This is a genomic window from Streptomyces sp. NPDC020490 (assembly GCF_044335305.1).
Taxonomy (GTDB): domain Bacteria; phylum Actinomycetota; class Actinomycetes; order Streptomycetales; family Streptomycetaceae; genus Streptomyces.
This window is the reverse complement of the sequence record NZ_JBIRUY010000029.1, coordinates 1-55,835: the sequence shown is the minus strand read 5'-3', so window position 1 is coordinate 55,835 and position 55,835 is coordinate 1. Positions and strand designations below refer to the sequence as shown.

General features: G+C 70.6%; 53 protein-coding genes and 3 pseudogenes (1 of these 56 running past the window's edge). 32 read left to right on the top strand and 24 right to left on the bottom strand.

The genetic code is table 11. The annotated features are described in order from the left end of the window. Nucleotides 1-672, top strand: the 3' portion of a protein-coding gene (locus tag ACH4ZX_RS27360) for an isochorismatase family protein (RefSeq protein WP_398278001.1). Its footprint begins 3 nt before the window's first position; 672 of the gene's 675 nt are visible here — the last part of the coding sequence; the start codon falls outside the window, past its left edge; it ends in the stop codon at nt 670-672. A gap of 298 nt (nt 673-970) precedes the next feature. Here the strand turns inward: ACH4ZX_RS27360 and infA are convergent, their stop codons facing one another. After that, complete coding sequence (gene infA / locus ACH4ZX_RS27355; protein ID WP_383874982.1) at nt 971-1,195, bottom strand: translation initiation factor IF-1; 225 nt, start codon at nt 1,193-1,195, stop codon at nt 971-973. Continuing rightward, nucleotides 1,192-1,983: a GNAT family N-acetyltransferase gene (locus ACH4ZX_RS27350; RefSeq protein WP_398277997.1), complete on the bottom strand. Its 792-nt coding sequence runs from the start codon at nt 1,981-1,983 to the stop codon at nt 1,192-1,194. Before ACH4ZX_RS27350 ends, infA begins: the two co-directional genes overlap by 4 nt. A gap of 475 nt (nt 1,984-2,458) precedes the next feature. On the opposite strand from ACH4ZX_RS27350, the gene ACH4ZX_RS27345 reads away from it, so the two are divergent. Then, nucleotides 2,459-3,766 (top strand): MFS transporter, encoded by a 1,308-nt coding sequence (locus ACH4ZX_RS27345; RefSeq protein ID WP_398277994.1) that lies wholly within the window; start codon nt 2,459-2,461, stop codon nt 3,764-3,766. Nucleotides 3,767-3,882: 116 nt separating this feature from the next. Here ACH4ZX_RS27345 and ACH4ZX_RS27340 read toward each other — a convergent pair whose 3' ends face one another. Next, complete coding sequence (locus tag ACH4ZX_RS27340) at nt 3,883-4,146, bottom strand: HU family DNA-binding protein (RefSeq protein ID WP_398277991.1); 264 nt, start codon at nt 4,144-4,146, stop codon at nt 3,883-3,885. 179 nt (nt 4,147-4,325) lie between these two features. Here ACH4ZX_RS27340 and ACH4ZX_RS27335 point away from each other — a divergent pair, with 179 nt between their 5' ends. Then, on the top strand, nt 4,326-5,267 hold the full coding sequence (locus ACH4ZX_RS27335) for an SDR family oxidoreductase (protein ID WP_398278180.1): 942 nt from the start codon (nt 4,326-4,328) through the stop codon (nt 5,265-5,267). 39 nt (nt 5,268-5,306) lie between these two features. Here the strand turns inward: ACH4ZX_RS27335 and ACH4ZX_RS27330 are convergent, their stop codons facing one another. From ACH4ZX_RS27330 to ACH4ZX_RS27315, 4 genes and pseudogenes are all read right to left on the bottom strand, one after another. After that, entirely contained in the window at nt 5,307-6,146 is an 840-nt protein-coding gene (locus tag ACH4ZX_RS27330; RefSeq protein WP_398278177.1) for an SAM-dependent methyltransferase, read from the bottom strand. 188 nt (nt 6,147-6,334) lie between these two features. Next, nucleotides 6,335-6,728: pseudogene (locus tag ACH4ZX_RS27325) on the bottom strand (phosphatase); the annotation flags it as partial. Nucleotides 6,729-6,803: 75 nt separating this feature from the next. After that, nucleotides 6,804-7,436, bottom strand: a complete 633-nt coding sequence (locus tag ACH4ZX_RS27320) for a PASTA domain-containing protein (protein ID WP_398277988.1) — start codon at nt 7,434-7,436, stop codon at nt 6,804-6,806. Between the two features lie 82 nt (nt 7,437-7,518). Beyond that, entirely contained in the window at nt 7,519-7,950 is a 432-nt protein-coding gene (locus ACH4ZX_RS27315; protein ID WP_398277985.1) for an excalibur calcium-binding domain-containing protein, read from the bottom strand. Between the two features lie 238 nt (nt 7,951-8,188). On the opposite strand from ACH4ZX_RS27315, the gene ACH4ZX_RS27310 reads away from it, so the two are divergent. Next, entirely contained in the window at nt 8,189-8,689 is a 501-nt protein-coding gene (locus tag ACH4ZX_RS27310) for a GNAT family N-acetyltransferase (protein ID WP_398277982.1), read from the top strand. A gap of 209 nt (nt 8,690-8,898) precedes the next feature. Here ACH4ZX_RS27310 and ACH4ZX_RS27305 read toward each other — a convergent pair whose 3' ends face one another. Continuing rightward, entirely contained in the window at nt 8,899-10,119 is a 1,221-nt protein-coding gene (locus ACH4ZX_RS27305; protein WP_398277979.1) for a bifunctional class I SAM-dependent methyltransferase/NUDIX hydrolase, read from the bottom strand. A gap of 386 nt (nt 10,120-10,505) precedes the next feature. Beyond that, nucleotides 10,506-10,932, bottom strand: a pseudogene (locus tag ACH4ZX_RS27300) (epoxide hydrolase); the annotation flags it as partial. Between the two features lie 408 nt (nt 10,933-11,340). Here ACH4ZX_RS27300 and ACH4ZX_RS27295 point away from each other — a divergent pair. Both ACH4ZX_RS27295 and ACH4ZX_RS27290 read left to right on the top strand, forming a co-directional pair. Beyond that, the gene (locus ACH4ZX_RS27295; RefSeq protein ID WP_398277976.1) at nt 11,341-11,922 is read left to right on the top strand and encodes a TetR/AcrR family transcriptional regulator; all 582 of its coding nucleotides are present in this window, start codon (nt 11,341-11,343) and stop codon (nt 11,920-11,922) included. Next, on the top strand, nt 11,919-12,755 hold the full coding sequence (locus ACH4ZX_RS27290; RefSeq protein WP_398277973.1) for an oxidoreductase: 837 nt from the start codon (nt 11,919-11,921) through the stop codon (nt 12,753-12,755). Before ACH4ZX_RS27295 ends, ACH4ZX_RS27290 begins: the two co-directional genes overlap by 4 nt. A 102-nt stretch (nt 12,756-12,857) precedes the next feature. On the opposite strand, the gene ACH4ZX_RS27285 is transcribed toward ACH4ZX_RS27290, so the two are convergent. After that, nucleotides 12,858-13,235 carry a gas vesicle structural protein GvpA gene (locus tag ACH4ZX_RS27285; RefSeq protein ID WP_398277970.1) on the bottom strand — a complete coding sequence of 126 codons (378 nt, stop codon included), beginning with the start codon at nt 13,233-13,235 and terminating at the stop codon, nt 12,858-12,860. A 357-nt stretch (nt 13,236-13,592) separates the two neighbouring features. Here ACH4ZX_RS27285 and ACH4ZX_RS27280 point away from each other — a divergent pair, with 357 nt between their 5' ends. Beyond that, a complete protein-coding gene (locus tag ACH4ZX_RS27280; protein WP_398277967.1) occupies nt 13,593-14,009 on the top strand; it encodes a transporter substrate-binding domain-containing protein in 417 nt (138 codons plus the stop codon). Here the strand turns inward: ACH4ZX_RS27280 and ACH4ZX_RS27275 are convergent. Both ACH4ZX_RS27275 and ACH4ZX_RS27270 read right to left on the bottom strand, forming a co-directional pair. Further along, a complete protein-coding gene (locus tag ACH4ZX_RS27275) occupies nt 14,006-14,317 on the bottom strand; it encodes a hypothetical protein (protein ID WP_398277964.1) in 312 nt (103 codons plus the stop codon). The genes ACH4ZX_RS27280 and ACH4ZX_RS27275 overlap by 4 nt on opposite strands. A 1-nt stretch (nt 14,318) precedes the next feature. Further along, nucleotides 14,319-14,702, bottom strand: a complete 384-nt coding sequence (locus ACH4ZX_RS27270) for a hypothetical protein (RefSeq protein ID WP_398277962.1) — start codon at nt 14,700-14,702, stop codon at nt 14,319-14,321. A 24-nt stretch (nt 14,703-14,726) separates the two neighbouring features. On the opposite strand from ACH4ZX_RS27270, the gene ACH4ZX_RS27265 reads away from it, so the two are divergent. Both ACH4ZX_RS27265 and ACH4ZX_RS27260 read left to right on the top strand, forming a co-directional pair. Next, entirely contained in the window at nt 14,727-14,924 is a 198-nt protein-coding gene (locus ACH4ZX_RS27265; RefSeq protein ID WP_398277959.1) for a hypothetical protein, read from the top strand. After that, complete coding sequence (locus ACH4ZX_RS27260) at nt 14,921-15,277, top strand: hypothetical protein (protein ID WP_398277956.1); 357 nt, start codon at nt 14,921-14,923, stop codon at nt 15,275-15,277. Before ACH4ZX_RS27265 ends, ACH4ZX_RS27260 begins: the two co-directional genes overlap by 4 nt. A gap of 82 nt (nt 15,278-15,359) precedes the next feature. Here the strand turns inward: ACH4ZX_RS27260 and ACH4ZX_RS27255 are convergent, their stop codons facing one another. Continuing rightward, entirely contained in the window at nt 15,360-16,241 is an 882-nt protein-coding gene (locus ACH4ZX_RS27255; RefSeq protein WP_398277953.1) for a MurR/RpiR family transcriptional regulator, read from the bottom strand. A 294-nt stretch (nt 16,242-16,535) separates the two neighbouring features. After that, nucleotides 16,536-17,186: a TetR/AcrR family transcriptional regulator gene (locus ACH4ZX_RS27250; RefSeq protein WP_398277950.1), complete on the bottom strand. Its 651-nt coding sequence runs from the start codon at nt 17,184-17,186 to the stop codon at nt 16,536-16,538. A gap of 93 nt (nt 17,187-17,279) precedes the next feature. Between ACH4ZX_RS27250 and ACH4ZX_RS27245 the strand changes: the two genes are divergently transcribed. The 3 genes from ACH4ZX_RS27245 (at nt 17,280) to ACH4ZX_RS27235 (ending at nt 20,016) form a co-directional block, all read left to right on the top strand. After that, on the top strand, nt 17,280-18,713 hold the full coding sequence (locus ACH4ZX_RS27245) for an aldehyde dehydrogenase family protein (protein ID WP_398277947.1): 1,434 nt from the start codon (nt 17,280-17,282) through the stop codon (nt 18,711-18,713). Between the two features lie 62 nt (nt 18,714-18,775). Continuing rightward, nucleotides 18,776-19,252, top strand: coding sequence for an SRPBCC domain-containing protein (locus ACH4ZX_RS27240; RefSeq protein ID WP_398277944.1), 477 nt, complete (start codon nt 18,776-18,778; stop codon nt 19,250-19,252). 32 nt (nt 19,253-19,284) lie between these two features. Further along, nucleotides 19,285-20,016, top strand: a complete 732-nt coding sequence (locus ACH4ZX_RS27235; RefSeq protein WP_398278174.1) for a type 1 glutamine amidotransferase domain-containing protein — start codon at nt 19,285-19,287, stop codon at nt 20,014-20,016. 698 nt (nt 20,017-20,714) lie between these two features. On the opposite strand, the pseudogene ACH4ZX_RS27230 reads toward ACH4ZX_RS27235, so the two are convergent. After that, nucleotides 20,715-20,843: pseudogene (locus ACH4ZX_RS27230) on the bottom strand (class I SAM-dependent methyltransferase); the annotation flags it as partial. 1,019 nt (nt 20,844-21,862) lie between these two features. Here ACH4ZX_RS27230 and ACH4ZX_RS27225 point away from each other — a divergent pair. Together ACH4ZX_RS27225 and ACH4ZX_RS27220 are read left to right on the top strand one after the other, a co-directional pair. After that, a complete protein-coding gene (locus ACH4ZX_RS27225) occupies nt 21,863-23,470 on the top strand; it encodes a hypothetical protein (protein WP_398277941.1) in 1,608 nt (535 codons plus the stop codon). Between the two features lie 94 nt (nt 23,471-23,564). After that, nucleotides 23,565-24,065, top strand: a complete 501-nt coding sequence (locus tag ACH4ZX_RS27220; protein ID WP_398277938.1) for a hypothetical protein — start codon at nt 23,565-23,567, stop codon at nt 24,063-24,065. A 1,322-nt stretch (nt 24,066-25,387) separates the two neighbouring features. Here the strand turns inward: ACH4ZX_RS27220 and ligA are convergent. From ligA to ACH4ZX_RS27200, 4 genes are all read right to left on the bottom strand, one after another. Beyond that, nucleotides 25,388-27,475, bottom strand: a complete 2,088-nt coding sequence (gene ligA, locus ACH4ZX_RS27215; protein ID WP_398277935.1) for an NAD-dependent DNA ligase LigA — start codon at nt 27,473-27,475, stop codon at nt 25,388-25,390. A gap of 318 nt (nt 27,476-27,793) precedes the next feature. Next, nucleotides 27,794-29,983, bottom strand: coding sequence for a pyridoxal phosphate-dependent decarboxylase family protein (locus ACH4ZX_RS27210; RefSeq protein ID WP_398277932.1), 2,190 nt, complete (start codon nt 29,981-29,983; stop codon nt 27,794-27,796). A 43-nt stretch (nt 29,984-30,026) separates the two neighbouring features. Further along, entirely contained in the window at nt 30,027-31,520 is a 1,494-nt protein-coding gene (locus tag ACH4ZX_RS27205) for a M20/M25/M40 family metallo-hydrolase (RefSeq protein ID WP_398277929.1), read from the bottom strand. Nucleotides 31,521-31,877: 357 nt separating this feature from the next. Continuing rightward, nucleotides 31,878-32,318: a MarR family winged helix-turn-helix transcriptional regulator gene (locus ACH4ZX_RS27200; protein WP_398277926.1), complete on the bottom strand. Its 441-nt coding sequence runs from the start codon at nt 32,316-32,318 to the stop codon at nt 31,878-31,880. 151 nt (nt 32,319-32,469) lie between these two features. Here ACH4ZX_RS27200 and ACH4ZX_RS27195 point away from each other — a divergent pair, with 151 nt between their 5' ends. Both ACH4ZX_RS27195 and ACH4ZX_RS27190 read left to right on the top strand, forming a co-directional pair. After that, nucleotides 32,470-33,873, top strand: a complete 1,404-nt coding sequence (locus ACH4ZX_RS27195) for a DHA2 family efflux MFS transporter permease subunit (protein WP_398277924.1) — start codon at nt 32,470-32,472, stop codon at nt 33,871-33,873. Between the two features lie 398 nt (nt 33,874-34,271). Further along, on the top strand, nt 34,272-34,805 hold the full coding sequence (locus ACH4ZX_RS27190) for an AAA family ATPase (protein ID WP_398278172.1): 534 nt from the start codon (nt 34,272-34,274) through the stop codon (nt 34,803-34,805). Nucleotides 34,806-35,075: 270 nt separating this feature from the next. Here the strand turns inward: ACH4ZX_RS27190 and ACH4ZX_RS27185 are convergent, their stop codons facing one another. The 4 genes from ACH4ZX_RS27185 to ACH4ZX_RS27170 form a co-directional block, all read right to left on the bottom strand. Beyond that, nucleotides 35,076-36,413: an MFS transporter gene (locus tag ACH4ZX_RS27185; protein ID WP_398277921.1), complete on the bottom strand. Its 1,338-nt coding sequence runs from the start codon at nt 36,411-36,413 to the stop codon at nt 35,076-35,078. Further along, on the bottom strand, nt 36,410-37,075 hold the full coding sequence (locus tag ACH4ZX_RS27180) for an ArsR/SmtB family transcription factor (RefSeq protein WP_398277918.1): 666 nt from the start codon (nt 37,073-37,075) through the stop codon (nt 36,410-36,412). Before ACH4ZX_RS27180 ends, ACH4ZX_RS27185 begins: the two co-directional genes overlap by 4 nt. A gap of 130 nt (nt 37,076-37,205) precedes the next feature. Next, nucleotides 37,206-38,135: an ADP-ribosylglycohydrolase family protein gene (locus ACH4ZX_RS27175; protein ID WP_398278169.1), complete on the bottom strand. Its 930-nt coding sequence runs from the start codon at nt 38,133-38,135 to the stop codon at nt 37,206-37,208. 236 nt (nt 38,136-38,371) lie between these two features. After that, nucleotides 38,372-39,325 (bottom strand): ScbA/BarX family gamma-butyrolactone biosynthesis protein, encoded by a 954-nt coding sequence (locus ACH4ZX_RS27170; RefSeq protein WP_398277915.1) that lies wholly within the window; start codon nt 39,323-39,325, stop codon nt 38,372-38,374. Nucleotides 39,326-39,765: 440 nt separating this feature from the next. Here ACH4ZX_RS27170 and ACH4ZX_RS27165 point away from each other — a divergent pair, with 440 nt between their 5' ends. Next, complete coding sequence (locus ACH4ZX_RS27165) at nt 39,766-40,551, top strand: response regulator transcription factor (RefSeq protein WP_398277912.1); 786 nt, start codon at nt 39,766-39,768, stop codon at nt 40,549-40,551. 147 nt (nt 40,552-40,698) lie between these two features. Continuing rightward, nucleotides 40,699-41,307, top strand: coding sequence for a ScbR family autoregulator-binding transcription factor (locus tag ACH4ZX_RS27160; protein ID WP_398277909.1), 609 nt, complete (start codon nt 40,699-40,701; stop codon nt 41,305-41,307). An 83-nt stretch (nt 41,308-41,390) separates the two neighbouring features. Here the strand turns inward: ACH4ZX_RS27160 and ACH4ZX_RS27155 are convergent, their stop codons facing one another. Continuing rightward, nucleotides 41,391-41,984, bottom strand: coding sequence for a TetR family transcriptional regulator (locus tag ACH4ZX_RS27155; RefSeq protein WP_398277906.1), 594 nt, complete (start codon nt 41,982-41,984; stop codon nt 41,391-41,393). 892 nt (nt 41,985-42,876) lie between these two features. Between ACH4ZX_RS27155 and ACH4ZX_RS27150 the strand changes: the two genes are divergently transcribed. From ACH4ZX_RS27150 to ACH4ZX_RS27085, 14 genes are all read left to right on the top strand, one after another. Further along, a complete protein-coding gene (locus ACH4ZX_RS27150) occupies nt 42,877-43,413 on the top strand; it encodes a hypothetical protein (RefSeq protein WP_398278166.1) in 537 nt (178 codons plus the stop codon). 535 nt (nt 43,414-43,948) lie between these two features. After that, entirely contained in the window at nt 43,949-44,155 is a 207-nt protein-coding gene (locus tag ACH4ZX_RS27145; protein ID WP_398277903.1) for a transcriptional regulator, read from the top strand. A gap of 420 nt (nt 44,156-44,575) precedes the next feature. Further along, nucleotides 44,576-44,884, top strand: coding sequence for a dehydrogenase (locus tag ACH4ZX_RS27140; RefSeq protein ID WP_324788392.1), 309 nt, complete (start codon nt 44,576-44,578; stop codon nt 44,882-44,884). Next, entirely contained in the window at nt 44,881-45,423 is a 543-nt protein-coding gene (locus ACH4ZX_RS27135; RefSeq protein WP_398277900.1) for a nuclear transport factor 2 family protein, read from the top strand. Before ACH4ZX_RS27140 ends, ACH4ZX_RS27135 begins: the two co-directional genes overlap by 4 nt. A gap of 27 nt (nt 45,424-45,450) precedes the next feature. Continuing rightward, nucleotides 45,451-45,933: an ester cyclase gene (locus ACH4ZX_RS27130; protein ID WP_324788394.1), complete on the top strand. Its 483-nt coding sequence runs from the start codon at nt 45,451-45,453 to the stop codon at nt 45,931-45,933. Nucleotides 45,934-46,124: 191 nt separating this feature from the next. Then, nucleotides 46,125-46,529 (top strand): nitroreductase family deazaflavin-dependent oxidoreductase, encoded by a 405-nt coding sequence (locus ACH4ZX_RS27125; RefSeq protein WP_398277896.1) that lies wholly within the window; start codon nt 46,125-46,127, stop codon nt 46,527-46,529. Then, on the top strand, nt 46,526-47,116 hold the full coding sequence (locus ACH4ZX_RS27120; protein WP_398277893.1) for an NADPH-dependent FMN reductase: 591 nt from the start codon (nt 46,526-46,528) through the stop codon (nt 47,114-47,116). The genes ACH4ZX_RS27125 and ACH4ZX_RS27120 overlap by 4 nt, the downstream gene beginning before the upstream one ends. Nucleotides 47,117-47,197: 81 nt before the next feature. Next, entirely contained in the window at nt 47,198-48,502 is a 1,305-nt protein-coding gene (locus ACH4ZX_RS27115; RefSeq protein ID WP_398277890.1) for a cation:proton antiporter, read from the top strand. A gap of 164 nt (nt 48,503-48,666) precedes the next feature. Next, nucleotides 48,667-49,326: a hemerythrin domain-containing protein gene (locus ACH4ZX_RS27110; protein WP_398277887.1), complete on the top strand. Its 660-nt coding sequence runs from the start codon at nt 48,667-48,669 to the stop codon at nt 49,324-49,326. A 65-nt stretch (nt 49,327-49,391) separates the two neighbouring features. After that, entirely contained in the window at nt 49,392-50,861 is a 1,470-nt protein-coding gene (locus ACH4ZX_RS27105) for an MFS transporter (RefSeq protein WP_398277884.1), read from the top strand. A gap of 1,153 nt (nt 50,862-52,014) precedes the next feature. After that, on the top strand, nt 52,015-52,935 hold the full coding sequence (locus ACH4ZX_RS27100) for a MarR family winged helix-turn-helix transcriptional regulator (RefSeq protein WP_398277881.1): 921 nt from the start codon (nt 52,015-52,017) through the stop codon (nt 52,933-52,935). Between the two features lie 196 nt (nt 52,936-53,131). Continuing rightward, the gene (locus ACH4ZX_RS27095; RefSeq protein ID WP_398277878.1) at nt 53,132-54,844 is read left to right on the top strand and encodes an NAD(P)/FAD-dependent oxidoreductase; all 1,713 of its coding nucleotides are present in this window, start codon (nt 53,132-53,134) and stop codon (nt 54,842-54,844) included. A 40-nt stretch (nt 54,845-54,884) separates the two neighbouring features. Further along, complete coding sequence (locus tag ACH4ZX_RS27090) at nt 54,885-55,466, top strand: flavin reductase family protein (protein ID WP_398277875.1); 582 nt, start codon at nt 54,885-54,887, stop codon at nt 55,464-55,466. Nucleotide 55,467: 1 nt separating this feature from the next. Then, nucleotides 55,468-55,835: biotin carboxylase N-terminal domain-containing protein (locus tag ACH4ZX_RS27085; protein ID WP_398277872.1), on the top strand; the 368-nt coding region annotated here is incomplete at its 3' end.

Sequence of the window (55,835 nt, the reverse complement as noted above, 5' to 3'; positions counted from 1 at the left end):
ACCGAGAAGGAGGCCCGCACGCATGCCTGGCACATCGAGGACCGTGAATACCGGCGCCAGGAGCAGCGCCGCGGCCGCCGGTTCGCCTACAACAGCCTCCACCCAGCCCGGACCGTCCTGGTGGTGGTCGACATGGTGCCGTTCTTCGTCGACGCCAACCCCTACTGCCGCGGCATCGTGCCGAACATCCAAAGCCTCGCCGACCGGCTGCGCACGGCCGGCGGAACGGTGGCCTGGGTGCTGCCCGCACGCACCGAACGCACCCCGGTCGGCGACGAGTTCCATGGCCCTCAAGCCGCAGAGATGTTCCGCAACTCCGGCGGCAGCGGCCCGCTACCGAAGAGGCTGTGGCACGAGTTCACCGTCAGCGCCGGCGATGTCCTGGTGGAGAAGTCCGCACCCAGCGCCTTCTTTCCCGGCCGCTGCTTCCTGCCCGAACTCCTGCACAAGCGCGGGATCGACACAGTGCTGGTCACCGGCACGGTGACCAACGTGTGCTGTGAGTCCTCAGCCCGCGACGCCTTCACCCTCGGATACCGGCTCATCATGGTCGCCGACGCGAACGCCGCCGGCCGCGACCAGGACCACAACGCGACCCTCCACACCGTCTACCGCTCCTTCGGTGACGTACGTCCGACAGCCGAGGCGCTCGCCCTGATCGACAACCGCTGAGCACTGCGAACAGCCGCAGCGGACCGAAGGCGCCCGCTGCGACCGGCACGCCGGCAAAGAGGGGAACCCTTTTCCCCTCAACTCAACAACGAGCGTACCGAGGCCCGTCGCTACAGCGGCCGCGTGTCGCCTGGCAACTGCTGCCCCCGCAGCTGGGATTGGGCCCGGCCCAGACCTGCTGGCGGTGGATGGAGCGGTGGCCGCCGCGGCCGTGCGAGCCGTCATCGGGGCCCCGGTCACGGAAACGCCGTGACCGGGGCCCCGGGAGATCAGCCACCGTAGAAGGCGCCGACCGCCGCTAGTTCCGGTACCGGAACACGATCCGGCCGCGCGTCAGGTCGTACGGCGGCAGTTCCACCAGCACCCGGTCTTCCAGCATGATCTTGATGTAGTTCTTGCGGATCTTCCCGCTGATGTGCGCGAGCACGTGGTGGCCGTTCTCGAGCTCCACGGTGAACATGGCGCTGCGCAGGCACTCGACGACCTTGCCCTCGACTTCGATGACGTTCTTGTTCTTCGTCATCGCACCAGCTCCAGGTTGCTGCTCATCGGCCGGGCGCCGATGCCCTCGAACAGCGCCGAGGCTGCTTGATTGGACTCCTGGACCTCGGTCCAGGCCGCGGCGAACCCGGAGCGGTGCAGCGTACCCAGCGCGTGGGCCAGCAGCGCCCGCGCGATGCCGCGGCGCTGCTCGACGGCCCGGACCGCGACCAGCCCGATGCGCGGCCGGTTCACCGTCACCACCCGGATCAGACCCAGGTAGCGGTCCGGCGCCGCAGCCACTGCGTACTTCGCCGGGTCGACGATGGTGTCGCCTTCGGGGCGGGGAATCACCTCCGCGGGCATCGACTGCCACCCGACGGTCGCCTCGACCTCGTCACGGACCGCGCGGTCCACCGCCCGCAGCAGATTCTCGTCCGCCTGACCGGCGGGCACGATCGTCACGCCCGAAGGCGGCAGGACCGCTCCGAGCCCTGTGACCCGCGGGTCGGTCGGCACGGCGTACTCCCACTCGCGGCGCCGGATCGTGAAACCGGCCCGCCGCCAGCCGGCTGTCAGCTCGACGTCGGCTTCGTCGACCACCGTGTACAGCGGCGCCGGGAGTTGGGCCAGCATCGCCTCGGCGAGCCGGTCGAAGGCGACGTCGTGCCAGGCGTCGATGCTGACGAACAAGCGTCCATCGGGCCGGTGCTCCGCATGCCCGCGGCCGACCACCAGGTCGTCATCCAGCGCATGCCATTGCCTGTCCGCGACGCGCGTGATCACCACCGCGTTCCCGCTCAGGCCAGATGTGAAAGGCTTCGTGTTCATCGGAGTCTCCTTCCAGGAGTGCCTCGATCTCAGGCGCTCCTGGCGACACCGAACGTCAGCCGCCGGACCGTGACGGGTTGAGGGAGCACCCACGGGTAACTGTGTTCACGGGGCTCACCTCCATACGACGACTTCACGGTCCACCGCGAAAGTAGCAGCGGCGCGCCGCCTCGCTCAAACCATTTCCGGCGAGGGAGCGCGGCCGTCGGCGCGTTCTCCTGAGGGGTGACAGTCGAGCCACCGGCCCGGTCGAGCACCTGCGTACGGGCCTCCCGATCGCTCCGGTGGACGAGCCGACTTGTAACCAGCGAGGGGATGTCGGACACCTCACCACCCGGCCCGTCAGTGCGCGGCCTGACCGCTGCCCGGCAGAAATCCAGGTGACCGGTGACGACGGTCCTCCTTAGGATCGGGCGCTGCACATCTTGTCCTTCCGCCCCCCGATCGGCCGCCCGTGAGATCCCTGATTCCCCCTGTGCTGCGCGAAGAGCCGCAGTTCGCCCGCCTGTTCATCGGGCAGTCGCTGTCCGTCCTGGGCGACCGCGTGTCCTTCGTGGCCGTGCCCTTCGCCGTGCTCTCGGTGGGCGGGTCGGCCTCCGACGTCGGAGCGGTGGCGGCCGCGGGCCTGGTGCCCATGCTCCTGTTCGCCCTGGTCGGGGGCGTGTGGGCGGACCGCTTCCGGCGGCACCGCATCATGCTCGTCTCCGACGTGGTGCGGTGCGCCGTACAAGGGCTGACCGCCCTGCTGCTGCTGACCGGCGTCGCCGCCGTACCGCATCTCGTACTGCTGATGATCGTGTTCGGAACCGCGGACGCCTTCTTCATGCCGGCGTCCACCGGGCTGATGCCACTGGTCGTCGGGCCCGAGCGGCTGCGGGAGGCCAACGCTCTGCGCGGGTTCGTCCAGTCGGCCGGGCTGGTGCTGGGCCCGGCCCTCGCCAGCGGCCTGGTCGTGCTGGCCGGACCCGGCGGCGCCCTGGCCCTGGACGCCGTGACGTTCGCGGTCAGCGCCGCGTTCCTGGCCCGGCTGCGGCCCCGAAGCACGGCGGCCGAGACGGCGGGGCGCAGCGCCGGCACGGCATTCCTCGGGGAACTGCGCGCCGGCTGGGTACAGGTGCGCAGCCGCACGTGGGTGTGGTCCGGCATGGCGGCCATGGCGGTCTACCACGTCGTCGTCCTGCCGTCGGTGTTCGTGCTGGGACCCGTCCTGGCCGATCAGGAGTGGGGCGGTGCCGCGAGCTGGTCGGTCATCACCGCGGGCTTCGGCATCGGCTCCGTCGTCGGGGACGTCTGCGCCTACCGGCTCACGGCCAGGCGTCCCATGGTGCTCGCCGCGGCGGCGCTGGCCGTGGCCTCCTGCCAGGCGATCGTCATCGGATCCGGCGCCCCGGTCGCCCTCATCGCCGTCCTCGAAGCGGTCACCGGCATCGCCGTCTCCCTCTTCTTCGTCACCTGGGAGACCGCGCTGCAGACCCACGTGCCGGAAGCAGCCCTGTCCCGCGTGAGCTCCTACGACTTCCTCCTGTCGGCAGGCCTCATGCCGCTCGGCCTCGCACTGGCCGGCCCGGTGTCCGACGCACTCGGCGTCCGGCCCACCCTGTACGGGATGACGGTCATCGCTGTCCCCGCCGCTCTGGCGCTGCTGTGCGTCCCGGCCGTACGGCGTCTCCCGGCGCAGGCGTCACCCGCCACGGCCGCTGACGGCATTGGCAGTGGCAGTGGCAGTGGCAGTGGCAGTGGCAGTGGCAGTGTCCAGTTCGTCCCGGAGGCCGGTCTGCCGTAGAGGGGGGTAGACCTTGGCGGATGCGGGGGAGAGGTGCAGCCCCGGTGGCAGGCCGCCCGGTGTCGCCCCGCGCTGGACGTCGTACCGCGACGCGTTGAAGGGCAGGGTCCGTCAGGTCAGCGGACCTGGCCCTGGAGGAACTCGCTGAGGGCCGTGCCCGGCCGGAAGACCGGCGTGCCGTCGTCGCTGCGGAAGCTGCCGAAGCTGCCCACGGACACCGTCTGACCGCTTCGCAGGGCTTGGGCGATCGCACCCGGGCGTTCGACGGTGCCGAAGACGGCATCGAGTACGCGCTCGATCTCCTCCGGCGACAACCCGCCGTCCTCGCCGTGCCTGCCGAGGCTTTCAGCGGCCGCCTTGATCAGCCGTGCCTTGTCCATGAGCCGTATCCGTCCTTGTGTCGGAGGCCGTATCCGTCCTTGTGTCGGAGGAGGACAACACTCCTCTCAGCATCGAGTCGCCCGCCCTGCGGCGCACGTCGGGCAGCAAACGGGTGTATTCCGGGTATATCGGAAAACAGATCGTGCAGGACGAGCAAGTCACGAGAGTCGAGGCCCGCATGCGCCACACCGCCCGCACCGCCACAGACAGGCTCGCCGGGGACACCCCGCTCCAAGGCCGCGTGGCCGTCGTGACGGGAGCGGCCCGCGGCATCGGCGAAGCCCTGGCGCGACGCCTGTCCGATGCCGGGATGCGCGTCGCGCTCCTCGGCCGTGAAGAGGAGAGCCTGTGCCGGGCGGCTGCCTCCCTGCCCACCCGGAGCATCTGCGTCGAGGCCGACGTCACTGATCAGACCGCGCTCGACCGTGCCGCGCACCGGGTGGAGGCAGAGCTCGGCCCGGCAAGCGTCGTCGTGGCCAACGCCGGCATCGCCGTCGGCGGACCCTTCAACCGGACCGCGGCCGACCTGTGGAAGCGCGTCATCGACGTCAACCTGGTCGGAGCCGCCAACACCGCCAGGGCATTCCTGCCCCAACTGACGGAAACTCGCGGCTACTTCCTCCAGATCGCCTCCACGGCCGCCTTCGGCTCCGCGCCGATGATGAGCGCCTACTGTGCCTCGAAGGCGGGCGCGGAGTCCTTCGCGCGAGCGCTGCGTGGTGAAGTCGAACCCGACGGTGTGGGCGTCGGCATCGCCTACCTGCACTGGACCGGCACCGACATGGTGAGCAGTATCGACGAGCACCCCGTGCTGCGTGCCCTGCGACGGAACCAGCCTTGGTTCGCCCGCCGGGTGCACACCCCGGCGCAGGTGGCCGAGTGGCTCACCACCGGCATCGCCCACCGCGCCCCCCACGTCTACGCCCCGCCGTGGCTTCGCTGGTGCCAGCCTCTGAGGCCCCTGTTCCCGGCCGCGGTGGCCAGCATCACCCGCCGAGAACTGCGTACGCAGTCGCAGGCAGACCTGGCTGCCGACGTCGGTGTCATGGGCGCCGGCGGGCGCGCCGACTGGAAGGCGTATACGTCTACCGGACCCGCGCGGCCCCGTCGACACGAGTAGGGCACCGCGAAGTGGCCTGGCACGGCCCCTTGGAATGGATCAGCCAGGGAACGGGGAGGCGCTCTGCCGACGGACCGCCGAGATGAGTCCGCCGGGCCGCTCCTCGCGCCGTGGCGGGGTGCTGATCGGACGGCCGTAGGCGGCAGCGCGCTCGCGCAGGGTGTGGCTGTCGGCATCCCAGCCGTGTCCGGCCAGCCAGCCCACCGGGTCGTCGGGCATCTCCGAGACCCACATGGACGCCGCCGATCCCGGCACGGCGTCCGCGCCGAAGCGCTCGATCACGCCGCGTGAGCCCAGCGTCAGCCCCATCCGGCTGCCTGCCGCCGACTGCGCGCCGATCCGGGCCAGCAGCAGTTCCACCGCGCCCTCGGGCAGATAGATCAGCAGTCCTTCGGCGATCCACACGGTCGCCGCCGCCGGGTCGTGCCCTGCGGCGGCCAGCACGGCCGGCCAGTCCTCACGCAGATCCACCGCGACGGTGATCCGCTCGCAGCGTGCGGCGGCTCGCTCCTGGCACAGCACCGAAGCCTTGAAGTCCAGCGGCGCGGCGGTGTCGACCTCGAACAGCCCGGTGCCCTCTGGCCAGTCCATCCGGAAGGCCCGGCTGTCCATGCCGGCGCCGAGCAGAACGACCTGCCGGATCCCGGACGCGGAGGCCTGACGCAACAGGTCGTCGAGGAACTTCGTCCTGATGACGACGGAGAACGACACGGCCAGCCGGCGGCGGCGCGCGGCCTCGCCGTCGGGCTGCGGCGGTGAGGAGGGGCACAGGCCACCGGCGGTGGCGAAGGCCTGCGCCAGTGGGTCGCGGAACAGCGCGTCCTCCCGCTCGGTCTCCAGCGCCCGCACCCTGGCCACCCCCACCGCCGTGGCCCACACTCCCGACGGCCGCACCCACTGCTGCTCATCAGTCACCGCGCCGGCCTAGGTGATCGACGCCAAGCGGCCTGATGAATCGGCGGCGACCGCGAAGAGCCCGAGGCCGCCCGACCGACACTCACGGACGGCCGTCTCGAACACTCCGGGAGCATCCCCCGACGGTGACGGTGACAGCGTCACGCGCCGCAGGCCGCTGCGATGACCAGGCAGTCTCCCGGCTCGGCTCCGAGTTGCTCGGCGGCCGGCAGATACGCGACGGGAGACGGCTTGCCCTCCTCGACAGTGGCCGCCTCCACGCTCACGCCCGGCACCGGCAAGCCCGTCCGCAGGAAACGGCCGCGGACCCGGTGCTCGTAGTTCGAGGGCACCAGCGCCCAGGACTTCCATGGCAGGCCGTGCAGCAGCTCCGACGCGCCGTCGAAGGCCGCACAGACGCCGGATCGGACGTCTTCGTCCTTCAGCTCATGCAGCGTGGCCAGGCACTCACCCGGGTCTCGGTCGCAGCGACCTGGGCGAACGTCTCCATCGGCCGCGTCCGCAGAGCACCTGCTGGACCTCGTCCGCACCCAGCCCGTACTTCATGCGGACCGGCCGCGTAGGTTCACTGGACACCCATCGATCACGCCGGGCTGCGTACAGGCGATCGCGGGACAGCCCTCAGGGGCAGTTCTCGCCGAACTTGACCGCGGTGAATGTGACGGGCTGCCCGTTCAGCGCCGTGCCGGCGGCCGGGTCTTGCGTACACACCTGCCAGTTGGGCTCCACCAGTACCCACCGCTCCTCAGCGGTCGCGTCGTTCACGGTGATCGACGTGCCCGAGTCGAGCGCAGCCCGGGCCGCCTTCACGGACTTGCCGGTGAAGTCAGGCATCTTCCCGCCCTTGGCCGTGGGCGGTTTCTGGTCCTTCGCGGGGCACGACTCATCGAGTTTCACCGCCCCGAAGTCGAGCTCCGTGTCGGTCGACACGCTCTTCCCGGCAGCCACGTTCTGGCTGCATACCTTCCAGTTACGGTCGAAGGCCTGCATGCGGTCCCGGCCGAGAGCGTCATGCGACGTGAGTCCGTAGAAGCCGACTTCCTGCGACTTGTCCTGCGCTGACTGCAGACCCATGCCCACGAAGTTGGGGACGATCGCCCTCTCCGCAGCAGCCTTCCCATCCTTCGCCGGCCGGCTGCCGCTGCTTGCCGAACCGGCGCCGGTTTTGCTGCTGTCGTTGCTCGGCTGGCAGGCGGCCACGCCGCCGAGGATGACGCAGAGCAGGGCAGTGGTGATGATGCGGGTTCGCACCATTTCCCCCGAGTGAACTGCATGCGCGGAGGGTCCCCCGACAGCCTGACGGGCCCGCCCCGCTGCGGCGGGGCGGGCGGAGCCGCTATTCGCAGGCGACGCCGTCGCCGTCTCGGTCGAGGTGGCTGCCGTATCCGGGGTCTCCGCGGTAGACGGGCGCGGCTCCAGCGGCGCGGGCGGCATCGCAGTTGGCGTAGTAGACGCTGCCACCGCCGCTGCCACCGCCGGTGTCGGCTGCCGGTTCGGCGGTCACGGTCTTCGTGACCTTGACCTTGACCTTGGTGGTCTCGGTGGCAGTGACGGTGACGGCAGGTTCAGGCTCCGCTGTCGTCGTGGTGGTGGCGGTGACGGTCACGGTGGGGCGTGGCTTCGCGGCGGCCGGCTCGGCGTCGGTGGTGGTCTGGCCGCCGGCTCCGGCACCGATACCGAGGAGGAACGCGAGGCCGAGCGCGGGGAGCACGTACCGCTTGCGTGCCCATCTCGGTGCTGGCCTGGGTTGGTTGTACGGGTTGGTCATGTCGCCCCCCTGCAGGTTTGTGGAGGCGTTGACGATAGTGGCCGGTGTGGAACGGTTGTGGCGTCAAAGGGTGAGGAGTCGCCAATTCGTGACGCACCGCAGGCCCAGGGGCGGTGGCCGGGCAAGCCGGCTCTGGGTTCGGGAAGTTGACAACTGTCAGCCCAGCCCAGCCTTGGGGATGCCTACCACTGGCGGAAACTCTGGTGGCCTCAACGCACCGTCCGGGTACAGTCGGACGGTGCCCGAGTTGCAGCGGCTGCATGCTGACCATGCCCACGCGGTCCTGGCCTTCGAGCTGGCGAACCGCGCCTACTTCGCTGCCTCGATCTCCGACCGCGGTGACGAGTTCTTCGACCAGTTCGCCGACCGGTACAGCGCCTTGTTGGCTGAGCAAGAGGCCGGCCGCGGCGGGTTCTACGTGCTCGTTGCCGGGGACGGCTCGGTTCTGGGCCGGTTCAACCTGTACCGCTTGGGGGACGGCGCTGCTGAGCTCGGTTACCGGGTCGCGCAGCACGTCGCCGGCCGCGGCGTGGCGACCGCGGCTGTCCGGGAGCTGTGCCGGCTGGCGGTGGCGCGGCACGGGCTGTCCACACTGCGGGCGGCCACCTCCCATGACAACGCGGCCTCCCAGAGGGTGCTGACCAAGGCCGGGTTTGTCCCGGTCGGCCCGGCAGACCCGGGCGACATCGGTGGTAAGCCGGGCACCTGGTACCAGCTCGAGCTGGTGCTCCAGCCGTAGACCGTGATCTCGTGGGTGGACCGGCTGCGGGAGAGCGGCGGCCACCGCTGGTCATCGGTGTGTGAGGACTGAAGACCATGCGGTGGCCGCGGGTCACACATGGTCCCCAAGTGTCTCCGGTACGTGTGGCGCCTGTGGGTATGTGGAGCCATGCGCGGTGGCGACGTGCCGGCTGAAACGGCGGGATCAATGGCGTACCGGGCGGGCGGCTACGTCCCGACCGGACCGACGATGTCCTGACCGGCGTCGTGCGGTGTTGCGAAGGGGGTGAAGTGGGCCGGTGGATGGTCGATGGGCAGGTCGGGGCGCCATGCGGTGAGGATCTGGGCGCTGCACTCGAACAGGCCCGACGGCAGTGCGTCCAGCGGCCACCACCCCCAGTCGCCGACCCGCTCGCCCGGCTGGTCGGCGGGCTGACCGCGCCACCGCGTGACGAGGGCGCCGAACGTGATCCGTACGACGCCGCCGACCTGGTCCAGGAGCATGCCCAGCAGGCGCACGTCGGCCGGATCCGCGTGCAGGCCGGTCTCCTCAGCCAGTTCGCGCACGACCGTCTCCTCCAACGACTCGCCCGGCTCCACCGTGCCGCCGGGCAGCTCGACGGTCCCTCGCCGGTGGCGGCCGAGCAGCAGACCGCGCGGCCCCACCAGCACCGCGCCGACTCCGGCCGCCGCGTGGGCGACGGGCGACTGGGCCGTACGAGGACGAGAGGTGATCCGGGCCGGCCTGCGGACCTGGAAGAGCCGGTAGGAGGCCTGGTTTCCCTCCTCGGGCGCGTCCAGCACGGTGACCTCCTCGGTGTGCAGCCCGTGCTGGGCGAGGAGGTCCGTCCACAGCGTTGGGGTGAGCACCCACATCTGTCCGCTCAGTTCGCCGCCGCCGGCCAGGCGCAGGATCTCCGGGCGGGGCTTCACCTGCGAAGAAGGTCCGTCCCCGGACGAGTTGGTGTGCAGCACGGTGAAGTACAGCCGTCCGCCGGGCCTCAGCGCCCCCGCCAGGGCGGGCAGCAGCCGGTGCGGGTCGATGAAGTGGACAGCGGACAGGGAGCAGATCACGTCGTACGGCGCCGAAGTGAGCAGGTACCCGACGGCATCGGCCTGGATCAACCGCAGGCCCGGCAGGTCTCCGTAACGCGCCCGTGCGCGCTCGATCTGCGTCGGTGACAGATCCACGGCGTCCACGACGGCGTGATGGGTACGGGCCAGGTGGGCGGCGTGCCGGCCCGGACCGCAGCCCAGGTCGAGCACGCGCAGGCCCCTCAGGTCACCGAGTACGGCATCCCCCGGCCCTGTTCCCGCCGGACCCCAGGCGATTTCGTCCACCTCGGGCAGGGGAGTGGCCCGGTCGAGGTGGTGCGCTCCGTAGGCGTGCCACATCGCGGCATTGACCTGCTCGGCATCGGCCGTACCGGATGTGTCGCGTGCCGTCATCGTTTCCTCCTCGAGCTCGCTGCCGAGCGCCGACCCACCTCTTGCTCTCTACCCTGCCTGAGGACCTGGCGGTCACCGACCAGTCAGGCCGGCTGCTGGCGCGGGGCGGGGAGCGGGAGGCGTTCGCGGCTCTGCGCGGCCCGGTCACGGACCGGACCCAGCACCCGCTCGGGCAGCTCCGGAGGCGGAACCCGCAGTTCCATCAACTCACGTCGGCGACAACCGCACTTCGCTCCCTACGCCACGCCCCGTGCCGGCTTCGTTTCCAGAGCCTGACGGCGTACGCCGACCCTGCACGGGCCGATCACCGAAGAGCAAGGGGAGGCGGCGGCGCCCCACCTCGCGGTATTCGCCGGGCCCGTTGCCGGACGGCCCTACAGGGTCGTTCAGGACCTGCTGTCGTGGAAGGTGCGGCGCAGGTCGCTCACGCAGGCGTCGGGGTTCTCCCAGGGGATGAAGTGGCCGCCGCGGTCGTGGGCGTTGACGTAGTTGAACCAGGGGGCCTGCGGGCCGGACTTGAAGGCCCGGACCCGGTCGTCGACGGTGTGGATGCCGGGCGGGTTCGCTCCAGGCCCTCCAGGCCCTCCAGGCCCTCCAGCGCTCCAGCAGCCAGGCGAGCAGTCCGGCGGGGGAGTCGCTCAGTGCGTGGGCCAGGGTGGCGCCGTCCGGCATGTGCACCGCGAGGTGGGACGCCCAGAGGTGGTCCTGTTCGATGATGCGGGCGCGGACGTCGGCGGGCTGGTCGTCGGTGAGGGGCCGGTTCCGGGCGAAGTCCCAGGCGCGGGGGCCGGTGAGGAAGTCGAACGGCAGCCCGGGCCGCGATAACTGCGCACACGCCTCTCCTCTGCAACGGACGCCGCAGCCACAGCGACTCGGCGTACTACACCGCGCGAAGCGGCGCGGGCGTCTTCTCGACGGACGCCCGTACCCGCACCTTCGTCGCCAACCGCACGACGGAGAACCTCCTGCGTGCCTTCGCGTAAGGTCCCGCTGCCCGCCATCGGCCCGCGCCCCGTCCGAACGTGGCGGACGTGTACACGAGCAGCGCATGAGGTGAGTCCTCCGGCGAAGGCCGGCCGGCCTTCCTTCGGGAGAGGCGGCCTCGGGTGTCAGACGAGACCGCTGCCGCCGCCGTGCCCGGCCGGCTCCGCTCTCTCCGTGTCGCGCCGACCGTCCGCCACCCACTTGAACGTTCTGACATTCCATGCAAAGATTGTCAGCATGTTGGAAGACGAAAGGCTCGAGCAGATCCTGGACGCCGCCTACGCCTGCTTCACCCGGCACGGTGTGCGACGCACGACCATGGACGACATCGCCCGAGAGGCCGGCATCTCCCGCCCCGCCGTCTACCAGTACGTGCGCAGCAAGGACGACGCCTTCCGGCGCCTCGGGGCGCGCTTGCTGGAGGCGTCCCTGTCCGGCGCCCGCGCGGCAGCGTCCGTGCCGGGCACGCTCACCGAGCGGCTGACCGGAGCGCTGGAGGCGAAGCTGGAGATGACACTGCGGCTGTGGCGGGACAGCCCGGCGCATGCCGCCGAGCTGCTGGGCGCCGACACGCGCCTGATGACCGAGCTGATCGACGACTACAACACCGCGATGCTCGGCCTGCTGGTCGACACGGTCGCCGACGCCGGCCGGCGGACCGACGCGCGCGCCTTCGCCGAGCTGCTCCTCGCGCTCACCCGGGGCATCGAAGCCGATCTGTCCGAGCCCGACGCCCCCCGGCGGCGGCTGCGCCAGGGAGTGACCCTGCTCGTCGCCGGCCTGGACCACACCCCTCACCAGCCTACGGAGTCCTCATGACCACCGCCGTCCTCATCACCGGTACCTCCTCCGGCATCGGCCGGGCCACCGCCCTGCGCCTCGCCCGGAACCCCGAGTTCACCGTCTACGCCACCGCTCGGCGCCCGGAGTCCCTGACCGACCTCGCCGAAGCCGGTGCCCGCGTCATGGCTCTGGACGTCACCGACGAGATGTCGATGGCGGACGCCGTCGCCAAGGTGGAGGCGGAGCACGGCTCGGTCGGCGTGCTGATCAACAACGCCGGCTACGGCGCGTACGGCACCGTCGAGGAGACCGACCTGGACGGCGTGCGGCGCCAGTTCGAGACCAACGTGTTCGGGCTCGCCCGGATGACCCAGCTCGTGCTTCCCGGCATGCGTCGCGCCGGCCGCGGCCGGATCATCAACGTCGGCTCCATGGGCGGCCGTCTGGTTTTCCCCGCCGGTGGCTACTACCACGCCAGCAAGTACGCCGTCGAGGCGCTCACCGACGCGCTGCGCTTCGAGGTCGCGCCCTTCGGCGTCAAGGTGAGCCTGATCGAGCCCGGCCTGATCCGGACGGGCTTCGGTGACACGGCCGCCCGGACCCTGTCCGGATCCGCCGCTCCTGCCGGCCCGTACGCCGCCCTCAACGCGGCCGCCGACCAGCAGATGGCCCGCTCCTACCGGTCGACCCGCCTCTCGGCACCGCCCGAGGCCGTCGCCGAGGTCATCCACCGGGCCGCCGTCAGCGCCGCGCCGCGCCCCCGCTACGTGGTCACCGCCGCCGCGAGGGTCCTGGTGCACGCCCGCCGGCTGCTCGGCGCCCGCGCCTTCGACGCGTACCTGCGCGCCCAGTTCAAGGGCGCTGCCTGACGCGGGCGGTCAGGCGGCGCTCCGGTCAACGGTGCCGTACTGACGACGCTGCGGGGCGGTATCGATGGTCTGCCCGGTGGGTGAGTCCGCGGACGTGGGTGCTCAGCGCTCTCCCTGCCTGTGACGCCCCTCGTCACGGGCTTGCCGGAAGGCCTCGGAGATCGTCTCGGCGGCCCCGGACAGCGCTCCCTTGGTCTTGCCGCGGGCGCCGGATTCGGTGAGCTTCCCGGTGAGTTCGGTCAGGCCGGCCGGCTTGCGCGGGCCCGCCTCCAGGTCGAGGCGGTTGCACGCCTCGGCGAAGCGCAGATAGGTGTCGACGCTGGCCACCACGATCCGTATGTCGATCTTGAGTATTTCGATGCCGACCAGGGAGACGCGCACGAACGCGTCGATCACCAGCCCCCGGTCGAGAATGAGCTCCAGTACGTCGTAGAGGCCACTGGAACCTCCGCCGCCGCCCTGCTGCGTCGTCATGGTCATCACGACCAGCCCCTTGCCGTATGTGTATTCCGCACTCCCGCTGGTCACCGCCGCTTCGGCGGCTGCGGTCGAGGTTCCGCGTGTGGGGTAGCCCCCACCATCGAGGCCAAACGCAGCTTCGGACGAACCCGCCCGTGGGACACGGATGCGCCGCCGGGCCGCACTCCCTGGTTCGGTAGCGGAAGGTACAAGTCATCGGTCTGAGCCGAGATGTGTACGGCGTCACCCCGCACCTGATCTCACCCGCGACGGTTCGCTGACCGCGACAAACTCTCCCAAACTGTGCCGCTTCCTCGCTCCGGATCGCCTGTTGCCGGAATGTAACGTGCAGTACATCTGGTCAATCGACGGATCGATGTGCAGGCCGCGACCAACCAGCTCGACCTGCTGAAGAAGCACCAGGCGGCGTGCTCGGCCGCGGGCAAGGGGAAGATCGCCGTCCAGACCCACCTCAAGGGCTCCGACGCCCAACTCGCCCTGCGTTCCGGCAAGGTCGTCGCCCAGGTCCTCACCAAGCCCGCCGCCGGCCGGGTCGCCAAGACCGCCGACGCGGGCAAGGCCTTCGACCTCGTCGAGGACCCCGCCGCACCCGGCGGCTGCAACGCCTCGCCCAACGGCATCGCCGTGAGCAGGCAGCAGCCCGAGCTGACCCACGCGATCCAGAAGGCGCTGCAGGCACTGATCGACGACGGCACCGTCACCAAGATCTACGACAAGTACGGCGTGGCCTCCATCGCCGTGAAGCAGGCCACCGAGAATGCGGCGGTGGACTAGAGGTGATCGACACCAAGGCCGCCCTCGGCGCCGCCCGCACCGGCGGCCCGAGCGCCCCCGAACTCGAGGTCGTACCGGTCCGCAACTACGGGCGCTGGATCGCCGTCGTGCTCTCGCTGCTGGCCCTGGCCGGACTCGTCGGATCCCTCGCCCGCAACGACAACCTGCCCCGGGACGTCGTCGGCCGTTACCTGTTCGCCCACCTCGTCTTCGACGGCCTGGCCGCCACCCTCTGGCTCACCGCCGCCGCCATGGCACTCGGCCTGACGCTGGGCACGCTCGTCGCGGTCATGCGGCTCTCCTCCCACCTCATGGAGGCACCATGCCCGCACCGCCGCACGCCGCACCGTTCTCGCGGCCGCCACCGTCCTCGCCCTCACCCTCCTCCCGGCCGCCCCAGCCGCGCAGGCCACCGACGGCGCCGCCCCCTCCTGGCAGGGGTCCCTGGTCCTTGTCGGCGGCGGCCTGAAGGAGGACAACACCGAGGTCTACGGGGAGATCATCAGACGCGCCGGCGGCCCCGCGGCCCGCATCGGCGTCATCACCGCCGCCTCCGTCCCCGAGAGTCAGGACCCCGACGCCGGCGACCCCGACCGGTGCAGCAACTCCGTCTGCAACGGCGCCTACTACGCCCGGCTGTTCAAGCAGCACGGGGCGGCCGACGCCCAGTGGATCCCCGTCGACACCGACCATGCGTCGAGCGCAGACTCGGCCGATGTGGTCACCCAGGTCAACGCCATGACCGGGTTCTTCTTCGGCGGCGGCGACCAGTACCGCTACATCACCAATCTGCTGCGGGGTGACCGGCACACCGACTCCAAGGTCCTCTCCGCCATCCGGGCCAAGCTCGCCCACGGCGCTGTCGTCGCCGGATCCTCCGCCGCGCCCAGACAGCCGCGGGGGCCCACATGGTGAGCGGCGGCGAATCCTACGAGGGTCTGCGCGACGGCAGCGCTCCCGGCTACTTCGACGACGCCGGCCGCCTCGGATACATCCCCCCGGGCGGATTCGGCTTCCTCCGCTCCGGACTCCTCGACACGCACACCGGAGCCGCCGGCCGCGAAGGCCGAGCGTTCCGGCTCGCCGCCGACACCGGCCACGACCGCGTCTACGCCCGGGCGCAGAAGACCGCGACCGCGACCACCTTCGAGACCGGACCACGCTTCACCGTCGTCTTCACCAAGCCGGACGACTTCTCCGCCTGGACACACGACGGCACGAGCGCCCAGACCTTGATCGGCATGCGGATCGGTATCACCCCCCGGTGACCGCCCGGGGCGGGACGGGAACAGCGGCCGCCCCGCCCCGTCCCTCCTCCGTCACCCGGCAGCACGGCAGCGGCGGGCGGCCTCAGACCAGGCCGACGCGCTGGGCGATGCTCTCCGCCTCCTTCATGCGCTGGTGCGCATCGGGGCCGAGCCGGTTGAGGACGGCCGCGATCAGCGACTCCATGAGCGCGAGCGTCGGGGTGAGACTGTCGTAGGGCGAGGAGGAGGCCACCCGGCTGATGAGCACCACGTCGGCGTGCGCCGCTGCGGGGGAGAGCCAGGGGTCGGTGAACACGATGACCTTGCCGCCGCGCTCACGGGCGAGTTCGGCGATGATCGTCTTGTCCTCCTCGTAACGCCGGTAGTCGAAGACGACCGTGACGTCGCGGCGCGCGAACTGCGCGAGGAACGAAGCCCTTTCCACGTCCCTGTCCGGCAGGAAGCTCACCTGGTCGCGGAACTGCATCAGATGCAGCCCGAAGTACTGCGCCAGCAGGTGTGTGAACCGTCCACCCACGAGGTGGACGCGGCGGCGGGCGTCGCTCAGGAGGTCCACCGCGTTGTCGAACTCGTGCGGCGACGTCTCCTTGAAGGTCTGGGACAGCGCCTGCTGCAGCGTCGTCAGCTGCCGGTCCGCGGGCGTCTCGCCGCCGCCCTGCACCGCGGCGGTGGCCTGCTCGCCCGGTGACATCCCCGTGCTTTCGTACAGGGTGATCGGAGAGGCGTTGCGGGCGTCGAGTTCCGCGCGAAGGGCCGCCTGCAGGTCGGGGAAGCTGCGGTAGCCGAGCCTGGAGGCGCAGCGCAGGACGGTGGGCGTGGAGACGGCGGCGCGCTCAGCGATCGTGGCGACGGTCTCGAAGACCGCGGCGGGGTAACCGGCCAGCAGCACCCGGGCGACCTTGCGCTCGGCCGGACTGAGCTCTCCGAGGCGACTGCGGATCTCGTCGGCCAGTGTGCCGCTCATGTGCGTTCCTTCCTGCGATATGCGCGCTGCGGCAGTACAGGCGGCGCATGTTCCGGGGTCAAAAGTATCGCCTGTTACGCGCCGGTGCTGCCGGCTTCCCCATCAGCGGTTCCCGGTCGAGGTGTCGGTTCGCCAGTCACGCGGTCCGGCCCGCTCGCGGGTGTGCCGTTGGACATTCCCGGCGGCGTGATGATCACAGTCGTCGCGGACGTGCTTGATTCCTTCGAGGTCCGGGGGCCGGTCGGCCGATGGCTGTGCGTCTCATCGAGCCATGGCTCTGCTGGAGCTGTGCCCTCACGGGTTGTCGCTGTTTTCGCGCAGGGCACCCAGAAGCAGACGTAGTTCCGTTTCGGCGAGATCGGCGTACGTGTCGTCGGCCGGTTCGGTGGCGGCTTCGTGCGCGGGCAGGAAGACCGAGCGGGCGAGGGCGGTGCCGATGAGGACGAGGGCGAGGACGCTGATCCGGGTCTCGTCGATGTCCGCATCGAGTTCGCCGCGGCGGGCGGCCAGGGCGATCAGCGCCTCGAGGCGTTCGCGGGCGGCCAGGTAGACGTCCTCGTGGAGGATCCGGCGCAGGGCCGGGTCGTGGGCCGCCTGGCCCATGAGGGAGAGCAGGGCCGGACCGGCGCTGGCGTCGAGGATGCGCTGCTTGCGGGCAAGGAGCTCGCGTACGTCTCCCTCCAGGGAGCCGGTGTCGATGCCACTCAGTTCGTTGAGCGCGATGTGCCGCGCGACCGCTCCGGCGAGGGCCTGCTTGGAGGGCCAACGCCGGTAGAGGGAGGCGGTGGACGCCCCGGCGCGCCGGGCGACCGCCGTGGTGGTGAAGGCGGCGTAGCCCGTCTCGTTGAGGACCTCGATGGCCGCGTTGATCAGCGCCGTGTCCAGGCGCGGGTCGTTGCGCCGGCCGCGTCGCGGAGCGGTGGCGTCCTCAGTGGTACCAGTCATGCCTGGATTCTCTCGCGTTCCTCCGTACTCCTCGCGGCACCCTTCTAATCGAAACGGAAAGCTTTCGTTTCGGAAATAGGCTACGGTGGTGCCGTGACCGCATCCACCTTCACGCGCAGGCCGATCCCCGAGACCGTCGCGGCCGCCCGGAGCCTCTTCGACTCCGGGGCGACGTCCGCGCCGGCCGCCCGCACTCGCCGTCTGCACGCGCTGCGCAGGTTGATCACCGAGAACGAGTCCGCCTTCGAGCAGGCTCTGTGGGCCGACCTCCACAAGAGTCCCGACGAAGCCCGGCTGACCGAGACCGGCGTCGTCGTCGGTGAGATCAACCACGCCCTGCGGCACCTGCGCCGCTGGGCGCGCCCCAAACGGGGTCCGGTGCCGGCGGCGCTGCTGCCCGGCCGGGCGCGCCTGGTGCCCGAGCCGCTCGGTGTCGTGCTCGTGATCGCGCCGTGGAACTACCCGGCGCAGCTTCTGCTGGACCCGTTGGTCGGGGTGCTGGCCGCGGGGAACACGGCCGTGCTGAAGCCCAGCGAGCTCGCGCCCGCGACGTCGACGCTGGTCGCCCGGCTGGTGCCGCGGTACTTCCCGGACGGCGCGGTGTGCGTCGTGGAGGGCGGCGTGCCCGAGACCACGGAGCTGCTGGCGCAGCGCTTCGACCACATTGTCTTCACCGGCAGTGGCACGGTCGGGCGCATCGTCATGCGCGCCGCCGCCGAGCACCTGACGCCCGTGACGCTGGAGCTGGGCGGCAAGTCGCCCGTCTGGTTCGACGACGACGCCGGCCTCAAGACCGCGGCCCGCCGCCTGGCCTGGGCGAAGTTCACCAACGCGGGGCAGACCTGTGTGGCCCCGGACTACGTGATGACCACCCCGGACCGGGTTCCGGCACTCGTGGACGCGCTCGGTACCGCGATCGAGGACATGTGGGGCGCCGACCCCCGGATCAGCCCCGACTACGGCCGCATCGTCAACGAGCGCCAGTTCGACCGTCTCGTGGGCTACCTGGACGGCCTGGACGTCCGCGTGGGCGGCACGCACGACCGCGGCGACCGCTACCTCGCGCCGACGGTGGTCACCCTGCCGGACACCGCCGGCCGCCCCCTCATCGGTCCCGACGCGGCCGTGCCCGTGCTGCGCGAGGAGATCTTCGGCCCCATCCTCCCGATCGTCCCGGTCGCCTCCGCGGAAGAGGCCGTCACGGTGATCAACGGCTGGGACAAGCCGCTCGCGCTCTACGTCTTCTCCTCCTCATCGCGCACCCGGCGCCTGTTCGAGCGGAACACCTCTTCGGGTGCGGTCGTCCACAACGCCGCCCTCGTCCACGTCGCCACGACCGGGCTGCCCTTCGGCGGCGTCGGTTCCAGTGGCATGGGCGCTTATCACGGCACCTATTCGTGGCGCAGCTTCTCCCACGAGAAGCCCGTGCTCAGCATGCCGCTGCGGCCGGACACCCTGCGCCTGGCCCAGCCACCCTTCGGCGGGCGCGGACCGCGCCTCGTCCAGCGGCTCATGCGCCGCGGATGAACCGCCCGAGCGGATCCGACGTGAGAAAAGCCGACGCAGGAAACAGGAAGCGGGAGAACAGCATGCCGTCCGACACGCCGACAGCCGACCGGGAACTGCGCGCCGAAGTCCGGATCGCCGCGACGCCGGAGAAGGTGTGGCGGGCGCTGGCGGACGTCCGCGCCTGGCCCCGGCGCAGCCCCGAACTCCAGGCGATGCTGCCGCTGAAGCCGGGCGGGCTGCGGGCCGGGCAGTGGTACTTGGGTGTCAACCGCCGCAAGGCCGTGTTCTGGCCGACGCGCAACGTCGTCGTGGAGGTGGCGCCGGGCAGGCGCCTGTCCTGGGACACCAGGACCAGCGGGGTCCGGTGGATCTTCGAACTCGAACGTGTCCCCGACGGCACCCGGCTCGTCCACCGCCGCCCCGTCCCCGCCAGGCTGACCCTGCTCGGCCGGATCTTCGCCCGCTTCGCCCTGGGCGGCGAGGCGGCGCACGCCGACGAACTCGAGAACGGCATGGCGCGGACGCTCGCGGCGATCAAGCGCGCGGTCGAGGCCTGAGGACGGAACACATGAACGACAGGAACGCCGAGATGATCGAGGTGCTGTTCGTCATTTCCGCGGCCGACGGCTGGACGCTGAGTGACGGCACGATCCATCCCACCGGCTACTGGGCCGAGGAGGTGGCCGTGCCGCACAGGATCTTCACCGACGCCGGCTGGCGGATCACGATCGCCACCCCCGGAGGCAAGGCCCCCACCCTGGACCGGCTCAGCGTGGGTGTCACCGCCGGAACACCCGGCAAGCGCCGAGCAGTTCAGCGGTACCTGGACGTGATCAGCCACCGGATGAACCACCCCGTCGCCCTGGAGGAGGTCGACCCCGACCGTTTCGACCTGGTGTTCTACCCCGGCGGTCACGGCCCCATGGAGGACTTGGCCCACGACGAGGTCTCCGGCGAGCTGATCACCCGTAGGCTGACCTTCGGCAGGCCGCTCGCGCTGCTCTGCCATGCTCCGGCGGCCGCTCTCGCGGCGAAGACGGAGGACGGCGCCTGGCCGTTCGCCGGCTACCGGATGACCGGCCTGTCCAACCGGGAGGAACGACTCAACCGTTTCGCGCGCAAGGCCCCGTGGCTGCTCGAGGACCGGCTGAGGCAGCGCGGCGCCCGGTACTCCAAGGCACGCCTGCCGTTGCGCCCGCACATAGTGGTCGACCGGAGCCTGTACACCGGCCAGAACCCGGCCTCCTCCGAAAAGCTGGCCCACCGCCTCGTGGCCGACCTCGGCCGGTCCGTACCTCCGCCCACGGGCATCACTCCATGACCGGCTGCAGCACCGCGGAGGGGGCAGGATCCGGACCCGGGTCGCCGTCGCTCCGCCCCAAGAGACCCTGCTGTCGTGCCCTCACCGCCGACGGGCCCGTGGTGAGGCTTCAGTGCTGTGCACCCTGCGCTTCCCGGAGCCGGTGACGACCTGGGTGTCCTGAGGCCGGGCGGCGGACTCCTGAGTGTTCCGCGGCCTGTCGGCGAGCTTGAGCCAGACCGCTCCGACGATGATGACGCCCAGCCACAGGGCCTGGACCGGAGTTGCGCCCGGCGCAAGCGGCTGCGCCGGGCGACCACCACCCGCAAGGGCAAGGCGAAGGCTGCCGCCGGGCTCCACACCGAGGGTGTGGCGAGTCCCGAGCTGGTCAGCGGTCGCACTCCGCGAGCACGGCGGCTCATACCTGCGGGAGGCCCGGAGGGTGTGCCACCGGTGAGGGGCCCGTCGAAGGCGTCGCCGTTGCTCACCGAGCCCCGCACGTCGAACTGCGTGCCGTCCATTGCCAGAGGCGCAGGCCGCACCACCGGGCGCCGGCGTCTTCCGGCCCGTCGGCGGTCCGGCCACTTGCCGGAACACCGTCTCCAGCATCGCATCACCGAGCCGGACGCGTGTCCGGCACAGCGACGAGCGGTTGACCCGGCGAAGTGGATGAAGGATGCGGTGACCAGGTCGTAGCGGGGCCTTTCGCCGGGCTGCCAGTGGCGGATGTCCGCCTGCCGCCAGGTGATGCGGCCGGTCAGGTGGGCGGGGGTGTGCCCGGCGGCCCGGTGGAGGGCCTCGGAGGAGAAGTCGACGCCGGTGACCTGCCAGCCTGCCCGACCAGCCAGATGGCGTCCGTGCCCTCACCGCATCCCACCTCCAGCGCCGTCCCGGGAGCGAGGGGCGAGACCTCCTCGACGAGCGCGGAGTTGGGCTCGCCGCTCCACACCTGGCCGGTGCGGTAGCGCCGGTCCCGGAAGCCGGCACATGAGTTCGGCGGATGCCTCGGCGAGGAATCCGTCCGTGCCCGCGCTCGCGGGTCGCCGCCACCGTGCAGTCGGGGCGGGATCTCCTGCACGGAAGGGCCCCGCACAGCGCCGAGCACGCCGCAGCCGAGACATGCGCGGACTACGACGTCGCGGAACGCGTCGCAAGTCCCCGCCCCGCCTCCGGCACGACGCCGGGCTTCCCCGGCATGCCCGGACCCAGGGAACCAGCCTTGACTCATCAGGGAGAATCCGAATGGTGACCACGACAAACAATTGAGCTTTGATTAACGCTTCTTGGACGAGCATTTTCTCGAACTTGGTCGGCATAAGCGGAGTGTTGTGCAGAGAACGGAACCGGGGAGGCATGCGGAGTGCCCCCGCCCCGTCGTCCGACATGTCCTCCAACCGGCCCTGAGCTGCGCTAATTTGACGGGCAGCCAGAACCAACAGCGGCTATCCAACGCCATAACCACACCTTCGGGCCGGCGGTCCTCTCTTTCCTGTGTAAAGGCTATGCGCTTCCGTTGACCTGGACCCGTCAAGTCTGCTTTGCTTCTCCGCGTCAGACAGGTCATCACCAATTCGGCCAGCGAAAAATGGCAGTGTGAACCCGTTCTCACTGTCTCTTTATTCGTCCGGTCCAGGACGTGAGTTCCTTCGCGGATCGCAACGCCGTGCGTGAGTTCCCCAAATGCCGGGCACCGCCCCGTGCAGTCGCCCGGCGCCGCTCGGAGCCCTGCTCCTGCTCCGGTACGAAACCGGCGTCAACCGACGGCCGGAGCCGGTCCAACGGGTGATGGCCTCGTCGAACACCCCATGCAGCTCACCCCCGCCGCACCGACGGCGGAGGTTCGTGCCAAGAAAGGATCCCATCACCCATGGGTCATCCCCACACCCGCGGCGCAGTCCGAGCAACCCTGACCGGTCTCGCGTCGCTCTCCCTCCTCACCGGTGCGGTAGTCGCCTCCATCCCTCAGGCGGCAGCAGCCACCCAGGCCGCGACCCACTCGGCGAGACCCAATCCCTACAGCCCGGCCTACCAGCACCCGTACCGGCACGGTGTCATACCGACCATCCAGCGGAACGCGAAGATGAAGTCCTGGGCGGCCAACCAGCCGGCCGCCACCGCGGCGACCGGGTCGCAGACGCTCTCCTACGGCGGTGGCGTCGACGGCATCGGCGTCCAGAGCGGTCACTCCAAGGTCTACCTGGTCTTCTACGGCTCGCAGTGGGGCACGCAGAGCACCAACAGCAGCGGCGACGCCACGTTCTCCGGCGACCCCGACGGCGCGGCCCCCGTCGCCCAGGAGATGTTCAAGGACATCGGCACCGGCAACGAGCGGTGGTCCGCAGATCTCACCCAGTGGTGTGACGGGCCGAACGTGTCCGCGGGCGCCACCAGTTGCCCGTCCAACGCGGACTTCATCCCGTACCAGAGCGGCGGCGTGCTGTCCGGAGTGTGGTACGACAACTCGGCGGCCTCGCCCAGCGCCGCGACCGGGCACCAGCTCGGCGCCGAAGCCGTCAAGGCCGCCGGCCACTTCGGCAACACAACCGCCGCGTCCAACCGGGACGCCTACTACGTCATCCTCTCGCCGCACAACACCAACCCGGACAACTACCAGGGCCAGTACTGCGCCTGGCACGACTACAACGGCGACAGCACGCTCTCCGGCGGTCCCGTGTCCTCCTCCTACGGGGACATCGCGTTCAGCAACCAGCCGTACAACATGGACTCCGGTTCCGGCTGCGGTGTCGGCTTCGTCAACTCGCCCGGCACGCTGGACGGCTGGACGATGACGCTCGGCCACGAGTGGCAGGAGATGATGTCCGACCAGAACCCGGCAGGCGGCTGGACCAACCACACCGGCAGCTCGTACGACGGCCAGGAGAACGCCGACGAATGCGCCTGGATCTCGCCCGGCAGCACGGGCGGGGCGGCCAACGTCACGATGGGCACCGGCACCTTCGCCGAGCAGGCCAGTTGGTCCAACGACACCAACAACTGCGCCATCACCCACGCGATCGTCGGCGGCAGCGGTGGCGGCACCGGCAGCCTCACCAACGGCACCTTCGAGACCGGCAGCCTGTCCGGCTGGACCACCAGTGGCACCGCCTCCGCCACCACCTCGGCGGCGCACAGCGGCAGCTACGGCGCGACGGTGGGCTCCACCGGTCCGACGAACACCTCCTCGGTCTCCCAGTCCTTCACCGCTCCGTCCGGCACCAGCAAGATCTCCTTCTGGTACAACGTCACCTGCCCGGACACGGTGACCTACGACTGGGCGACGGCCACCCTCCAGGACACCACGGCGGGCACCACCACGACGCTGCTGGGCAAGACCTGCACCCAGGGCGCGGGCTGGAAACAGGTCTCCGGCACGGTGACCGCGGGCCACACCTACACGCTCACCCTCACCAACAAGGACGACAACTACGCGGGTGACGCGACCTACACCTACTACGACGACGTGACGGTGTCCTGACCTGTCACGCCGTACGGTGGGGGCGAGCCGAGGGCTCGCCCCCACCCCCGCGTAGGGGCGCCCACGCGGGGCGGCATCCACCGGAGGAAGACCCGTGTTCCCGTCAGTCATCCGCTCGTGCCCCGCCCGGCGCGTGCTGCATGCCGGGATCGCCGCGCTGGCCGCAGCGACCCTGACAGGCACCCTGGGCGGCTGTTCGTCCGGCTCCGCCGGGTCGCCGCCTCCCGCGCCGTCGCCGTCTTCCGCGTCGGCCGGGCCGTCCGGATCCGTCACCCCGTCGGTCGTCCTCGACGAACGGCAGCGCGGAAGGACGGTCCGGGCGACCGTCGGCACGCTCATCGTGGTGCGCCTGCACAGCGCCTACTGGTCCACCCCCACCAGCTCGAGCCCGCGGGTGCTCGCCCCCGTCGGCGGCGGAACCACAACCACCGGCACCTGCCCGCCCGGCCGCGGCTGTGGAATCTCCTCCGCCCGGTTCACCGTCCTCGGGCCCGGCACCGCTCACGTCACCGCCCGACGCCATGCGTGCGGCGAGGCCATGCGATGCCCGCCGGGCCAAGGCCGCTACGACGTCACTGTGGCAGTCACGCGATAGCGCGGGCAATCACCGGGCGCCCCACCGCACCCGTACCGCGGGAATCGTCTTCCGCCGGGGCACAGCCACCTCGGAGGGGGAGCCGTTCCTCCAGCCCCGTACAGCCTTTCCCCACGGGCAGCGGGTAGTTGGGCTCGCCATTCACACGTGCCGGCTACTCACCGTTGCCGGCTCTGCTGGTCGGTGAGGTGCTGGGCGGAGTCGCGGACGGGCCTGGCCGAGTGCTCGCCGCCGGATGAGCCCCGCCGCCTCTCTTGGCTGGTCGACGCCCGCCGATCTGTCCGGCGACGCCGGTTGCGTGGTCACCGTGGACCGGGTCGCGGACACCTTGCCGGCCGCCACCGGCACCATGCAGACGTCGACGAAGTTCACCACCACCGTCGACGCCGACGGCTTCGTCGGGTTGCAGGCGCTCGGTGTGGGTCATGATCCAGCGCAGCGCCCGACGAGGTTCGGTCAGTGCCGGCGGTGGAGGTGTGGTCACCGTGCCCTCCCGCAGCAGACGGGCGTAGCGGCTGACCATCGTCCGTTCGCCGTGCCGCTCACGGATGGTCGCGACGATGCGACGGGGTCGGCCGCGGACGTCGAGGAAGCCGTCCGGCATCTGAGGCGGTTCTGGCTCGTCGAAGGCAGCGGCGGCCTTGTGAGCGGAGCGAAGACAGTTGCAGTGGGCGGCGACCGTCTTCTCGACGGCCTTCGCCAGGTTGGGTCCTCGAGCACCGTCACCCGAGTCGTCCGGCAAGCCTGGCTCCGGGTCTGCCGGCCAGGACTCCGGCGATGCGGTTCAACCGGCCCCTCAGCACCGGGGTGTACCGGGCGTGAGGGCCGGTCAGCCCCGGTACCTGCTCCGCGAACGTCACCGCCGGGCAGTCGGCAACCAGGCACTTGAAGCGCCGTACGAGCAGCACGATCATCACCGGAACACCGCCCGACGGAGCGTCCGTGCCGAACGGGATCTCCGTAGCCGGGCGGCCTGCGTCTCGTCCCGCGATCCTTGTCCGGCTCACCCGCACGGTCGGTACGTCACACAGGGCTGCGAGCCGCCGTCAGCGCGCAAAAGCCCCGGCTGGACGGGGGAGACCAGCCGGGGCCGTAAGGCGGTGGCGTGCGGAGGGCGGTCGCCTCTCGGCGGAGGGCGGTCGCCTCTCGGCGGAGGGCTCCATGGGGCTTCAGCCGGACGATCGTCCCCATGGGCTATGGGCGGGGCCCGGGGACACTGTCCCCTCCGCGAGCCACGTGCAGGTGAACGGTCAACCGTCTCGGGTTGTTCCCGCACAGCCCGGACTGCCGGTGTGAGCTGAGGAACAGGCCTTGAGGAAGGCTTACTTGAGGTAGTCGGCGACCAGGGCGGCGAAGGCGTCCGGGGTGGCCAGGCGGATACCGAGATCTTCGGCCTTGGCTCGCTTGGACCCCGCGCCGTCTCCGGCGACGACGAGGGTGGTCTTCTTGGAGACGCTGGAGGAGGCGCGGCCGCCGGCTTGTTCGATGAGTTCGTTCATCTGGTTGCGGCTGAGTTTCTCCAGGGGGCCGGTCATCGCGCCGGTGACGACCACGGTCATCCCGGCCAGTGGTCCGCCCGCACGCTCGGTGTCCTCGTCGTGGCCGCCGGTGTCGCCGTCGGACGGGGCGGGTGGGGTGGCGCCAGGTTCGGTCATGTTCACCCCGGCGGCGGCGAGTTTGTCGATGAGCGGGGCGAGTTCGGCCAGCTCGGCGACGATCGAGGGGGCCTTCTCGGTGCCGATGCCCTCGACCTGCCGCATCGCTTCCGCGTCCGCGGCGCGGATGTCGTCCATGGTGGCGAAGTGCCTCGCGATTCGGCGGGACATGGAGCGGCCGGTGCCGCGGACCCCGAGCGCGCACAGCACCCGCGACAGCGGCCGGTCCTTGGCCGCGGCGATGGCGGCGAGGAGGTTGTCGGTGCTGGTCGCACCCATCCGCTCCAGGCCCATCAACTGTTCGCGGGTGAGGGTGAACAGGCCGGCGAGATCGGCGACGAGGCCGGCCTCGACGAGCTGGACGATCCGGGTGCGGCCGAGGCCTTCGATGTCGAGCTGGTCGCGGCCGGCTGCGTAGGACAGGGCGGCCACCAGGTGGCAGTTGCGGCCGTTCTCGCAGCGCCAGCGCTGCTCGCCGGTGTCGATGCCGGCCCCGCAGCGCGGGCACGCCTCGGGGAAGGCGATGGGCTGTTCGTCGCCGGTGCGCAGGTGGGCGACGGGGGCTTCGATACGGGGGATGACGTCGCCGGCCCGGTGGACCATGACGTGGTCGCCCAGACGCAGGTCGCGGCGGGTGATGTCGGCCGGGTTGTGGAGGGTGGCATAGGTGATGGTGGCGCCGTCGATCTCGACCGGTTCCAGGACGGCGCGCGGGGCGATGATGCCGGTGCGTCCGACGTTCCACTCGACCTCGAGCAGCCGGGTGATCTTCTCGACGGCCGGCAGCTTGTAGGCGATCGCCCAGCGCGGAGCGCGCGAGCCCGAACCTGCCGCCTGCTGGTCGGCGGCCAGGTCGGCCTTGACGACGATCCCGTCGATCCCGAACGGCAGCTCGGCCCGCAGGGCGGCGATCTCCTGCACCCGGGCCAGCACCTGCTCGACGGTGCCGGCGGTGATGCCGGGCACCGCGGTGGCGGCGGTGGTGTTCACCCCGTATGCGGCAGCCTGGACCATGAGGTCGCTGTGTGCGAGTTCGCCCAGCCGCGCGGTGAGTGCCGTCTCGGTGTCGGGCAGGGGCAGCAGGCCGTAGCCGAAGAACGTCATCGCCACCGTGTAGGCGCGCTCCTTGGCGCGCAGGGTGCCCGCCGCGGCGCCGCGCGGGTTGGCGAACGGCTGTCCGCCGTGCGCGGTGCGCACCTCGTTGGCGTGCTCGAACTGAGCGTTCGTCATGAGGACTTCACCGCGGACTTCCACGGTGACCGGCTCGGCGAGTTGGTCCGGCAGGCCCTCTATGGTGCCGATCGCGTGCGAGACGTCCTCGCCGGCCGTCCCGTCCCCCCGTGTGATCAGCTGTCTCAGGCGGCCGTCGGCGTAACGGGCGGCGACCGCGAGCCCGTCCAGCTTCGGCTCGACGCTGAACCGCTCGACCTCGTGGCCGATACGGCGGGCCAGGGACGCGGTCCAGGCGGTGAACTCCTGCGGCGAGAACACGTTGTCCAGACTCAGCATCGCCACCGTGTGCGGGACATCGCCCTCCACGGCGCCGCCGGCGACCTTCCCCGTCGGAGAGCCGGGCAGCACCTGATCAGGATGCTCTGCCTCCCACGCGGCGATGCCGCGCACCAGCCGGTCGTAGCCGTCATCGTCCAAGGCCGACGTTCCGCCCGCGTAGTAGGCGGCCGACGCCTTCACCGCGTCCTCGACCGCCTGCGCGTAGGCGGCGGCATCCACGATCACTGCAACTGGTGTGGTCATGCCCGTCATCCTGCCTGCCCCCACTGACAACGCTCCCGATGCCTGGTTCAGCCACTGACGGCCGAGCCCGACCCGATCGGGCGATATGTCACACAAGGCAGGTGCAGGGCCTCGTCGGCACTTGGCACGCCCACGCGGCCTGCAGGAGGACTCCCGTACCGGTCGGCCGGCGCTTCCCCTCACCCCCGCCGGCGGGCGGGTTGGCGCAGTCCCTGCCTGCACGGAGGACGCGTCCGTGGCGCGTCCCCAGGCAATGATCGCCGCGGGTGGCCGGAGCCGCCGGGGGTGGCCGGCGGCTCCGGTTCGACGGCATGGGGGTCAGAGAACCCGCTGCATGTCGTCGACGCACTGCACGACCGTCTTGCGCAGGGCGTCGATGAGATGGGGGATGAAGTCGCCCGTGGCGGTGTCCGTCATCCAGGGGTCCATGGTGGTGGAGATCAGGTACTTGACCGGCAAATCCCGGTCGGCGGCGTCAGCGCGGGTGGGGACGCCGAGCCTGGTGCGGAGGTCGTCGACGAAGGGCCTGCCGTAGACGGCGGGGTCGAACTCGGAACCGGTGAGGATGAGGGGCGGCATCTCGTCCGGCAGCGGGATCCGGGGTTCGACGGCGCTCGGCAGGATGCTGAGCCGCTGGTTGATGCGGTGGTTGAGCTCGTTGGCCACCGCCAGTTCGGTGTTGGGCCTGCCGTCGACGACGGGGTTGAAGGCGTAACCGATGATGACCTGGTCCGAGCCGAGTTCGCTCAGCAGCTCCATGGCCTGCGGGTCCTGGAGCAGTTCCTCGTTGCTCCTGGGCACGATGTGGTCGCGGACGTAGGCGATCTGCCGTTCGACGTCCTGCGGACCGGCCTGGGCGCGTTCGGCGGGCAGGCGCTGGACGGTGGTGACGGTGAAGGGGTCGTCGGGGCGGGCCATGGTGCGGACGGCGGCGTAGAGGCGCTTGCTGTTGAACAGCGCCTGGCCGAGGATGCGTCCGTAGCCTGCGGCGTCGTTGCTGATGACCCGGTGGCTGAGGTAGACGCCGGTCGCCGCCGCGCCGGGTTTGGAGCCCTCGATGCCGAAGAAGCCGACGCTGGCGTCGAACCCGCCCTGGTCGAGGTAGGCGGCGCCGAGTGCGACCTGGTCCCGTTGCCGCTTGTCGCGGTAGCACAGGCCCCCGGCCGGATACGGGATGTAGCCGGCCTTGTGGGGGTCGATGCTGATGGAGTCGGCTCCGTGCAGCGCGTCGTACTGCTCGTTGACGTAGTCGCTCATGGCCAGGTCCGGGGTGATCCGTGGCCTGGTGTAGCCGGCGGGCGCGAGCCGGGGCGGCCGCTTGACGGCGGCGAAGTAGCCGCCCCAGGCCGCGTCGGCGTGGACCGGGTAGCACAGGCCCTTCTTCGTGTACTCCTCGCGCAGCTCGAGGATGGCGGCCAGCGGGTCGACGGCGCTGAGCTCGGTGCTGCCCATCACGGCGACGTCCAGCAGCACCGGCCGACGGTTGCGCAGGCAGTCGTCCAGCAGCTCGCGGCGCGCCTGCGTGGTGGCCCGTGCGTCGAGGTCCACGTCGACGGTCCGCACGTTGCCGCGGCCGATGCCGAGCACGGCGGCCGCCTTGGGCCAGGAGTAGTGCATGGTGGCCGGCGCCAGGATCACCCCGGGCGCGACCTCGTCTTTCAGATAGGCGCGGAAGGTGTCGTAGCCGAGCTGCTGGATCGTGTGCTTGTTGACCAGGGCCAGCTGGGCGTCGGTGAGGTGGTAGGCGACGCGCATCCTGGCGGGCAGGTCCAGCACGGTCTGCGGCGGCAGGTTGACCAGCTGCCAGGGGGTGAGGTCGAGGAGCCGGTGCTCGCTGCCGTCGGGCAGGAGCACGGTCAGGTTCCGGGCGACGGCGAGGTCGGACTCCCGGCGGATCGCCTCGGCGATGGCCACGGGATGGTAGGTGAGGTTGCGGGCCGACCACGCGGCTTCGAGGTTGGCCACGGTGCCGTCGCAGGTGATGTGTCCCCAGGAACCCTCGTCCGGGTAGCCCAGCAGCCGGCACAGGTCCTGGCCGACCGCCTTCTCCAGCAGCGTGGTGACCGGTGACGCCTCGGCGGCCACGTTGTTGGGATTGCTCAGCATGGCGGCGAAGTAGCCGACGATGCCGGGGATGGTCAGGTCCCAGTTCATGTGCCCCTGGAGGCGGTAGCTGTAGGCCGGGACCGAGCCGCGCAGGGACTTCAGCAGGGTGTCGAACTCGGCGCGCAGGTGCTTGACGTCGTGCTCGTAGGCGTCCGTCGCCTTCATCTCGTCGGTGACGTAGGCGGGGTCGTCCGGGTAGAGCTCCCGGCGGTCGGCGGCGTGCGAGCGCACCGCCTCCAGCAGCAGGTCCTCCAGCAGCCACTGGTTCTCGGCCTTGGGGCCGAGGAACCAAGCGGCCAGGGTCGAGGTGCCGGAGGCGTCGAGGAGGTCGAAGTCGGACTGGTAGCGTTCCAGGGCTTCGGCGTAGCGCAAGCGGGGGGTCGTGGTGCTCTGATCGGTCATGATGCGGCTCCTGGCGGGATCGGTGGGCGCAACTGGTGGGCGGTCAGGAGTACGACGAGGTGGCCACCGGCACGCGGGTGTCGTCGGTGCCGCTTCCGACCGGTGTCCCCAGCGCGCCGAGCAGGTGCAGCAGGTAGCTCTGGGCGAGCGTCATGTGCTCCAGCTCGTCCAGGCTGACGCTTTCGTGCAGGGCGTGGATGAGGCACTGCGGCTCCTCGCAGCCGAGCACCAGCACCGCCGCCTCGGGGTTGTTCGCCTGCAGGAGGCTGACCAGCGGGATGGAAGCGCCCTGCCCGGCGGACTGCGTCGTCTTGCCGGGGTACGCCTTCTCCAGGGCCTCCCTGGCGACCTGGAAGTTCGGCACGTCCGTCTTGGCCGTGAACCCCCGGCCGAGGTCGGCGTCGCACGAGATGTCCACCCGTGCCCGCCAGGGGTTCACATCGACGCGCTCCAGGAACTCCCGCAGCCGCTGCGCGGCGTTCTTCGGGTCCTCCCTGGGCGCGATCCGCATGCCGATCCGGGCCGTGACCGTGTCGATCAGCTGGTTGACCGGCTTGTCGTGCGGCGGGAGCTTGGAGGTCAGACCGACCACGTTGATCGACGGCTTGGTGTACAGCCGGCTGCCGAGCGAGCCGGTGCCGATCAGCCTGGTCTCCTTCAACACCCCGGCGTCGGCGCGGAATTCCTCCTCGGCCGGCTGGACTCCGTCCCACACGTCGGTCACCAGACCGGGGACGGCGACGTTGCCGTCGTTGTCGTGCAGGCGGGCCAGCATGCGCGCGAGCACCATGAAGGCGTCCGGCGCCGGGCCGCCGAACATGCCGCTGTGCTTGGTGCCGTGCTCCAGCGTGGTGACCGTGACGTTCATCGCGACGAAGCCGCGCAGCGAGGTGGTGAGGGTGGGCTCGCCCAGCCGGTGGTTCCCGCCGTCCGCAATGACGATCACATCCGCCTTGAACTTCTCGGGGTGGGCCTGGATGTACGCCTCCAGCGACCCCCGCCCGGACTCCTCCTCGCCCTCCAGCACCACCGTCAGGTTCACCGGAGGCTTGCCGTCGAAGGCCCGCAGCGTGCCGACGTGCATCATCACGCCCGACTTGTCATCGGCCGCGCCGCGCCCCTTCAGCCGGTTGGTGTCCGGGTCCTTCTCCGGCTTGAACGCCTCCTCCCACTGGGTCTCGTCGGTGGGCACCACGTCGTAGTGCGCGTACAGCAGCACCGTGGGCGCCTTGGCCCCCGTGTCCGGGCGCCGGTAGCTGCCGTACACCAGTGGCGCGTCCTTGGTCACCTCCCCGTCCGGGGCCGCCGTGCCGTCCGTCGCGCTGCTGATGTCCAGCAGTCCGACCTTGGTCAGGCCCGCGCCCGCCAGCAGCTTCGCCGCGCGGCCGGCGGCTTCCTGTACGTCCGTCATGTGGTCCGGTTCGTAGACCGACCGGACACCCACCAGGTCCATCAGGTCGGCGGTGAGCCCGCCCATCAAGCCCTTGACCTTCTCGGGCAATCCCTGCCCGTCGCTGCCTGCCACGGTCGAGCCCATGACCCGCTCCTCTGACTCCGCCGGAAACGACGCACCGGTATGCATCGCGCGAGCCATGGATAGATCACGGACCATGTGCCACGGGCCAGCGACATGCATGCGGTCAGACAAATCACTCGACGGCAGCAACCGGGGGTGCGGGGGAGTGTCCGATCAACGGGCCTGTGTTCCGCAGCCGGTCGTGACGCTGCGTGCCTGGCTGCGATCACGAGGTGGGACGAGGCCAACTCTCGTATGAAGGTGGTGTTCTCCGGGCAGTCGGCGTTGATCGTCGAGGATGTGGTGGCTGGCGGACGGTGGCGGACGTGGGCCCGGGCGATCCTGACGGGCCGGGGCGAAGCGGCCGTCCCGCCGGGATCAGTCCCGCCCGGCCGTCGCCTCGCGGACGACGGCCAGCAGGGCCCGGAACCGGATGCGGTCCTCGACGCTGAGCCCGGCCGTCGCCTCGGCGAGCGCGAGCCGGTCCACCTCCTCCGCCTCACGGTGGCACGCGCGGCCCGCGTCGGTCAGCCGCAGCAGGAAGGCGCGCCGGTCCTCGGGATGACGCACGCGCTCGACCAGACCGTCCCGTTCCAGGCTGTCGACGATGCTGGTCGCGGTGCGCGCCGCGACGCCCGTCATCTCGCTCAGGTCCCGCATCCGCAGTGGACGTTCGCTGCGCGCCAGCATCCGCATGGCGCGCAGCCGCGCCACCGACGCCCCGCTCGTCCGCAGTCGGGCCTCCACGAAGCGGCGCAGCCGGTGCGTCGTGTCGTACAGCTCGTCGATCAGGACGTCACTGCTGCCCTGCACTGCCATGTGCCGCTCCCCGTCGCGCGTTCCGCCGTGAAACCGATTCTATGAGTACCGACATAGTGAGTATGCTCAGCATGTTTCGCAGTCTCCTTCCTCCCGCTCCCGCAGACCGCCGCGCTCCCTCCGGCTGAGCCAGCGGCTGGTCGTGCCCGTGATGTGCGTCAGCGTCACCTTCATCGCGATCGTCGACGCGGCGATCACCACGGTGGCGCTCCCCTCCATCGCCCGGCAGTTCCAGCTGACTACGGCCGCCCTCGACGGGGTGGTCGTGGCCTACACGGTGTGCCTGGCCATGACGATCCCCGCCTCCGCCTGGCTCGTCGAGCGCTTCGGCGGCAAGCGCGTCCTGCTCACCGCGCTCACCGCCTTCCTCGGCTCCTCCCTGCTGTGCGGCCTGGCCGCCGACCTCGTCCAGCTCGTCGCCTTCCGCGCGCTCCAGGGCCTGTCCGCCGGTGTGCTCTTCCCGGCCTCCGCCGCGCTGCTCTTCGCCACCTTCAACACGTCCGACCAGGTGCGGATCTCCCGGTACATGATCATCCCGCAGCAGATGGCCCCGGCTGCCGCCCCCGTCCTCGGCGGCCTGCTCGTGGACCACCTGTCCTGGCGCTGGGTCTTCTACGTCAACGTCCCGGTGGGCCTCCCGGTCGTCCTGTTCGGCCTGCTGTTCCTGGCCGAACACCGCGGGCGGCTCCCCGGCCGCTTCGACCTGACCGGGCTGCTGCTGAGCGCCGCCGGCCTCGGCGCCGCGATGTTCGGGATATCCGAGGGCCCCAACCGCGGCTGGTCCTCCTCCGCCGTCCTCGTCTCCCTCGCCCTCGGCGCGATCCTGCTGGCCGCCACCGCCGTCCACCAACTGCGCGCCGCGGAACCGCTGCTGAAGCTCCGCCTGTTCGCCGACCGCCTCTTCCGTGACACCAACCTGATCAACCTGGTCGGCCTGGTCCCGATCCTCGGCGCCATGTACCTCGGCCCGCTCTTCCTCCAGCAGGCGCAGAGCCGCACCGCCCTGGAGTCCGGCACCAGCACCTTCCCCGAGGCCTTCGGCGTCCTGCTGACCGTCCAGGTCGCCGGAGTCCTCTACGCCCGTGTCGGCCCACGGATCATCATCGGGTCCGGCATGGCCGGCGTCGCCGTGGTCCTCGTGCTGTTCGCGACCTGCGACCAGGACACCGGCCTGTGGACCTTCCGCGTCTACATGTTCCTGCTCGGCATCGCCATGGGCGGAGTCTTCATGCCGACGACGGTGGCCTCGCTCGCCAACATCGACCGCCACGACCTGGCCCAGGCGTCCACGCTCAACACCGTGGTACGCCAGACCGGCGGAGCCCTGGCGCCGGTCGCGGTCACCACCGCCCTCGTCCTGAGCACCCCCGCGTCGGCGGCCGCCGACCCGCCGGTCTCCGCCTACCGGTACACCTACCTCGCCCTGGCCGCCGTCGCGGCGGCGACCGCCGTCTTCGCCTTCACTCTCCCGGACGCCGCAGCCCGCGCCGCGGCCCGGAGCACCGCCGCGAAGGCATCCCGGCTGTCCGCCGCACACCCCGAGACCGCTTCCTGATGCCGGTGTTCGAGCGGCGAGTTCGTGCTATCGAACCGGCCCTCGACGGGGTTGTCCTCCACGGTCGGCGCAGTCGCTCGGGGCGCCTTCCTGCGCTCGGGCTTAGACCGCTCGCCCCCACGCGCGTAGACCGCTCGCCCCCACGCGCGGTCCTGTCCGGCCTGGCTCTCGCCTTCGCGGCCGGGCCGTGCCGGCATTGCCCGGCCTGCTCTGCCGGCCTTCCTGTCCCCACGGACCTGTTCCGCTCCTCGCGGCGGCGCTGTCGTGGACGAAGCCACCCAGCTGGAGCCGGGCCGCCGCAGGCTCAGGCAGCTGCCGGGTGACGGCGGCGATCGTCCTGCAACTCCTGGACGGTCGTCCGGGCGGCGCCCCTGGCCGTCGGTAGCGTGAGGGTCGTGATGGTGGGTACTGAAGAAACCCGGCTGGTCGTCCTGCGCGGCAACAGCGCCTCGGGGAAGTCGTCCGTCGCGGCCGGCCTGCGCGAGCGGTTCGGCCGCGGCCTGGCCCTGGTCGGCCAGGACAACCTTCGCCGCATCGTGCTGCGCGAGCGCGACCGGCCCGGAGCGGCGAACATCGGCCTGATCGACCTGACCGCCCGCTACGCCCTGGACGCGGGCTTCCACGTCGTGGTCGAAGGCATCCTCCACTCCGACCACTACGGCGACATGCTCGCGGCGCTGCGCGCCGACCACCGCGGCCCGACCCACTGCTACTACCTGGATGTGCCGTTCGGTGAAACCGTGGCCCGGCACGCCACGAAGCCGATTTCCGATGACGTCAGCGAGACTCGACTGCGTGAGTGGTACCGGGAGCGTGATCTACTGCCCGGCGGCATCGAGACCGTCATCGGCGACGCCAGTGCCCTGCACGAGACCGTCGACCGCATCATGCTCGACACCGGCCTGGCCCACCTGCCCGCACTGGAGCGCTGACCGGGGCACCGTTGCGACACCTGTCGCTGCCGCCGGAAGGACTGCCTTGACACCTCTCCGGCTTTCCGGCGGGGAGGTGCCCCTATGCCTACGACCAGGGGAAACGAGGCCGCACTGAACCCGGGTGCCGACGCCGGCTCCTGCACGGCGGGCTTCACCGCATGGTCCAGTTCCATCAAGGCAGCTCCCGGGCGGAGAACCTCTCGGCGGTGTCACGAGGTTCATCGGGACGCAGGCGATGACCGATGTCGTACACCGTCCCCCGGAGGGTCATGGCACTGCATGTGCGCTGTCGTTCGAGACGTCTTCCCCGCAGTGCGGCTTCAGGACGCGCCGCCCACGCGTACGGTCGATCTCGCGCCATTCCGGCCGCAGTCCGGCCAGGTTCGTGGTGAGGAAGTACGCGGTGCCGCAGGTGAGCAGCACCGGCACGAGTCCGTAGGCGGTTACCGCCGCTCCCGCGACCAGCCCGCCGAGAGGGATGCCCGCCCAGGCCAGCGAGTCACCGAGCGCGTTGACCCGGCCCAGCATCCGGCGCGGCACCCGCTCGACGAGGACGGCTCCCAGCACTGGGTTGACGAAGCCGGCACCGAACCCACTGACCGCGAAGACGGCCAGTACCACCCCCGACGGGGCACCGACGGCTAGGATCAGGAACCTCGGTGCCCCGGCCAGCAGGAACCCGGTGAGAAGCACCTTCCGCCGCCGCAGCCGGTGCGCGACCACTGCGGCGACCAGGCTCCCGCCGACCGCCGCCGCCCCCATGACGCTGCCCATCAGGCCGATCGAGGTCGGGCCGTTGCCGGACTCCCTTGCCCAGACGGGTACGAGCACCGAGGTGATCGCCGCGTCCAGCAGGTTGGTGATGCCGACCATGACGATGACGCTGAGCAGCAGCGGTTCGCCACGCAGGAAGGTGAAACCCTTGCCGAACCGCCGCCAGTAACCCGGTTCCGTTCCCCCGGCAGGCGAGGCGGCTTCCTCGACCGTGTGCCCCATGCCGCGAGGCAGGGCGAGTTTGATGATCAGCGACCCGAGGGCGAAGCAACCCGCGTCGACGGCGAGCCCGGTCAGGGGCCCCAGCCACGCCACCAGGGATCCGCCGACCGCCAGGCCCACGGTGGAGGCGAGCCGCTCAGTCACACCGGCCAGACCGGTGGCCCGCTCCAGTGGCAACCGGCCGCGCTCGGCCGCTTCCGGGACCATCACCTCCTTGGCCAGGTCGCCGGGACCCCGGGCCGCGCCGATCAGCGCGACCAGAACCAGCAGAAGGGGAAAGGACAGCAGGTCCAGGGCGTGGAACAGGTAAACCGCGGCGGCGGCGAGAGCGCTGGCAAGATCAGTGCTCCAGGAGACGCCCCGAGGCCCGATCCGGTCCACCAGCGGTCCGGTGAACGCCTTGACCACCACGTAGGGAGTCATCTCGCAGAAGGCGACCAGTCCGGTCCGGGTGGCGCTGCCGGTTGTGATGAGGACGAACCAGGGCAGTGCCACAACGGAGATCCGAGTGCCGGTCAGCGACACGGCCATGGCCGCCAGCACCCCGCCCAGCGGGCGTAAGGACCTCTTGCCGGGTATGCCGTCGGGCTCCGGGGCGTCGTCGGTCATGACGTCGGGCTTCCTTCTTCTTCCTGAGGGCCGGAAGGGAGCGACGACGCGGCAGGCGCATCGAGTTCGGGCAGGATCTGCGTGATCACGACGACCCGTTCGGCTCCCTCGGGGGCACTTGCCGCCGTCTCCGGCGCGTCTCGCCGGTAGCGCGCGATGACTTCCGTCAACTCCCCGTACAGGGCGGCGGCTTCCTCGGGCGTGAGCCGCAGGGACCAGTCGCTCATGTCGAAGTTGTCCCGCCATGCGCGGGGCATCGTCCGAAGCCCGTTCAGGGTCTGCTGCGTGCGCAGGGTGTAGAGGGCGGCGATGGACTGCTGGTAGGCCAGTGCGGCCTCGGGTTCCCGCTCGGCCAGCTCGGGATCGTTGAACCAGGTGGTCCGGTGCACCGAACGCCACCAGCGCTCTCGCGCGTTGCCGCGTTCGGTGTCCTCCTCGACGAAACCGGCCGCGTCGAGCTGCCGGAGGTGGTAGCTGGCCGTTCCGGAATTCACACCCAGCCGTTCCGCGAGGCGGGTGGCGGTCGACGGACCGTACTTCCGCAGCAGCCCGACCAACTGCACACGCACCGGATGCGCGAGGGCACGCAGCCCCTTGGCATCGAGAACCACCGAGTCAGCTTCGGTCTGCGGGCCGTCCGGCCTCCCGTTCGGGTCAGTCATACCGTCCACACTAGACCGCAAAGATTTGTTCGCAAAGATTCCTTCGCGAACAATCCTTTGCGATCTGGCGGGACTTCGCCGTGCCAGTGCTCATCTGTCAGCCGGCCGGCTGGGGTGGCAGGGCCCGGGTTCAGCCTCCGAGGCGGTGTGCGAGGTGGAGCAGGTCCGCCAGGCGCAGCACCCGTCCGTCGAATCCCGGGAGGGGGACATGGAGCGGCCGGGTCCAGTGGGCGGGGATCGCGTCCAGTCCGTAGTACGCGCCCGCGAGGCCTCCGGTCACCGCGGCGACGGTGTCCGTGTCGCCGCCGAGGTCGATCGCCGCGCGTATCGCGTCCTCGAAGCCGCTGGTGGTGCGCAGGGCCCAGACGGCGGAGCCCAGGCAGGGCCAGACGGCGCCGTTGAACTCGGTCGCCCGGTCGGGGTGCCAGTCGGGGGCGAGGACGGTGGCGTAGCGGCCGCGGTGGTCCGGGTGGACGAGAGCGAGGATGTCCGGGAGCGCGGCGAGGGGGTCGCTTTCCTCGAAGGTGACGCGGATGAGTTCGTGGAAGATCGCGGTGCCTTCCCGGGCCGCGGGGTCCCCGTGGGTGAGGGCGGCGATGCGGCGGGCCGCGTCCATGGTGGCTTCCTGGCCGGCGGCCGCGAAGTGGACCGCGGAGGCCGACGCCCGCATCAGGGAGCCGTTGCCCGCTGCGCGCCGGTTGACCTGGAAATGGGTCGCGGCGGCGAGGTCCCAGGGCATGCCGTTGGTCAGGACGTCCTCGGTCTGCAGGCCGAGGTCCTTCGGTTCGGCTGCCGCCCACCGCTGGAAGCGGGCGAAGACGTCCGGCAGGTCCAGTCCGCCCCGCTCCAGCAGCGACTCCGCGACCAGGACGGCCATCTGCGTGTCGTCAGTGGCCTCGCCGGGGTCCCAGCCACCGCCTCCGCACACCTCGCCGCCGGCACCGGGCGCGGGAAACCGCGCGGAGAACGCTCCCGGGGGACCGAACTCGAAGGGGCCGCCCAGCGCGTCACCCACCGCTGAGCCGGTGATCGCGCCGACGGCCCGCCGAATCCGCTGCATTGGCTGCATTCGCGCATGTCAGCCGTGCTGCGCCGACGACGGTTGCGCGGCGACGAAACCACCCGCCAGGAGCTGCGGATCGCGATCGTGGCCCTGGAACGGGCGCACCGACCACCGGTTCCGGCGCCGGAGACGCCCGGCCCGATTGATCCCGTCGAATACGAGACCGTCATCGTCCGACCCGCAGCTCTGGCCATACAGACCCCACTGTCACACGATGACGCAGCAGACCCGGGTCAGGCGGGGGGCCGCACGGTGAGGTCGGCGGTGAAGACGGTCTTGCGTCGTTGGGTGCCGTGTACGTGTATCAGCAGGTCGTTGTGGCTGGTGTTGTGGGGTCGGCAGTGTGCGGTGATCCAGCAGGGTTCGTCGAGTTCGGCGTAGCGTGTGAAGGTGCTCTTGAGTCCGATGAGTACGGCGCGGGGGAGACCGGCGGAGGCGTGGGCGGCTTGTCGGGCGGCTTCCAGGAGGAGCATGCCGGGTATGTGGTCGACGGGGTGGTCGAAGTAGGTGGGGTGGGTGGTGTCGACGCGTAGTTCCCAGGTGTGAGGGTGCTCTGGGGATCTGGGGCCGAGGACCACGTGCTGGGTGCTGTTGTGGCCTACGGTCGCGGGGTCGACGGCGGGCGGCGGGGTGCGGTCGGTGGTGGTGGGGCGCCGGCCGCGCAGGCGCTGGTAGATGTCCGGGCTCATGCAGCGGAACGCGGCGGTGGCGGTGGCCCGGGCGCCGTTTTCCCGCAGGACGGTGGTGTCGTAGCGCATCTCGCGCAGCAGGCCGCCGCGGCGGACGACGTTCCGGCAGGCTGTGTGCATCTGGATGTCGGTGGGGACCGGGTCTGCGGCAAGCAGTTCCGGTTCGAGGTCGACGGAGATGTCCGACATCAGGAACTGGTGGCCGAAGGGGACGTCGAACTCGGCGTGGGCGAGCAGGGATCCGGCCTGACGGACTGACTCGATCAGCAGCATCGGGTCCTGGTAGCCGCGGCCGGGCGCGAACAGGGCGTGGCAGCGGGGCCATTGGGCCCTGACGAGGAAACCGTGGTGCTCGTCGGGGCCGGCGGGGGCATGTTCCCAACCGGTGAGGAGGACCTCTGAGACTGCCGTGCGGTGGACGTACTCGCGCGGCACCGTGGTGGTCAGTCCGGGGCGCAGCGTCTTCGGGGTCGGCGCCTTGTCGGTGAGGTACGGCATGTGCAGCGCTCCTGTCAGGTTCAGGGCAGGGGGCAAAACAGACCGTACGTCGGCTGTCCTTCCCCCGTGACCGACGTTCTGCGACAAGATACAGACATGTCGGTCCGGTGAGGCAAGAGCCCGATCTGGTTGCCCGGGCCACGTATGTTCCGCCCGGCCGACGGGACGCTGTGACTCGTTCTGGTTTGTCAGCTTTGAAGCGTGCAGAGTCGTATGGTTCCGGTGCGTGCGCGGGTTGTTTCTTGTTCGACAATTTAGCCTTCCTTTAGCGGGCGGCCGGACGTCCCGGGCCTTTGCGGGTGGCGGCACCGCAGGTCAGAGCGGGGGCCGTCGGCGGCGGTCGCGGGCACCGTGCAGCGTTGACAATCAGACAAGTCTGTTTGGTATGGTCTCGCCGTGAGCTCCAGTCCGTGATGACGTGGTTGTGCCAGGGGGAGTAGATGAACTGGCAGTACACGGATCTCCGTAATCCGTCGCCGCGGCGCCATCGCCCGCACGGCCCTGTCAAACCGTCCCGGCACGTGGTCAGCCCTTCGGGTCCGGTCTCGTCGGGCGCCCTGAACGTCCTGGTCGTCGAGAACGACCAGCGGGCCGCCGGTGTGCTCCTGCAGGGATTGGCGCGGCAGGGCTTCGCCGCAAGTGGTGTGACCACCGGCGCCCAGGCGCTGCGCGGGCACCGCGAAGCGGATCTGATCCTGCTCGACCTGGACCTGCCCGATCTGGACGGCCTGGAGGTGTGCCGGGGCATCCGGGCGGTCAGTGACACGCCGGTCATCGCGGTCACCGCGCGCGGCTCGGAACTCGACTGCGTGCTCGGCCTGCAGGCGGGTGCGGACGACTACCTGGTCAAGCCGTACGGTTTCCGGGAGTTACTGGCCCGTATCGAGGCGGTGATGCGGCGGGTGCGCTCGCAACCGGCGCACCCGGCGGTCGCCGGGATCATCACCCATGGACCGCTGTGCATCGACACGGGGGCCCGGGTGGCCACCCTCCACGGCGAGCCGCTGAATTTGACGCGCAAGGAATTCGACCTGCTGTACCTGCTGGCGTCGCAGCCCGGCGCCGTGATCCCGCGGCGCCAGATCATGGCCCAGGTGTGGGACGACGCATGGTCGCCGCGCGGCCGCACGGTCGACACGCACGTGGGCACCCTGCGGAGCAAGCTCGGCTCCAAGGACTGGATCATCACCGTTCGCGGGGTCGGCTTCCGGCTCGGGCGGCCGTAGGGCCGTCCGTCGAGCCCGGCTCAGCCCCCCGTCCGCCGCCCGAACGCGCAAATCCGCCCGCGACCGTAAGTCATCCTGATGATCTCTACGTTTCAATACAATACAAAACGGTCTGTTAAAAATCGCGGGTTAGCGTAAGGATCCACCATGGCTCAACAGGAACGCGGAAAGCGATCGCGAGAGTCGATCCTGCAAGCTGCTGCCCGAGTCTTCGACGAACGCGGTTACGATGCCGCCAGCACCAACGAGATCCTGTCTCGCACCGGACTCACCCGCGGCTCCCTCTATCACCACTTTCCGTCGAAGGAAGCCATCGCCCTGGCCCTGGTGCAGGCTCACGCCGAGGCTCTGCAGCCGCCGGAGCGGCCGGTGAAACTGCAGTCGGTGATCGATCTGACGCTCGAATTCGCCCAGCGCCTCCAGCATGACCCGGTGCTGCGCGCCAGCGTGCGCCTGACCACGGAGCAGACGTCCTTCAGCTGCCCGCCGCAGACCACCTACGAGCAGTCCATGGCCGCTGTCCTCGCTCTGCTGCAGGAGGCGGAGAAGCAGGGCGAGGTGCTGCCCGGGGTGGATGTGCACGAGGTCACGTCCACCGTCGTCGGCTCCTTCACCGGCCTGCAGATCATGTCCCACGCCTTCACCAACCGCGAGGATCTGCCCGAACGGATAGGCGTCTTCTGGAAGTTCTTCCTGCCGGGTGTCGCCACCCCGGGCCTGATCGGCCGACTGCGCACGATGCTTCCGGCGAACTGACGGCGGCAGCGCACCGCGCGGTGTCCTGCGCTCTCCGCCTCCCGCCGCCCGCCCGACCGCAGCCCGGCGCTCGCCGCCCCCGTTCACGTCTTCGGGGCCGGAGGCGCCGTGCCGACCGGACGCTGGCCCGGGTCGTTGTGGTCGAACAGTGGGCGGAGCAGTTCCCACAGGCGGTGGGAGGCCTTGCCGGTCCACCAGCCAGGATCCGTGCGGCCCAGCGTCTCGATGCCCGCGACCAGTACGACGGTCAGGTCGGCGAGGTCCTCCGCCCGGTCCTCGGCCTGCGTCGCCACCATCCGTTCGCGCACCACTGCCAGCACCTCGTCGCGCAGCCGCGGCGGGTCCGCCGAGCCGTCGGCGGCCAGCTGCATGCCAGCCCGGACGACCTTCTCGGTGCGCATCGCCTCGCCGAGCGCGAGCGTGAAACGCTCGGGCGCGTTCTGTAGCGGGCCCGCGAATGCCTCCTCGGTCAGTGTCTCCAGCCGGTGGCGGGCCTGTTCGTACACGGCGGCCGCCAGTGCCGCGGTGGAGGAGAAGTGGTGGTACAGCGCTCCCCGGCTCACCCCCGCCCGGCGGCAGATGTTGACCAGCCCGGCGTCGGAGGGCCGGCCGTCCGCGATCAGCTCGGCGGTGGCACGGACGAGGGCCTGACGCGTCTGCTCGGATCGTGCCTGCACCAGCTCGCACCTGCCTTCTCTTCCGCTCGTGTCCCGCAGGAATCATACAATCTTGCCTGTTTCACATCAGCGCCTCTGTGCCAACTTCCTCCTCTCGGTCTTTACAGAACCTGAACACCCTTGTTTTCGGATTATTTGTCCGAAAATTTTCGGGCAGAAAGAAGAGGGGCGCTGTCTCTCGCCCCCTTTACAATCAGACATGTCTGTTTGTTGAGGCGGCTGTGTGAGTTTCCCGGCGGCTGCCAGGCGCCGCGCCCGGCGAAGAGCCCTTTGAGCGCATGTCGCGGCCCGCTCCGGCATCCGCGCGGCAAGACAGACCAACTGCTCCGCACACCGGCCCCCACGGCGTGCGACCACGCCCGGCTGCCCGGCGAGGCCTCTCGTAGCCGTAGCCGTAGCCGTAGCCGCAGCCGCAGACCCGCCACGGGCGCGGCCCGCCCCTCGGGGCGACCTCCTCGTGTGCTCGCCGGAAGGACGCGGAGACGCCGTCCCCGGCCGGGCGGCGGGCCGGCGAGGTCGTCGGCCGACTTTTCCTTCCGGCCCGTACCAGCCGCCTTCGGCCGGCCGTCGCGCACGGCACCGGGGTCCGGTCGGCCCTGACCGGCCACGGCGCCCCCGGCGAGCGGGCCGCCGGGGGGCGCCGTGGCACCCTCCGCGGCCCCCAGTTGACACGGACTTGACAGTCCGCTGACACGGCTGCGGATGCTTGTGGGAACCCTGAACCGGCGTGCGTTGAACCGGACCGCGACCCACCGCGAGACTGGAGTGAGTCGCAGGAACACCAGGGATTCGGGGGATTGAAATGGATCAGCGACAGCCGCCTACCGAGGTTCACGCGAGTAGGGACTGCGCGCTGCGCTGTGGCCGGATCTGCGCCGAGTGCGTGGAACGGATGGGCCGCGAACTGCGCACCCTGCTCGATCTGTACGAGGAGAGCGGCCAGGCATTGGCCCCCGCGCCGCCGGTGCTGCGCGAGCGGGTGAGCGGAAGCCGCAGCACCGCCGGCATTGTGCTCGACGAACGGGTCGTGGCGCTGCGGGCCCAGGCGGCCGAGGTGTTGGCCCAATGGGCACGGCTCGTCGTGGAAGAGCGCGGTGGCGCCGGTTCCCGTCCAGCGGGGACGGAGGTCGGCGCTCTGGTGAGGTTCCTGGGGCAGCAACTGCCGTGGCTCGCCGAGCATCCCGCGGGTGTGCACTTCGACGATGAGCTCACCGAACTGCGCACCGCCTTCAGCGGGCTGTTCGGGCCGGGGCGGGCGCGCAGGCTCCCGCTCGGCCAGTGCACGCAGCCGGGGTGTGCGGAGGCGCTGTACGGCGTACTGCCGACGCCCGGCGACCGGGTGCCCAGCCATGTCTCCTGCGAGGCCGGACACGTCCTGCCGCCCCGGCAGTGGCTGTTGGTGGCGAGCCGCATGAGGGAGGCCGCCTAGCTCCTGGCAGGCACCGCGGGGCCCCGTCCGGGGGCCCGGCATGCCCCCGCGCCGCACCGGCCGGAAGCCGGGGTGCCCGACCATCGTGGAGGCACACCGCCGGCTTCGTGCGGGGGCCCGGCTTCACCGCCGACGCGCCGGCGGTGAAGCCGGTGCGCCGGGCAGCGGCGTCCGGTGCGTCCCGCCGCCCGTGCGCGGGCAGGGCGCTGCCGCCCGGCGCCCGGCCACCGCGGCCGTCCGGTGCCACGAGCCGGTCCGCCCCTCGGCGCTGCCGAAGCCCGCGCCGGAAGGACGCAGTGACGCTTCCCTCGCCGGACGGCCTTCGGGACTGCTCCTTGCGCCCGTCCTGCGCCTGGTGAGTGATGCTCAGCTCCGATGTTCCGCTCCCCGGCCTGCGCGCGGTCCGGCAGGGAGCGGCGGGACCGGCCTTCGGGGCCGTGGACCGCGGAATGTACGACAACCCATCCCATCCTGCCCCGCTCGCGCGACCTCGCCGTCGTGACCGAGCGGGCCGTACCAAGGAAGGCAGTGCAGCATGACCTGGTCGAAGGGTCCGGCCGCGGGGCCGGCGAAGCGGCGGACGGTGCCGACAGAGCTGGCAGCCCTGGCGATGGGGGTTTCCCAGGCCACCATCCGCAAGTGGGCGAGCCGCGGCAAGATCACCCGCCATGGCGGCCCCCAGCGGGCCGAGTACGACCTGGACGAGCTGCTCGCACTGGCCCGCCGGGGCGAGGCGGCATGACGGCCCGGTGGGCGGGGAGGCCGACCTCCCCGCCCACCGGTGAATGAGGACACGGATCCGTGCGGGGATCCTGAACGAAGCAGCCCCCGTGGCCACCGGCCACGGGGGCTGCTTCGTTCGGGACAGGCCGAAGACAGCCTGAATTACTGAAGAGTTGACGACGAGTGGGGCAGGTGTCACACTTTTCCGGCGCCCTCATGCCCTGACGCACCCGCCCTTCGGGCCGGTGATTCCTGTAGGCGGCGCATCCGCCGGGTTTTTCACGAACCCGCCGGACTCTCCTGACATCCGTATTCCGGTCGGCACACCGATCGGAATGCGGATTTTCTGTTTCCCCGACCTGAGGAAGTGTCGTCGATGCCTGTTTCTACCTGGACGCCCGTCGGTCGATGGACGGGTACGGTCACGCACGACGGTGAGGTGGACGATTACACGGTCACCTTCGAGCCGGACGGTTCGCTCTCCGTCACGACGTCGAAGAGCGCAGGTTACGGCTCGTGGAGCGTCACCGGTGACGACACCATGGAGTTCTCCCTGCGCGAGGACTTCAACGTCGACTTCACGCAGATCAGCCCGAACGGTCACCGTGCCGCGTACATACAGATCGACATCACCGCACGGCGCGACGGCGAGACGTTCGCCGGTGAGGGCAAGGCCGTCGTGCACGGTCCCGATGACGCCGTGATCTACGCGACGGACGCCCAGACCGAAGCGCACCGGGTGTCATGACCCGGGAGCAGGCCGCAGATCCGGCCGCCCTGGCCGCCGAGGTCGCCCGCCTGGCCGACCTCGCGGCGCTGCAGCACCTCATCGAGCGTTACCTGGCGAGCCTGGACGAGGGCGTCTTCGACGAGAGCTGGGCCAGGTCCCTGTTCACCGAGGACATCGAGATGACGTTTCCGGTGGGCAGCCACCAGGGCATCACCGGTGTCACCGGTTTCATCAGCGAGATCATGGCGCGCTGGGGCCGTACGCACCACCACGGCTCCGGCGGCTCGGTCGACCTCGACGGCGATCGGGCCGCGGTCAGCTGGAGTCTGATCGCCTCCCATGTGCACTACGGCTCGCCCCCGCCCCCCGAAGCCACCGAGTACTTCCAGCTCGGCGGACGTTTCACCGGCACCGCGCGGCGCACCCCGGACGGCTGGCGCTTCGACCGGCTGGGGCTGCGCATCGTGTGGACCACCGGAACCGTGCCCAAGGACGTGACCCGGGTCGACACACAAACGCTCGACACCCGCGGAAACGCAGCCCCGTCCCCCGCATAGCAAACCCCTGCAGAGGAGAACGCAAGCATGCCCACCACACTCACCCCCGAGCAGCAGAAGGAACTGGTCGAGAAGGTCTTCCACGAGGGCCTGGACCTCGGCGACCTCTCGGCCGCCGACCGCTACCTCACCGCGGACTTCCGCAACCACGGCAGCCACGACGACTCGATGCGCGGGCCCGAGGCGTTCAAGCACACCATCAGGATCCAGCAGTCCGCGTTCAGCGACATCAAGTACGAGATCCTCGACTTCATCTCGCAGGGCGACAAGGCCGCGATCCGCTGGGTGATGCACGGCAAGCACACCGGCCCGTTCATCGGCATCCAGCCGACCGGGCTGCAGGTGCAGCACCAGGCGATCATCTGGTTCCGCTTCGAGGGCGACAAGATCGCCGAGCGGTGGGGCATCGTCGACAACTTCTCGTTGCAGCGCTTCCTCCAGTCCGGCGGCAAGCCGGTCGGCGCGCTCACCCCGGCGGGCGGCCCCGGCGCGGGCAAGCCCTCCGCCTGAACCCCGTCCCGCTTCCGGCCGTGCTGGTGCCGCCGGAAGCGGGAGCGTCTGCCCGGCCTCCGCTGCCGGCCCTCGCGGCCGGCGGCGGAGGCCGGGCGGCCACGGGCCGTCCGGCGACGCGGCCGACGCGGCCGGGGGACCGATGTGCAAGGGACCGACGTGCAAGAGATCGACGTGCAAGGGAGGAAGACATGCCGATCGACAGGAAAGTAGCCCGTTTCAACCGGCGGTTCGCCAACCGTCTCGTGGGGCCGCTGTTCAGCCGGCTGCCCGGGTTCGGGAAGGTCCACCACCGCGGACGCAAGTCGGGGCGTGAGTTCGCCACCCCGGTGAAACTGTTCCGCCGTGGTGGGGACATCATCATCACGCTGCCCTACGGACCCGGCTCCGACTGGGTGAAGAACGTGCTGGCGGCGGGCGGCTGCGAGATCACCACCCGCGGGCGCCGCATCCGGGTGGCCAATCCCGTCGTCTTCACCGACGACGGCACGACGAAGATGCCCGCCCTGACCCGCCGGATCCTCTCCAGGGTCGACGCCACCGAGTTCCTCGCGCTCACACCGGTGGCCTCCCCGGCATCGGCGGCCCGGCGATGAGCGCGCAGGGGCGGGTGACCCGGCCGGTCAGGGTCGTCCTCCTGGTCGGCTCCGCCCGCGCCGGACGGCTCGCCCCCGACGTCGCCGGCTGGTTCGCCCAGGTCGCCACCCGGCGCGACGACATCGTCCTGGACGTCGTCGACGTTGCCGAGCACCTGCTGCCCGCCTCCCTCGCCGAGGACGACGCCGGTGCCGCGGCGCTGCGCCCGCGGCTGGCCGGGGCCGACGCCTACGTGGTCGTCGTACCCGAGTACAACCGCAGCGTGCCGGGCCCGCTGAAGACCCTCATCGACAGCTTCCAGTCCGAGTGGGAGGCCAAGCCGGTCGGCTTCGTCGGGTACGGGCTCGGCACGGCCGGCGGGGTACGGGCGATCGAGCACCTGCGGCAGATCTTCGCCGAGTTCCACTGCGTCGGGATGAAGGACATCGTCACCTTCCCCCGCGTTCTCGACCAGTACGACGGCGAGGGCCGCTTCCCCGCCGATCCCGAGGGCGCTGAAGCCGCCGCCAAGCTCATGCTCGACCAGTTGCTGTGGTGGGCCGAAGCGCTGCGAGAGGCCAAGGCGGTCCGTCCTTATGGCTCCTGAGGCCGGCATTGCCCGCCCCTGACACCGGATGTCGCACGCACCCGCGCGCGCCCCGTCCCTTCCCTCACCCAGGAGACCGCGATGGCAGCTGTCCCGGATCCGCTTCCCGACCTCCTGATCGCCCTCCCGGTGGTCATCCTCGCCTGCCAGGCCGGCGCCCAGTTCATCAGACGGCTCGGCCAGCCGCCTGTCGTCGGTGAGATCGTCGTCGGCATCCTGCTCGGCCCCTCGCTGCTGGGCTGGCTGTGGCCCCAGGCGGAGGCCGGACTCTTCCCGCCGTCCGTCCTGCCGTACATCGGCGTGCTCGGCAACATCGGACTGCTCGTCTTCATGTATCTCGTCGGTCTCGAGCTGGACCTGGGATCGCTGCGCGGACACAGCAGAACCGCGCTGGCCGTCTCCCAGGCCGGCATCGCGGTGCCGCTGCTGCTGGGGACCCTGCTGGCGTTCGCCATGTACGGCGATTTCGCTCCCGCGGGGGTCGACAAGCTGCCGTTCGTGCTCTTCATCGCCGTCTCGATGAGCATCACCGCCTTTCCGGTCCTGGCCCGCATCCTCACCGACCGCGGCCTGTACCGCACCAGGGTGGGCGCGCTCGCCATGGCCAGCGCGGCCGTGGACGACGTGAGTGCGTGGTGCCTGCTGGCGGCCGTCGTGGCGGTGACGAAGAGCAACTCGCCGTGGGAAGCCGTCACCACCGCCCTGTACGCCGTGGCCTTCACGCTGGTCATGTTCCTCGTGGTACGGCCGCTGCTGGCCCGGTGGGCCGTACGCGCTGAACGCCGGTACCCCGACGGCGTCATCCTCGTCGTGCTGTTCAGCGGGCTGAGCGTGGCCGCGTACGCCACCGACCGGATCGGGGTGCACGCGCTGTTCGGCGCGTTCCTGTTCGGTGTGGTCAGCCCGCGCGGCAGCCGCAGGACCGAGGCCACCGCGGCCCGGCTGCGCGCGTTCACGGTGCCGGTGCTGCTGCCGCTGTTCTTCGTCACCACGGGCCTGAAGACCGATGTGTCGCTGCTGGCCGGGAGTGCCACGCAGTGGCTCTGGGCGGGTGCCGTGCTCGCGGTGGCGGTGCTGGGCAAGTGGGGTGGCGGCTCGCTCGCGGCGCGGCTGTCGGGCCGCGACTGGCGGGACGCGATGTCGCTGGGGGTGCTGATGAACTGCCGGGGGCTGACCGAGCTGGTCGTGCTGAACATCGGGCTCGATCTCGGGGTGATCGGTCCGGAGCTGTTCACCGTTCTGGTGCTCATGGCTTTGGTGACCACGGCGATGACCACCCCGGCCCTGACCTGGCTGCGCAGGGGTGCCGACGACGGCCTCGCGGTGGACGAGCCGCCCGCGGCCGACCGTGACGAGCCCGCCATACAGCCCGCGAGACCCCGCTGACCCGCCGCTCCGACCGCGGGGGCGGCGGTCCCGCAGCAGCCCTCCCCGGGATTACTTCACCTACTGATGGTTGGGATGTTGTTGATTGGCTGCTTGATAGATAAGTGCATTGACGATAGTGTCGGAGTGCGACACGGAGCAGTGAGGCAGCCAGGGAGAGAAAGATGAGCCAGGAGTTCAAGAACCTCGACATGACGATGATGTTCGCGATCCACGACGCGCTCCGGCGCGAGCTGGAGCGGATCGCGCGGATCACGGCCCGGGTTGACGAGGATCCCCGTCACGTCCTGAGCACCGCGGTCGGATGGGAGCTGTTCAAGAAGTTCCTGACGATCCATCACACCTCCGAGGACCTCACCGTGTGGCCCGTGATGCAGCAGGCGCTGGCCGGCAAGCCCGACGAGCTGGCCCTGCTGGACGCGATGGAGGCCGAGCACGCGGTCATCGACCCGCTGCTGGCGGACATCGACGCGGCCCTCGCCGACCGGGACTCCGGCCTGGAGCGTCTGGGTGGTCTCACCGACACCCTCCACGCCCAGGTCAGCGGCCACCTCGACCATGAGGAGCGGGACGCCCTGAAGCTCATGGACATCACCATGAGCCAGGAACAGTGGGCGGTCTTCAGCACCGAGCAGCGCACTCGCGTCGGCGACGACTCCCGCCGCTACCTGCCCTGGCTGCTGGACGACCTGCCCGCCGACAAGCTCGCCCGCGTCATCGGCAAGCTGCCCGAGCAGCTGCGCACCGCCTACGAGACCGAGTGGCGTGCCGCCTACGAGGCGCTGGACATCTGGGGCACCAAGGCCGGCTCCACCGCCGGCTGACCCCGGGGCGCCACCCGACGACAGCCCTTACATCCCCCCAACACAAAGACAACCGGAGAGAGTTCATGTCGCTGCAAGACCCGACCCAGGCCGGCCGCAAGGCCGCGGCGCCCCCACAGGACGGCAGACTCGGCCTCGCGCTACTGGTCATCGCCGCAGCGCAGCTCATGCTCGTCCTCGACAACACCATCGTCGCCGTCGCCCTGCCGAGCATGCAGAGCGCGCTGGGCATGACCGAATCCAGCCTCGGCTGGGTCGTCTCCGCCTACGCACTCGCCTTCGGCGGTCTGCTGCTGGCCGGCGGGCGTGCCGGTGACCTCTTCGGCCGCCGCCGGATCTTCCGCATCGGGCTGGTCCTCTTCACCGCCGCCTCGCTGCTCGGCGGCCTGGCCCAGAGCGGGGAACTGCTGATCGCGGCCCGGGTCATCCAGGGAGCCGGCGCCGCCATCGCCGCCCCCACCGCCCTGTCCCTGCTGGCCACCACCTTCCCGGCCGGTCCCGCACGCAACAAGGCCCTCGGCGTGTACGGCGCGATGGGCGGCCTCGGCTCGGTCGTGGGCCTGCTGCTCGGCGGCGCGCTCACCGAGTACCTGAGCTGGCGCTGGGTGATGTTCGTGAACATCCCGATCGCCCTCGCCGTCCTGTTCGGCACCAGCGTCCTGATCGAGGGCGAGCGCGAGCGCGGCAAGGTCGACGTCCCGGGCGCCTTCACCGCCACCTTCGGATTCGGGGCGCTGGTCTACGGCATCAACCGCGCCGGTGACAAGGGATTCGACGACGCCGCCACGCTGATCGGTCTGGGCGCCGCGCTCGTGCTGCTGCTCGCCTTCGTCGCCATCCAGCGATCCAGCAGCGCGCCGATGATTCCCCGCGGTGTGCTGGCCGACAAGAGCCGCGTCGGCGCCAACCTGGTGATGTTCCTGGTCGGAGCCGGCATGCTCGCCACCTTCTACTTCCTCACCCTCTACATGCAGGTGGTCAAGGGCTACGAGCCGATGGTCACGGGCCTGGCCTACCTGCCGTTCGCGCTCGGCATGGGCATCGCGGCCGGCGGCCTCGGCCCGCAGCTGCTGGCGAAGATGCCCGACCGCAACGTGATCGTCCTCGGCCTGATCATCGGTATCGCGGGCATGGTGTGGTTCAGCTTCGTGGAACCCGGCCAGAACCCGCTGGCCGTCCTGCTGCCCGCGCAGCTGGTCGTCGGCCTGGGACTCGGGATGGTCTTCGTGGCCGTCACGATCATCAGTGTCCGCGGTGTCGACCCGCAGGCCACCGGTGCCGCCTCCGGCCTGGTCAACACCGCTCAGCAGATCGGCGGCGCCATCGGCCTGAGCACGCTGGCCGCGGCTGCCACGGTCATCACCGAGAACCACCTGCCGGGCAACCTGCCCGAGGCGCTGACCACCGGGTACTCCTACGGGTTCCTGCTCGGCGGCGGCATGTACCTGCTGGCCCTGCTCGCAGTGCTGGCGACCGTCCCCGCGACGGCTCCGCACCCGCAGCGCGACGGAGAGTCCAACCCCGTCGCGCTGTGACCAGATCCGGCGGCCCCGCTATTCGTCCCCCGGCGCGGGGCCGCCGGTGTCTTCTCCCCCGTCCCCGCAAGTGCGAAGGCGCATCGAGTCATGCCGGGTCCCGCCGAGTCCTTGCACAACGAACAGCCCGTCCAGGACGTGATGACCGAGTCCGGGGCGGCGCACAAGCGTTCCCTGGCCCTGTCTGGGCAGGTCCGCCCGGTCACCCTCGCGACCCCGCGCGCGGTGGCCACCCACGCAGCCGGCCGCCGCCCGGACCACCGCCGTCGAGGCCCGGGCCGAGAGCCTGCACCCCGAGTCCCTCCAGCGGGTGCCGGGCCGGCCGGCGTGCTCACACCGGACTGCCGGGTCCACGGCCCGGCACAGCCGGGGGAGGAACTGCGCTGCGACCACCCTGCAGCCCGCCGTCCCATTGGCGCCGGCGGGCCGGCCGGGCACGGCGACCCCACCCCGGTGGACCCGCCGCACACACCGCGCACCGGTGAAGCGGCCCACCCCGCCCACAGGGACGAACCGCCGCCCGACCGGGTCCCGGCCGAGTCCTGCGACGCCGTCCCGGCCGGCCACCCGGCGCGCGGCGTCCCGCCGATCGCAGCGCTCGGCAACAGCTCCGCCCCCGGTCACCGCCACGGCCTCGCCGACGGTGTCCTGCCCGCGGACCGTCCCGCATCGCCCGGCACGCTCGGCGGCCCGCCAGGAGCGCCTCCGAGCGGCCGTGACGGATGGGCCCGGGCCGTCACCGGGAGCACCGTCGGCGAGCTGCCCGCGGTCGGCGGGGGCTGCGTCCTCTCCTCCGGCCCGCACACCGCACCGTCCCGAAGGCGCCCCGGACCTCGCGGCGCCGCGCCGACGCCGACGCCCGGGGGCACCTCGCCGCGGCCCCGGTACTCCCGCCCGCTCCACCGGCGCCCGACGTTCCATGGACGACCCGGCGCGGCCGGCCGGGCCGGCGGGGCTGACGGCGGCCGGTGTCTGCCAGGCAGGCGGCCACGCGGCAGCAGTGCGGTCGGTGAGCGAACCGGTACTGCCGACCGGGTGCGCTGATCCCCGCTCTCCTGGGGCGGTGCACTCGCCCGGAGCGCGAGTGCACCCCTCGTATACTCGGTTCGGAGGTGCTGTCTTGCGGCGTGAACGCGATGAGGGTCGAGGTACCGTGTCCCGGACCGAGGAGCTCGCGGAGGTGCCCGGAGCCCTTCCGGAATCGCTCACGGGCTTCATCGGTTACCTCCTGCGCCGGGTGTACGCGCAGTTCTCCGCGGCCGCGGACGGCAGCGACAGCGACTCCCGGGACTTCCTCGTCCTCGACGCGCTCACCGGCCGTGACTGGGAGTCCCAGCTCGACCTGGCCGAGCGGCTGGGCATCAACCGGACCATCATGGTGTCGGTCATCGACCGGCTGGAGGCCTGCGGCGAGGTGCAGCGCACCCGCAATCCCGGAAACCGGCGCCAGTACGTGCTCTCCCTGACCGACAAGGGACGCAGAGCCGCCGAGGACCGGCGCCGCGCCGTGGCCGAGCGGGACGCGAGACTGACCGCCGTGCTGACTCCCGAGGAGACGGCCCGGCTGGACGAGTTGCTGGCCAGGCTGCTGCCCGAGTCCGCGCAGCCTCTGGTGCAGGGTACTGAGTACCTGGTGGCGCAAGCCCATCACCGGCTGCGCCGGCACGGTGACGAGAAGCTGGCCGGTACCGGGCTGCGTGTGCGCCACTACGGCCCGCTGTCCGCTCTCCAGGCGTACGGGCCCTGTTCCCAGCAGCAGCTCGCCGAGCTCCTCGCCATCACCGGGCCTGCCGTCTCGCAGCTGGTGGACGAGCTGGTCAAGCAGGGTTTGGTGCGCCGCGGCCGCGACCCGCGTGACCGGCGCCGGTACGCCCTGGAGGTGACCGGGCTCGGCCTGGAGAAACTCGGCATCGTCATGCGGGCCGTCGCCGAACTGGCGGCCGACGTGGCCGGCATGCTCGGCCCCGGAGGCGAGGACGAGCTGCGCGTTCTCCTGCTGAAACTCCTGGCCTCGACGCATTCTGGAACCGCGTTCTCCGAATTTTCCAAACCCTCGGCCCCAGCCAGGGGTTGAACTTCCGCGAAAATCCTGTCACGCTAATTCCGGCGGCACTCGCACGCCCTTTTCAGGCTCTTCATTCCATCCTTCCGGATCGTAGTCACCTCCTTTCCGGAAGGCGTATGAGGGGCCTTTTTTCATGCGGTTCTCCCGCCGTGGCCGACTCGGAATTCTTGCTGTGCACCGCCCCCCCCGACGAAGGAGACAGCTCATGGTCGCGAAGCTGACCGAAGGCATGCCGGAACCGGCGAGCATTCCCGAGGAGATGACCTTCGACGTCATCATCCTGGGCTCGGGCATGGCCGGTTCCGTCACCGGCGCGATCCTGGCCAGGCATGGCGCGAAGGTCCTGCTGGTCGACGCCACCGCCCATCCGCGCTTCGCCATCGGTGAATCCATGACCCCGCAGCTCGTGGAGTGGATCCACATCCTCGCCGAGCGGCACGACCTTCCCGAACTGAAGAGCCTGGCCAGCGTCGAGGCCTCCACCCGCGACATCGCGCCCTCTTTCGGCACCAAGGCGCATTTCGGTTTCATGAAGCACGAGGTCGGCAAGGAGCCCGACCCGCGCCAGGCCACCCAGCTGGCCCTGCCGAAGATCTTCCACCAGAACAGCCACATGTTCCGCCAGGACAGCGACGCCTTCATGTTCCACGTGGCGATCAAGTACGGCTGTACTCCCCGGCAGAACTGGCGGGCCACCGAGGTCGAATTCGACGACGACGGTGTGACCGTCCTCGGCAAGAGCGCCGCCCCCGGCGCCGAGCCCGAACTGTACCGGGCGAAGTACCTGGTGGACGCCTCCGGTTTCCGCTCGCCGCTCGCCGACAAGTTCGACCTGCGTGAGAAGCCGGCCCGCTTCAAGCACCACTCCCGTTCGATGTTCACCCACTATGTCGGCGTCAAGCGGTTCGACGACGTGAGCGGCCACCCCGCCGGCCTGCGCCCGCCGGCCGACTGGCACACCGGCACCATGCACCACCTCATCGAGCGCGGCTGGTTCTGGATCATCCCCTTCGACAACCACAAGAAGTCCCGCAACCCGCTGTGCAGCGTGGGCCTCACCATCGACGAGCGCACCTACCCCAAGCCGAAGGACCTCACCCCCGAGCAGGAGTTCCAGCTCTTCCTCGACAAGTACCCGGCAGTCAAGCGACAGTTCGACGGCGCCACCCGAGTACGCGAGTGGGTGTCCACCGACCGGCTGCAGTACTCCTCGAAGCAGACCATCGGCGACCGCTGGTGCCTCATGTCGCACGCGGCCGGCTTCCTCGACCCGCTGTTCTCCCGCGGCCTGTCCAACACCATGGAGGTCGTCGACGCGCTGACCTCCCGCCTGGTGGCCGCCCTCAAGGACGGCGACTTCTCCGCGAAGCGTTTCGAGTACGTCGAACGCCTGGAGCAGGGGCTGCTGCAGTACAACGACGAACTGGTCAACAGCTCCTTCATCTCCTTCTCGCACTTCCGCCTGTGGAACGCCGTGTTCCGGGTCTGGGGCTCCTTCATCACCCCCGGCACCATGCGGCTGACCCGGGCCCGCCTCCAGCACGTCCGTGACGGCCGCGAGGAGCACTTCGACGAGCTGGAGCAGGTCCCGTACCCGGGCCTGTGGTGGCCGCAGAGCGACTCGTTCAAGCAGCTGCTCGAGGCCACGGGGGAGACCTGCGAGAAGTACGAGGCCGGCGCGCTGACCGGTGACGAGGCCGCCGACATCGTCTTCAAGCTGCTGAAGGACTCGCCCGTCGTCAACCCGGTGTTCGGCTGGAAGGACGAGCAGAAGCGCTTCATCTACCCCTCGACGGCGATGATGGCCCGCTTCCTGTACTGGGCGTCGGTCCAGGCTCCGCCGGAGATGAACAGCGTCGGCCGTGAGTTCCTCCTCGGGATCCTCAAGGCCGGGTCCAAGGTTCGCAAGCTCCTCTGATCCGCGCGGCATTACTCCGACACCCATGGAAGGGATGCGCATGTCCGCAGCAGCGCGGTCGCTGACCCGCGCCCATGAGCGCCAGCCCATCGAGCCACTGAGTCTGCGCCGCGTGTGCGGCCTGTTCACCACCGGCGTCACGGTCATCACCACCGGGCCGGAGGAGAACGCGGACGGCACGACCGTCAACTCCTTCACGTCCGTCTCGCTGGAACCCCCGCTCGTGCTGTTCTGCCTGCACAGGAAGTCACGGCTGCACGCCCCGCTGGAGGAGAGCGGCGGGTTCACCGTGAACTTCCTGTCCGGGCGGCAGCAGTCGCTGGCCCGCTCCTTCGCCGAGCGCCGGCCCGACGCTTTCGAGGGCGTCCCGCACCACTTCACCGCCGACGGACTGCCCGTCCTCAGCGAGGCGCTCGCCTACCTCGCCTGCACCACGGTCGACGTGCACGCGGCCGGGGACCACGACATCGTCGTCGGCGAGGTGGTCGATCTGAGCCTGCCCCAGCACAGCCAGGAGCCGTTGATCTTCTTCGACGGATCGCTGGGGCCGCTGCAGACGGACGCCGGACGCTTCAGCCACATCGTTCCGGAGTCTCCGGGACCGGACCGACAGGCGTCCTGACATGCGCAAGGTGCTGATCGCCAACCGTGGTGAGATCGCTGTCCGTGTCGCCCGGGCCTGCCGGGACGCCGGTATCGCGAGCGTGGCCGTCTACGCCGACCCGGACCGGGACGCTCTGCACGTCCGCGCCGCGGATGAGGCGTTCGCTCTGGGCGGTGACACCCCGGCCACCAGCTATCTCGACATCGGCAAAGTACTGGCCGCCGCCCGGGAGGCCGGCGCGGACGCGGTCCACCCCGGCTACGGCTTCCTCTCGGAGAACGCCGACTTCGCCCAGGCCGTCCTGGACGCGGGCCTGATCTGGATCGGCCCGCCCCCGCAGGCCATCCGCGACCTCGGCGACAAGGTCGCCGCCCGCCACATCGCCCA

Bases quoted from the DNA above. Each gene is read 5' to 3' on its own strand.
- infA (WP_383874982.1), bottom strand. From the start codon at position 1,195: ATGACGAAGAACAAGAACGTCATCGAAGTCGAGGGCAAGGTCGTCGAG.
- ACH4ZX_RS27350 (WP_398277997.1), bottom strand. From the start codon at position 1,983: ATGAACACGAAGCCTTTCACATCTGGCCTGAGCGGGAACGCGGTGGTG.
- ACH4ZX_RS27340 (WP_398277991.1), bottom strand. From the start codon at position 4,146: ATGGACAAGGCACGGCTGATCAAGGCGGCCGCTGAAAGCCTCGGCAGG.
- ACH4ZX_RS27335 (WP_398278180.1), top strand. From the start codon at position 4,326: ATGCGCCACACCGCCCGCACCGCCACAGACAGGCTCGCCGGGGACACC.
- ACH4ZX_RS27320 (WP_398277988.1), bottom strand. From the start codon at position 7,436: ATGGTGCGAACCCGCATCATCACCACTGCCCTGCTCTGCGTCATCCTC.
- ACH4ZX_RS27315 (WP_398277985.1), bottom strand. From the start codon at position 7,950: ATGACCAACCCGTACAACCAACCCAGGCCAGCACCGAGATGGGCACGC.
- ACH4ZX_RS27305 (WP_398277979.1), bottom strand. From the start codon at position 10,119: ATGACGGCACGCGACACATCCGGTACGGCCGATGCCGAGCAGGTCAAT.
- ACH4ZX_RS27295 (WP_398277976.1), top strand. From the start codon at position 11,341: ATGTTGGAAGACGAAAGGCTCGAGCAGATCCTGGACGCCGCCTACGCC.
- ACH4ZX_RS27290 (WP_398277973.1), top strand. From the start codon at position 11,919: ATGACCACCGCCGTCCTCATCACCGGTACCTCCTCCGGCATCGGCCGG.
- ACH4ZX_RS27285 (WP_398277970.1), bottom strand. From the start codon at position 13,235: ATGACCATGACGACGCAGCAGGGCGGCGGCGGAGGTTCCAGTGGCCTC.
- ACH4ZX_RS27270 (WP_398277962.1), bottom strand. From the start codon at position 14,702: ATGGTCGGTGTCGACGGGGATCCACTGGGCGTCGGCCGCCCCGTGCTG.
- ACH4ZX_RS27255 (WP_398277953.1), bottom strand. From the start codon at position 16,241: ATGAGCGGCACACTGGCCGACGAGATCCGCAGTCGCCTCGGAGAGCTC.
- ACH4ZX_RS27250 (WP_398277950.1), bottom strand. From the start codon at position 17,186: ATGACTGGTACCACTGAGGACGCCACCGCTCCGCGACGCGGCCGGCGC.
- ACH4ZX_RS27240 (WP_398277944.1), top strand. From the start codon at position 18,776: ATGCCGTCCGACACGCCGACAGCCGACCGGGAACTGCGCGCCGAAGTC.
- ACH4ZX_RS27235 (WP_398278174.1), top strand. From the start codon at position 19,285: ATGATCGAGGTGCTGTTCGTCATTTCCGCGGCCGACGGCTGGACGCTG.
- ACH4ZX_RS27225 (WP_398277941.1), top strand. From the start codon at position 21,863: ATGGGTCATCCCCACACCCGCGGCGCAGTCCGAGCAACCCTGACCGGT.
- ligA (WP_398277935.1), bottom strand. From the start codon at position 27,475: ATGACCACACCAGTTGCAGTGATCGTGGATGCCGCCGCCTACGCGCAG.
- ACH4ZX_RS27210 (WP_398277932.1), bottom strand. From the start codon at position 29,983: ATGACCGATCAGAGCACCACGACCCCCCGCTTGCGCTACGCCGAAGCC.
- ACH4ZX_RS27205 (WP_398277929.1), bottom strand. From the start codon at position 31,520: ATGGGCTCGACCGTGGCAGGCAGCGACGGGCAGGGATTGCCCGAGAAG.
- ACH4ZX_RS27200 (WP_398277926.1), bottom strand. From the start codon at position 32,318: ATGGCAGTGCAGGGCAGCAGTGACGTCCTGATCGACGAGCTGTACGAC.
- ACH4ZX_RS27195 (WP_398277924.1), top strand. From the start codon at position 32,470: ATGTGCGTCAGCGTCACCTTCATCGCGATCGTCGACGCGGCGATCACC.
- ACH4ZX_RS27190 (WP_398278172.1), top strand. From the start codon at position 34,272: ATGGTGGGTACTGAAGAAACCCGGCTGGTCGTCCTGCGCGGCAACAGC.
- ACH4ZX_RS27185 (WP_398277921.1), bottom strand. From the start codon at position 36,413: ATGACCGACGACGCCCCGGAGCCCGACGGCATACCCGGCAAGAGGTCC.
- ACH4ZX_RS27180 (WP_398277918.1), bottom strand. From the start codon at position 37,075: ATGACTGACCCGAACGGGAGGCCGGACGGCCCGCAGACCGAAGCTGAC.
- ACH4ZX_RS27175 (WP_398278169.1), bottom strand. From the start codon at position 38,135: ATGCAGCGGATTCGGCGGGCCGTCGGCGCGATCACCGGCTCAGCGGTG.
- ACH4ZX_RS27170 (WP_398277915.1), bottom strand. From the start codon at position 39,325: ATGCCGTACCTCACCGACAAGGCGCCGACCCCGAAGACGCTGCGCCCC.
- ACH4ZX_RS27165 (WP_398277912.1), top strand. From the start codon at position 39,766: ATGAACTGGCAGTACACGGATCTCCGTAATCCGTCGCCGCGGCGCCAT.
- ACH4ZX_RS27160 (WP_398277909.1), top strand. From the start codon at position 40,699: ATGGCTCAACAGGAACGCGGAAAGCGATCGCGAGAGTCGATCCTGCAA.
- ACH4ZX_RS27150 (WP_398278166.1), top strand. From the start codon at position 42,877: ATGGGCCGCGAACTGCGCACCCTGCTCGATCTGTACGAGGAGAGCGGC.
- ACH4ZX_RS27145 (WP_398277903.1), top strand. From the start codon at position 43,949: ATGACCTGGTCGAAGGGTCCGGCCGCGGGGCCGGCGAAGCGGCGGACG.
- ACH4ZX_RS27135 (WP_398277900.1), top strand. From the start codon at position 44,881: ATGACCCGGGAGCAGGCCGCAGATCCGGCCGCCCTGGCCGCCGAGGTC.
- ACH4ZX_RS27130 (WP_324788394.1), top strand. From the start codon at position 45,451: ATGCCCACCACACTCACCCCCGAGCAGCAGAAGGAACTGGTCGAGAAG.
- ACH4ZX_RS27125 (WP_398277896.1), top strand. From the start codon at position 46,125: ATGCCGATCGACAGGAAAGTAGCCCGTTTCAACCGGCGGTTCGCCAAC.
- ACH4ZX_RS27120 (WP_398277893.1), top strand. From the start codon at position 46,526: ATGAGCGCGCAGGGGCGGGTGACCCGGCCGGTCAGGGTCGTCCTCCTG.
- ACH4ZX_RS27115 (WP_398277890.1), top strand. From the start codon at position 47,198: ATGGCAGCTGTCCCGGATCCGCTTCCCGACCTCCTGATCGCCCTCCCG.
- ACH4ZX_RS27110 (WP_398277887.1), top strand. From the start codon at position 48,667: ATGAGCCAGGAGTTCAAGAACCTCGACATGACGATGATGTTCGCGATC.
- ACH4ZX_RS27105 (WP_398277884.1), top strand. From the start codon at position 49,392: ATGTCGCTGCAAGACCCGACCCAGGCCGGCCGCAAGGCCGCGGCGCCC.
- ACH4ZX_RS27095 (WP_398277878.1), top strand. From the start codon at position 53,132: ATGGTCGCGAAGCTGACCGAAGGCATGCCGGAACCGGCGAGCATTCCC.
- ACH4ZX_RS27090 (WP_398277875.1), top strand. From the start codon at position 54,885: ATGTCCGCAGCAGCGCGGTCGCTGACCCGCGCCCATGAGCGCCAGCCC.